This is a genomic window from Burkholderia sp. WP42, from assembly GCF_000745665.1.
Lineage (GTDB): Bacteria > Pseudomonadota > Gammaproteobacteria > Burkholderiales > Burkholderiaceae > Burkholderia > Burkholderia vietnamiensis.
The window spans coordinates 1-55233 of the sequence record NZ_JQJT01000009.1 but is presented as its reverse complement, the minus strand read 5'-3'; the positions used below and the strand labels follow the sequence as shown (position 1 = coordinate 55233).

Below are 55233 nucleotides of genomic sequence, written 5' to 3'. Positions count from 1 at the left end.
ATGCGGGCTCGAAGGGCGTCGTCTGGGGGCCGATCAAGGACATGATCCACATCAGCCACGGCCCGGTGGGCTGCGGCCAGTACTCGTGGGCGGCGCGCCGCAACTACTACATCGGCACCACCGGCATCGACACGTTCGTCACGATGCAGTTCACGTCCGACTTCCAGGAGAAGGACATCGTGTTCGGCGGCGACAAGAAGCTCGACAAGATCATCGACGAGATCCAGCAGCTGTTTCCGCTGAACAAGGGCATCTCGATCCAGAGCGAATGCCCGATCGGCCTGATCGGCGACGATATCGAGGCGGTGTCGAAGAAGAAGGCGACCGAATACGCCGGTCACACGATCGTGCCGGTGCGCTGCGAAGGCTTTCGCGGCGTGTCGCAATCGCTCGGCCACCACCTCGCGAACGACGCGATCCGCGACTGGGTGTTCGACAAGACCGATCCCGACAAGCGCCCCGCGTTCGAATCGACGCCGTACGACGTCGCGATCATCGGCGACTACAACATCGGCGGCGACGCATGGTCGAGCCGCATCCTGCTCGAGGAAATCGGGCTGCGCGTGATCGCGCAGTGGTCGGGCGACGGCACGATCGCCGAGCTGGAGAACACGCCGAAGGCGAAGCTCAACGTGCTGCACTGCTACCGCTCGATGAACTACATCAGCCGGCACATGGAGGAGAAGTACGGGATTCCGTGGGTCGAGTACAACTTCTTCGGCCCGACGATGATCGAGAAGAGCCTGCGCGAGATCGCGAGCCACTTCGACGACACGATCAAGGCGAACGCCGAGAAGGTGATCGCGAAGTACCGCCCGCTGATGGACGCCGTGATCGCACGGTACAAGCCGCGGCTGCAGGGCAAGAAGGTGATGCTGTTCGTCGGCGGCCTGCGTCCGCGCCACGTGATCGGCGCATACGAGGACCTGGGGATGGAGGTGGTCGGCACCGGCTACGAGTTCGGCCACAACGACGACTACCAGCGCACGACGCACTACGTGAAGGACGGCACGCTGATCTACGACGACGTGACGGGCTACGAGTTCGAGCAGTTCGTCGAGCAGGTGCAGCCGGACCTCGTCGGTTCCGGGATCAAGGAAAAGTACGTGTTCCAGAAGATGGGCGTGCCGTTCCGGCAGATGCACAGCTGGGACTACTCGGGCCCGTACCACGGCTACGACGGCTTCGCGATCTTCGCGCGCGACATGGACATGGCGATTTCGAGCCCGGTCTGGAGCCTCGCGAAGGCGCCGTGGAAGAAGGCCGCCTGACCCCGCCCGCCGACGCTCGCTGCAGACGCCGGCACCGCGCCCATCGCCCATTTGACGACTGAATCAGGAGTACGTGATGCCACAATCCGCCGACAAGATCCTCGATCACGAGTTGCTGTTCCGCGAACCCGAGTATCAGGAGATTTTCCGCACGAAGAAGGAGCAATTCGAGTTCAACCATCCCGACGAGGCGGTCAAGCAGATCGTCGAGTGGACCAAGACCGAGGACTACAAGCAGAAGAACTTCGCGCGCGATTCGCTGACCGTGAATCCCGCCAAGGCGTGCCAGCCGCTCGGCGCGGTGTACGTCGCGAACGGCTTTCACAAGACGCTGTCGTTCGTGCACGGCTCGCAGGGCTGCGTCGCGTATTACCGTTCGCACTTCTCGCGCCACTTCAAGGAGCCGACCTCGTGCGTCAGCTCGTCGATGACCGAGGATGCGGCGGTGTTCGGCGGCCTGAACAACATGATCGACGGCCTCGCGAACGCATACAACCTCTACAAGCCCGAGATGATCGCGGTGTCGACGACCTGCATGGCCGAGGTGATCGGCGACGATCTCGATGCGTTCATCAAGAACAGCAAGCAGAAGGGCAGCGTGCCGGAAGACTACGACGTGCCGTTCGCCCATACGCCGGCGTTCGTCGGCAGCCACGTCACCGGTTACGACAATTCGCTGCTCGGCATCCTCAAGCACTTCTGGGACGGCAAGGCCGGCAGCGCGGCGCCGCTCGTGCGCGTGCCCGACGACAGCGTGAACTTCATCGGCGGCTTCGACGGCTTCGTCGTCGGCAACATGGCCGAAATTCGCAGGATCTTCGCGCTGTTCGACGTGAAGGTCAACGTGATCTGCGATCCGTCCGAGACCTGGAACACGCCGACCGACGGCGAGTTCCGCATGTACGAGGGCGGCACGACGAAGGAAGAGGTCGAACGCGCGCTGCACGCGAAGGCGACCTTCGTGTTCCAGGAGTACTGCTGCGAGAAGACCAGCAAGTTCATCGCCGAGCACGGCCAGGAAGTCGTCGTGCTGAACGCGCCGGTCGGCGTGGCGGGCACCGATCATTTCCTGATGGAAATCTCGCGCGTCACCGGCAAGCCGATCCCGGCGGAGCTCGAGAAGGAGCGCGGCCAGCTGGTCGACGCGATGGCCGACAGCCAGGCGCACCTGCACGGCAAGCGCTACGCGTTGTACGGCGATCCGGACCAGATGCTCGGCTATACGCAGTTCCTGCTGGAACTCGGCGCGGAGCCCGCGCACGTGCTCGCGACCAACGGCAACGAGGCATGGGCGGCGAAGGTGCAGGCGATGTTCGACGCGTCGCCGTACGGCGCGGGCTGCAAGGTGTATCCGAAGCGCGACCTGTGGCACATGCGCTCGCTGCTGTTCACGGAGCCCGTGGATTTCCTGATCGGCAACACCTACGGCAAGTATCTCGAGCGCGACACGAAGACGCCGCTCGTGCGCATGGTGTTCCCCATCTTCGATCGCCACCACTACCACCGCTATCCGACCTGGGGCTACGCGGGCGCGCTGCGCACGCTGATCATGTTGCTGGACGAATTCTTCGAAGCGCTCGACGCGAACACGATGGTGCCGTCGAAGACCGACTACAGCTACGACATCATCCGTTGACACGGAGGCGGCGATGACGGAACGGGTACTCGTCAAGACGACGCAGGACGGCCGCAAGGTCGAGGTGATCGACGGCTGGGTCTGCCTCGCAGGCGTGCGCGAGACCGATCATCTGGTGCCGTTGGGCGAGCATCCGAACCGCCAGGCGATCGCGCGCACGGTGCGCGGCGCCACGCACGTGGCGGGGCGCCTGCCGCTCACGCACGACGAGGCCGCGATCGCGCAGGGCGCGCTGTCGGCCGCGCAGCGCGCGTTCGACGCGAGCCCGCAAGGGATCGCGCAGCGCATCCGGAAGGCCGTATGGGCGAAGACGGCAGCAGAGGGCGTCGAGTGAGCGCCGGCCGTTGCGATACGACGGCGTTACGACGTGGCGTCGCTCGGTCGCGGCGCGATCGGTCGGTCGGTCCAACAGGGTTTTACCTCGCGAAATTTGGCCCGCCGCCGGTATGGGGCGGCTTTTTTTTGGCGCGGCGAGCGAGCGGCGCGCGTGACGAGGATTCGACGGCGTGCGCCGCGGCAGCGATCGGCCATCGCCGGGCCGCGATGCATGGCCCGACGCATGCGCCGTGGCCGCAGCGGCCGGATGGCGCCAGGAGGACGCGGTGATCTACGTGCTTGAACTGCCGGAAGCCGGCGCGCCGAACGCATGGTTCGCGTACGACGACGCCGATTTTGCGCGCAAGGTGGCGGCGTCCGACCCGCTCGCGCGCGACGAAATCCACGACACGCCGACGGTGCGCGAGCTGCTCGCGTTCGACGGCGCCGAACCCGGCGTGGCGCTGCGCGCCGCGTATCCGGCGCTGTGCGCGCTCGGCGATGCCTATGGCTGGGACGCGACGCTCTACCGGGCCGACTACGTGCTCGGTCGCGGCGTCTGCGGCAACCAGCCGGTCACGCTGCGCGACGCGGCGGCGGCCGCGCTCGCCGCACGCGGCGCAGCCATCGTGTACTGGACCGACGACGACGCGCTCGCCGCGTTCGAGGGCGGCGATCCGCGCGTGGCGGGCGAGCGAAACTGGCGGGCGAGGCGGGCGCTGTACGAGCAGCTCGTCGCGCTCGACGTACTGGCCGACGACAACTGACGGGCGGCGCACGAACATGAAGAAACGGCGAACGGAACGAACTCCGGCCGATGCGTCGGCGAACGCTTTCGCGACCGGATACGGGAACGAGCGATCGCCCGCTCGCACCGGCGCTGCGCCTTACAGCATTCGCCGGTCGAGCGCGACTCGCGCGTTGTCGGGTTCCGTTCAAAACCGTCCAAAGCGCGTCCGAATCCCGACAACGCGCGCGCCCCGTCAGACCGCATCGAACGGTGTTCATGGGGCCGAGCCGCATGGTATGGAATTTGCGGATATCCCGTTGCACGAACCTGAGAGGAACCCGTCATGTCCGCATCGCTGAAAGCCAAGATTGCCGAAGTGTTCGACGAACCGGGTTGCGACAAGAACCAGGACAAGAGCGAGAAGGCACGCAAGAAGGGCTGCACGAAACAGCTTTCGCCCGGCGCGGCGGCCGGCGGCTGCGCGTTCGACGGCGCGAAGATCGCGCTGCAGCCGATCGTCGACGTCGCGCATCTCGTGCACGGCCCGATCGCGTGCGAAGGCAACTCGTGGGACAACCGGCACTCGGCATCGTCGGGCTCGCAGCTGTACCGCACCGGCTTCACGACCGACATCAACGAGCTCGACGTCGTCTACGGCGGCGAGAAGCGGCTGTTCCGAAGCGTGCGCGAAATCATCGAGAAGTACGATCCGCCCGCCGTGTTCGTCTACCAGACCTGCGTGACCGCGCTGATCGGCGACGACATCGAGGCCGTCTGCAAGCGCGCCACCGAGAAGTTCGGCAAGCCGGTGATTCCGGTCAACTCGCCCGGCTTCGCGGGGCCGAAGAACCTCGGCAACAAGCTCGGCGGCGAGGCGCTGCTCGACTACGTGATCGGCACGCGCGAGCCCGACTACACGACGCCCTACGACATCAACATCATCGGCGAATACAACCTGTCCGGCGAGCTGTGGCAGGTCAAGCCGCTGCTCGATGCGCTCGGCGTGCGCATCCTGTCGTGCATCTCCGGCGACGGCCGCTACGACGCGGTGGCGAGCGCGCATCGCGCGAAGGTCAACATGATGGTGTGCTCGAAGTCGATGATCAACATCGCGACGCGGATGCAGCAGCGCTATGGGATTCCGTATTTCGAGGGCTCGTTCTACGGGATCGGCGACATGAGCGATACGCTGCGGCAGATCGCGACGCTGCTCGTGCGGCAGGGCGCGCCGGACGACCTCGTCGAGCGCGCCGAGCGTCTGATCGCGAGCGAGGAAGCGCGCGCGTGGGCGCGCATCGCGCACTACAGGAAGCGCCTCGCCGGCAAGCGCGTGCTCCTGATCACGGGCGGCGTGAAGTCGTGGTCGGTGGTCGCCGCGCTGCAGGAGGCGGGGCTCGAGATCGTCGGCACCAGCGTCAAGAAGAGCACGAAGGAAGACAAGGAGAAGATCAAGGAGATCATGGGCGACGACGCGCACATGATCGACGACATGACGCCGCGCGAGATGTACGCGATGCTGCGCGACGCGAAGGCCGACATCATGCTGTCGGGCGGGCGCTCGCAGTTCGTCGCGTTGAAGGCCCGCATGCCGTGGCTCGACATCAACCAGGAGCGCCACCATCCGTACGGCGGCTACGAAGGGATGGTCGAGCTCGTGCACGAGATCGATCGCGCGATCTTCAACCCGGTGTGGCAGCAGGTGCGGATCCCCGCGCCGTGGGGCGACGACGGCGAGACGCTCGGCGCGGTGCGCGCCGGTGCCGCGGCCGCATCGGCACCGATTCCGCATGGCGTGCATGCGTGGGCGATGGGGCTCGAACCGGGCGTCGTCGCCTGAGCCGGCCGGGGAGAGATGCGATGGCTGAAGTCGTCGATTCGAAAAAGGCTTGCGCGGTCAATCCGCTCAAGATGAGCCAGCCGCTCGGGGCGAGCTATGCGTTCATGGGCCTCGACGCGTGCATGCCGGTGATGCACGGCTCGCAGGGCTGCACGTCGTTCGGCCTGGTGCTGCTCGTGCGTCACTTCAAGGAGGCGATCCCGCTGCAGACGACCGCGATGAACGAGGTCACCACGATCCTCGGCGGCTACGAAAACATCGAGACGGCGCTGCTGAACATCCGCAAGCGCGCGGCGCCGAAGATCATCGCGATCTGCTCGACGGGGCTCACCGAAACCAAGGGCGACGACGTCGAAGGCTATCTGCGGACCGTACGCAAGCGCAAGCCGGAGCTCGACGATACCGAGATCGTCTACGTGTCGACGCCCGACTACGTCGGCGGCTTCGAGGACGGCTACCGGCTTGCGGTCGCCGCGATCGTGCGCGCGCTCGTGAAGCCGCTGCCGGCGAACGCGCGGCAGGTCACGCTGCTGCCGGGCAGCCACCTGTCGCCGGCCGACATCGACGAGCTGCGCGAGATCATCGCGGCGTTCGGGCTCGACGCGATCGTGCTGCCGGACCTGTCCGGCTCGCTCGACGGCCACATCGCGCCGGACTGGCGCGGCACGACGCTCGGCGGCACGACGCTCGAGCAGATCCGGGCGGCGGGCGCGTCCGCGTTCACGATCGGCGTCGGCGAGCAGACGCGCATGGCGGCCGAGACGCTCCATGCGCTGACCGGCGCGCCGTTCGAGATCTTCGAGCGGCTCACCGGGCTCGAGCCGAACGACCGGCTGCTCGTGCGGCTCGCGCAGCTCGCCGGGCGGCCGGTGCCGGACAAGTATCGGCGGCAACGCAGCCAGTTGCTCGACGCGATGCTCGACGGCCACTTCTACACGGGCGGGATCAAGGTCGCGCTCGGTGCGGAGCCGGACCTGCTGCTCGCGCTCGGCTGCCTGCTGCACGAGATGGGCGCGGAGCTGCGCTGCTGCGTCAGCACGACCGCGTCGGCCGCGCACGCGCTGCTGCCCGCGCCACACGTGCTGCTCGGCGATCTCGAGGACCTGGAGCAGCGTGCGGCGGATTGCGATCTGCTGATCACGCATTCACACGGCCGGCAGATGGCCGAGCGGCTCGGCAAGCCGCTGATGCGCGTCGGCTTCCCGGTGTTCGACCGGATCGGCAACGCGCACCGCTGCCAGGTCGGCTATCGCGGCACCATGAACCTGATCTTCGAGATCGCGAACCTGATGATCGAGCGGATTGCGCATCACGGCCCGGGCGACTGGCCGCTGCCGCCGCACGCGGTCGATCTCGCGGCGCGCGATCCCGCGCGCACATTGGACATTCCGATCGTCGCCCAACCGATATTCGACCAGGAGCACACCGCATGAAGATCGCCTTCGCGACCCAGGACAAAGAGCACGTCGACGCGCATTTCGGCTGGGCGAAAAGCATCGTCACGTACGACGTGCGGCCGGACGGGCATACCTTCGTCGAATCGTTCGAGTTCGGCGGCAAGCTCGAGGAAGACGGCGACGAGGACAAGCTCGCCCCGAAGCTCGACGCGATCAGGGACTGCGCGATCCTGTACGTCGCCGCGATCGGCGGCTCGGGCGCGGCGCGCGTCGTCGCACTGAAGATCCATCCGATCAAGGTGCCGCAGCCCGAACCGATCGGCGAGATCCTGGTGAAGCTGCAGGAGGTGCTCAACGGCACGCCGCCGCCATGGCTGCGCAAGGCGCTCGCGAAGGACGGCGGGCGCACATTCGATTTCGACGAAGACGACGAGGTATCACATGGCTGACGCCACCATCGACACGACGCCCGACGCGGCCGCGGACGAAGCGCTGCTCGCGACGCCGTTCGTGCAGCAGCTGATCAAGCAGCTGCGTGCACAGGACCTGCACGGCACCTGGGAGAACCGCAGCGACCTGCAACTGCTGAAGCCGTTCATTCTGAGCGCGGACGAGCGGCGCGCGATTCCGATCATCGGCGACCCGGACCCGGAGACGCTGTGGCGGCTCGAGCTGTTCTACGCGGCGGTTGCAGTCGCGATCGAACGCGAGACGCGCCAGATGGTGTCGCCGATGATGAAGATGAGCCACGAGGGCTTCGGCCGGATGGTGCTGATCGCGGGGCGGCTCGTCGTCGTCAACAAGCAATTGCGCGACGTGCACCGCTTCGGCTTTCCGTCGCTCGAGAAGCTCGCGGCGGCGGGCGGCAAGTTCCTCGACGATGCGATCGAAATGATTCGCGCGTACCCGGCCGTCGCGCAGTACGGCGCGTGAGCGGCGCAACGCGGAGAAAATCGATGACCAACCAAGCCGACGAACTGAAAGCGCGCCTGAAGAAGCTCAATGCCCAGGCGACGCAGGCGAAGATGGATCTGCACGACCTGTCCGAGGAACTGCCGACCAACTGGGAGCAGATTCTCGCCGTCGCGCAGCGCTGTCACGACGCGCATGCCGCATTGATGGAAGCGCGCAAGGCGAGCGCCGCGTGACGCGAGGCACCCGACCATGAGCGAAACCTTCAACGTGAAGCTGCCGAGCGGGGAGACCTGGACGCCGACGTTCGTGTCCACGCTCGACGAGGCCAAATGCATCGGCTGCGGCCGCTGCTTCAAGGTGTGTCCGCGCGGCGTGCTCGAGCTGGTCGGCGTCGACGAGGACGGCGAGCACGTCGCGCTCGACAGCGACAGCGACGATGACGACGAGTACGAGAAGAAGGTGATGACGATCGCGCACCGGCAGCTGTGCATCGGCTGCACCGCGTGCGCGAAGATCTGCCCGAAGAAGTGCTATACGCACGCGGCGGCGCAGGTTTGACGGGGCGAGCGGCGATGGACGTGCGCGCGATCCTGATGCGTTGTGCGCTCGACGCGCAGGATCCGACCGTGCTCGCGTTCGTCGGCCCGCTCGCGGTGGCGTTTGCACGCGGCGAGGCCGACGCCGCGACGACCGCTGGGCTCGACTCGACCGATACGAGTCGCGTGCTGGATCGCTGGTTTCCGGGCGCACGGGCCGCACTCGCGGCGTGCGCCGAGTCGCCCGGCGCTGCGCTGCCGCCGATGCACACGCAACCGCACACGCCGCGTGACGACGAGTTCGACGATCTGGTCGCGCTCTTCGTCGAGCACGCCGACTCCGATGCGGGCACGCGCGACGAAGCGCGCTGCGTCGCCCACGTGCTGGCGGCCGCCTGCGCGGGCGACAACCATTTGTGGCAGGACTTGCTGCTGCCGTCGCGCCGCGAGCTGTCCGCGCTGATCGGGCGGTGGTTTCCACGGCTCGCCGCGAAGAACACGCGCGACATGAAGTGGAAGAAGTTCTTTTACAAGCAGCTGTGCGAGCGCGAAGGACTGTTCGTCTGCAAGGCGCCGAGCTGCGGCGCGTGCGCCGATTACGCGCACTGCTTCGGACCGGAATAGCGGCGTTTCGCGCGATGTGGCGCGGAACCTGCTTCGTTTCGGACATCGTTATGTAGCGCGATATATAACCGACAAACCGAACAGGGAGCCGACACGCTCATGAACCCGAACCCGGGGGCCACGCCCCGCGCACGCTGGACGCCGTGTACACGCGCCTGCTATCGGACGCTGCAATGGCCGGCCGCGCCTTTTCCACATGAGCGGCGCGACGCCGTCGGGCCGACCGTATGCCCGACGCTGCCCGCTCCGCCGCACCGGCTGCTCGCGATCTGCACGGAAGCGGGCCTGCGCGATCTGGTGGCGTGCCACATGGCGCGCTTGAAGACGACGCCGCTGTTCGCACGTGCCGGCGACTGCTTCGATTGCATCGTCGAGCGCGTCGCCGACTTCGTCGTCGAATCGTGCGGCGGCCCGCTGTATTTCAGTCAGCGTCACGCGCGTCTGCAGGCGGGCGCCGGGCTGCCGCTGCTGCTCGACGAGGAGGGGCGGGAGCTGTGGCTCGTGCATTTGTGGCATGCATTCGACGACGTCGGCTTGCCGAGCGCGTTGCGCGCGGATTTCTGGCGCTGGGCGGAACCGCTGTCGGTGCAACTGCTCGCGCCGCATGCGCGGCACGACCGACTGACCCGCTATTCGTACGACACCGTGCAAAGCTGGTTCGCGATGCCGCCTGCGCAGCCCGACCCGCCGGGCCGGGATCGCACCGGCGCGCGCTGATCATGCCGCGGCCGGCGATGTGCGCGCTCGAGCGCAGCGCGCAGCGCGCGTCGCAATCGCTGCGCGAGCACGACGAAGCGCTCGCGCGTCTCGCGCGGGTACGCGCGCATGCGGCAAGCCTCGCGCACGAACTGCAGGCGGTCGAGCAGATCATGCTCGACGGCGACTTGCTGTCGGCGATGCTGGTCGGCCGCCGCTTCGTCTACGTCGGCGGGCGGCCGGGGAGCAACGCGGTATTGCGCGCATGGTCGAGCGCGTCGGGCGGCGAATTCGTTCATCACGTGGCGCGGATCGACGACGACGGCGGCCCACGCGCGCAGCAGTTCGCGGCGCTGCTGCAACGCGCCGACGCGGTGCTGTGTCCGCTCGACACGATCGATCCCGACTCGCTCGCCGCGCTGCGCGCACACTGCGCGCGCCGTCGCGTGCGCTGGATCGCGCTGCGCACGTCGAGCGTCGCCAGCTTCATCGCTGGTGTGCTGAAGGCGCAACGCATCTCGCGCGCGGCGCGTGCGGCGGCATGCGTGTGTCCGCGTCATGGATGACACCGGCGCTGCACGGCATTCGTGTCATGTCAGGAATCGGACATGTCGGTTTCGTTACGTTGCCCCGGTGTCTTTCTCAATGTCGAGAACGCGTGTGGCGACGAGCGCCGGGTTCGGCGGCCTGGCACGCTGCGCAGCGCCGATTTGTCGCGTGGCCGCATTGCTCCGCCCGCATCGGCAGCTGCTCGAGCCGGCCGCGCGTGACTTCGAACCTGCGCAGGGCGCTCGCGCGGCTCCCGGCGCGCCTCGGTCGAAGTTGAGGCTTTCCTGCGGGCCGACGCATCGCGATGGAGGATGGCCTGCATCTTGCAACGTCGGTGATGTAGCCGAGTTCATCACGAAAGGTGTCGCAAATGTCGGGTTTCCTACAACGCATCGACTGGCCGCCGCTGTTGCTGTCGCTGAAAGTCGCGAGCCTCGCGACGCTGCTCGCATCGATCGCCGGCATCGCGCTCGGCTGGCTTTTCGCGCGCCGTCGCTTTCCGGGGAGCGCGATCGTCGAAGCCGCCTGCATGTTGCCGCTGGTGTTGCCGCCGACCGTGATCGGCTACGGGATTCTGATCGTCGCGGGCCGGCGCAGCGCGCTCGGCAGCTGGCTCCATGAACAGTTCGGCTACACCTTCGTGTTCAACTGGCACGGCGCGGTGCTCGCGTCGACGATCGTCGCGCTGCCGCTGGTGCTGAAATCCGCAAGCGCCGCGTTCGCGGGCGTCGACCGCTCGCTCGAGGCGGTCGCGCGCACGCTGCGGCAGTCGCCATTCTCGACCTTCGTGCGCGTCACGCTGCCGCTCGCATGGCCGGCGATTCTGGCCGGCGCGCTGCTCGCGTTCGCGCGTGCGATGGGCGAGTTCGGCGCGACCTTGATGATCGCGGGCGACATCCCGCGCGAGACGCAGACGCTGTCGCTCGCGATTTACGACGCGATGCAGGATGGCCGCGACGGCACCGCGTTCTTCCTCGCGTGCGTCACGTCGGTGCTGTCCGTCGCGGTGCTCGTGTTGTCCAAGCGCTTTTTCACACTACGTTGAGCCGGAGAGGGATTCATGAAATCAATGATTCGATGCTTCGCGAGCCTGCTGTGCGTGCTCGCGCCCGTCGTCGCGCTCGCGCAGCAACTGACCGTGTCGGCCGCGGCCAGCATGACCGATGCGTTCAAGGAAATCGTGCCGCGCTTCGAAGCCGCGCATCCCGGCGTGACGGTGCGGATGAACTTCGGCGCATCGGGCACGCTGCTTCAGCAGATCCGCGTGGGCGCGCCGGTCGACGTATTCGTCAGCGCCGATGCGGCGACCGTCACGCACGGCATCGATGCGGGCATCTTCGACGGCGCGACGCAGCGCACGCTCGCGACGAACACGCTGGTGCTGGTCGTGCCGGCCGGCGACGCGTCGCCCGTGAAGTCGCTCGCCGCGCTAGCGGACCCGGCCGTGCGACGGATCGCGATCGGCAAGATCGCGACCGTGCCATGCGGCCGGTATACGCAGCAGGCGCTCGAGCGCGCGAAGCTGTGGGGCGCGCTCGGGCCGAAGATCGTGGAGTCCGACAGCGTGCGGCAGGTGCTCGACTACGTCGCGCGCGCCGAGGCCGACGCGGGCTTCGTCTATCGGACCGACGCGATGCTGATGCCCGATCGGGTCGCGGTCGTGCAGACGGTGGATGACCACGATCCCGTCGTTTATCCGGTCGTCGCCGTTCGCGCGAGCAGCGCGCCTGCGCTCGCGAAGGCGTTCATCGCGTATCTCTTCGGCCCGGACGCACAGGCGATCCTGAAGCGGTACGGCTTCACGCATGCGTGACGGAGCGCACCGGTGATCGACGTCGACTTCGATGTGGCGGTGTCGGACGGCACACGGCGTTTCGCGCTCGCGATGCGCTTCGCGTCCGACGCGCGCGTGATCGCGCTCTACGGGCCGTCGGGCGCCGGCAAGTCGTTGACGCTGCAGACCGTCGCCGGGCTGCTTGCGCCGCGACGAGGGCACGTGCGCGTCAACCGGCGCACGCTGTTCGACGCGGACTGCGGAATCGACGTGCCGCCCGAGCGGCGCGGCATCGGCTGCCTGTTCCAACATTACGCGCTGTTTCCGCATTTGTCGGTGCGCGAGAACGTCGCGTTCGGGCTGACCACGTGGTATCGACGCCGCTTGTCGAACGACGCGCGTGGGCGCGTCGACGAGCTGCTGGAGCGCTTCGGTCTCGCGTCGCTCGCCGGCAGCCGGACCGACGGGCTGTCGGGCGGGCAACGGCAGCGTGTCGCGCTGGCGCGCTCGCTCGCGTGCCAGCCCGGCCTGCTGTTGCTCGACGAGCCGTTTTCCGCGCTCGATCCACCGTTGCGACGGGACTTGCGACGCTATCTGGACGAGGTGCTCCGCGAGTGGCAGATCCCCGCGATGATGATCACGCACGACGTCGACGATGTGGTGGCGCTTGCCGACGTTGCGTTCGTGATCGAGCAGGGCCGGGCGGTGCGCGAGGTCGACGTGCAGCGCGGCGTGGCGACTTCGCTGGAACGCATGTGCGCGGACGCGCGCCCGCCGACGCCGCACGAACAGCGTGTGCGCGGCTTGCTGCGGGCGTCCGCGATCGACTGACGCGGCGGACGGATGCGAGAGACGAGTGGTACGCGCAACGATGCGACGCTGTTGATCGGCGAGCTGAAGCTCGCGGGCCGCCTCGATGGGCGGTTTTTCGCGCTCCTGGAAGCGATCGACAACACGGGTTCGATCAACCGTGCGGCGCGCGTAGCCGGTTATAGCTACAAGGGCGCGTGGCTGGTGCTCGAGAGCGCGTCGAATCTCGCGAGCCAGCCGTTGTTCACGACGGAGACGGGAGGCAAGGGCGGCGGTGGTACACGACTTACGCCGGCCGGACGGGAGTTGCTGTCTGCATGGCGGGTGCTGCAGGTGAGGACCCGACGGTTCCTGCGGGAACAGGAAGCATGGCTGGTTCAATCTCCGGCGCTGTCCGGATTACTCAGGAGAATCGCAGTGAAAACCACCGCTCGCAATCAGTTTTCGGGAACCATAGCTGCGGTCAGCGATGGACCGGTCACGACCCAGGTGACGTTGAAGATATCGGGCGATCAGGAGATCGTTGCGACGATGACCACGGCCGCGGCGAAGCGGCTCGGTCTCAAGATAGGGCAGGACGCGATCGCGCTGATCAAGTCGTCGGCCGTCGTGCTGGTCGCCGATTTCGCCGGCTATGTGCTGTCCGCGCGCAATCAGTTCAGCGGGTCGATCTCGCGGATCGAGCGCGGCGCGACGACGTCGCTCGTCGTCGTGACGCTGGCGGGTGGTGTGAACGTGACGTCGAGCGTCACGAACGACGCGGTCGATGCGTTGGGGCTTGTCGTGGGGCAGCCGGCGACGGCGGTGTTCAAGGCTTATTCGGTGATGGTGGCGGTGGCGGCGGCTTGAGGCGTCATCGTGGTGAAGAGCGCCTTTCCGCCGGCCGTGCGGATGCAGGCGATCGCCACGCAGCTCACGCTGCCGACCACGGCCTTCGTGATCGAACGGTAGCCGGGCGACCACGCAATACGCTGGTTCACGCCGGGCGCCGAGCTGAACATCTGCGGTCACGCCACCATCGCGACGATGGGGTATCTGTACGATGTCGAGCAGGTTCGGGCAAGCGGTCCGCTGTGCTTTCATACCCAGTGCGGACCGCTGCATGCATACGACGCCCGCCGCGCTACCGCCGCGCCTCCACGCGGCGCTGGGCTCGACGATCCACCATTTCGCGCGCGCGGTCGACGACTTTCTGGTGCTGCTGATTCGGAGGAAACGGTAAGCGGGCTCACGCCCGGCTTCGACGCGCTGAAGACCTTCGACTGCCGCGGCCATGTCGTCACGGCGCCCAGCCGGCGCACCGGCGTCGATTTTGTGTCCCGTTCCTTCTTTCCCGCGCTCGGGGTGAACGAGGTTCAGGTATGCGTGTCGGCCCATTGCAAACTGGCGCCGTTCTGGGCCGGGCGTCTGGAGCGGCGTCGCTTGTCGGCGCTGCAGGGCCCCCCGCGCGGCGGCCGCCTGATCGTTGAGGACGGGGAAGACCGCGTGCACGTCGCGGGCATTGCGGTCGTGCGGGCGCGGCTGACCCTATAAAATGGTCAGCCGCCCCGCAAGCAAGGACACAAGATGAAGAAAAAGCGCCTGCAGCTGAATGTCGTCAACGTCGAAGATGTCGAGGCGGTCGATCACATGGAAGGAACGCACTGGGGTGGGTCTTACAAATCACTTACGCCTGTGCTCGACACGGTTCCCGGCAGAATCGGCGTGAATCTTTCACGCGTGCCGCCCGGCCGCACTGCCTGTCCGTTTCACACCCATGCGCGCGAGGACGAGGTCTTCTTCGTGCTGTCGGGACGCGGGGTGTTCCGCTATGGCGATACGCTGCGCGAAATCGGTCCCGGCGATTGCATCTCGTGCCCGGCAAGCAGCGGCATCGGACACCAGCTGGCGAATCCGTTCGACGAGGATCTGGTGTACCTGGCCATGGGGTTGAACGATCCGCACGAGGTCTGCACCTATCCCGACAGCGGCAAGGTGATGATTCGCAGCCTTAAGACGGTCGGCCGGATCGACACGGCAGATTACATGGACGGCGAAGCGAACATGCCGCAGGTCTTCACGATGCACACGACAACCGGTCCCGCACCGAGGAAGCACAAGTCGTCCGGCAGACAGAAAAGCAAAAAGGCCTGACGAATCGGTGGGGTTGCGGGCGCTGCCGCACAGGGGGCGCATCCGGGGATATCAGATCCGCAATACGAAATGAATGCGTCATTGAATTTCCGGTGTCGGACTGCACGACGGAGCCTATCCGAATCTTTGTGTGCGAGGCATAAACCGGCGACCAAGGAGCCACTTTATGCCACGCAAACGCAAGGAAGAAGTGACGATTGAACCGGGCAAGGGCTTGAACCTGGACCCGGAACTGATCAGACAACTGGTACCCGGAACGCTGGATCGGGCGACGCTGCCCCAAGCGCCGTTTCACGGGAGTACGCATTGACCGGCGCCGGCTTCGATACTCGCGAATGCCCCGGCAATTTTCCGTACAACTTGACGAGCCCGGCAAATTTCCGTACAGTAGCGCAAGGAGGTAACACCTTATGGCTACTACTCGCTTTGAAGCACGCGTCGAGACCGACGTGCTGGCGGTGATCCGCCGGGCCGCCGAGATCCAGGGGCGCACGATGTCGGACTTCGTCGTGTCCGCTGCGCGCGAAGCCGCGCAACGCGCCATTTCCGACGCGGACTTGATTCGCCTGTCGGTGGCGGATTCGGAGCGCTTCGCCGCGGCGATTCTATCGCCCGCCAAGCCCACGGACGCCTTGCAGCGGGCACTGGGTCGTCATGACCAGTTGCTGCGTAACGAATGACCGGTCCGCAGCTCACGGTGGCCGTGCTCGACGCAGCCCATGATCGAACCGGTTTTGAATGTGGCACGCCGGCGCTTGACCGCTACTTGCGCGAAACGGTGACGCAGGACGTTCGCCGTCGCGTCGCCGCGTGCTTTGTAATGCTTGACGGCAATTTCGTTGCTGGCTATTACACGCTGTCAGCCGCCAGCGTCGCGTTGGCGAATTTGCCCCATGAAATAGCGCGCAAGCTGCCGCGCTATCCCACGATTCCGGCGGTGCGCATGGGGCGACTGGCCGTTGATCGCCGGTATCGGGGCAGGGGGCTGGGTGCCGCTTTGCTGGTCAATGCGCTGCGGCGCGCGACCAGCTCGGAAATCCCGGCCGTCGCGTTGACCGTCGACGCGAAGGACGAGGGCGCCGCGGCGTTCTATGGCCACTTCGGCTTCCAACCCATCACGCACGACCCGTTGGCATTGTTTTTGCCGTTGGCGACGGTCAAGTAGGGTAGAGCATTGAATCTGTCGCGACGTGAGCTTGTCCAGCTTATTCTCGAGATAAGCGGAGGGCTGACTGGCGCCATATCTACGATCCTCAACGAAGCACCAGAGTGGGCGATCAGGAGCGGTGACGAGTGCATCGATATCGCTCGCCTTGCACGAGTTGCCCGCGCGCATGTTTGACACCCCCTGGCCGTGGCCCATCGCACCTCGGCCCTTCCTGGAAGAGGCGTTTGGTAGCTGGGTGGGTCGAATCGCGGCGCGGTATCAGACGAGCGTGGACTGGATCTGGGAATCGGGCACAGGCGTAGCGATGCCTAGCCTGACCAAGGCCGGCTGGATCCTCGTTCCCCCCAGTTCTATCCCCAACCCTGTGCCGTCTATCTCGCGTAGCGCGGCTCAACGACGGCATTCTGAGCATGATCCAGACGCCGCATGAGTGGGTCTTCGGCCGGAAGTACTTGGTGTATTGCTTCAGATGTCTTGTTCTGAACGACGCCGATGTCACTGCATCACGGTGGAAGAGGGAGTGGCTCGATCCGTCAGCCGACTACTGCCGGGTGCACCACAGCCTGCTCGAGACTGTTCCGCAATCGATTTTTGCCAGAGCTCCGAATTTCGATGCCGCGCTGCTGGCGATATCACGTTATCGATGCCCACGCAGAAAGGAACCGTCACGCAGCTTTGGACCTGCGCCTTGTTGACGCGCCTTCTTCGATTCTCGCCAGTACACGCTTGCCGGAATCCACCACTGTCGAATCATGTGTCACCTGATAGCGCACAATCATGCCTTCCACAGAATAATTTCATTCAGTACCAGCGCCCTAACGGGCCGGTTCGGCGTCTCCGCAATCTGTCGACGATCTCCTTCACGATCAGCTTCAATGTGTGCGTTGATTCGATGCACCAAGAATGGACGCGACTTTCAATAGTGTCAAAGTCTGGTTTGCGATAGAGTCGATAGGAATGACCAATAGATGAGGGGATGCCCGTGCTGCTCCGTCACATCCGCTACTTCCTTGCAGTGGCAGAACAGAAGAATTTCACGCGCGCTGCCGAGGCACTTCACGTATCGCAGCCGACCTTATCGCAGCAGATCCGGCAGCTCGAGGACACCTTGGGAACACCGCTGTTCGACCGTTCCGGCAGAACTGTTCACCTGACCGACGCGGGAGAAGCGTGGATGCGTTACGCCAAACTCGCGCTGCAGGACCTTGACGCAGGGGTGAGGGCGATACACGACGTGGCGGAGCTGAGCAGGGGTAGCCTGCGTTTCGCAGTAACGCCGACCTATACGGCATCCTTGGTCGGGCCGATCGTCGATGACTTCCATCAGCTGCATCCTGGCATCAGAATCGATATTCGCGAACTCACGCAGGACCAGATGGAGGCGCAGCTTGCGGACGACAAGCTCGATATCGGTGTTGCATTCCATCCGGCCTTTTCGGCCGACATAGAAAGCCAATCGCTTTTCGAGGAGACGCTGAGCTTGGTAGTCGGCCACAGCCACCCGCGTGCGTCGCGCCGCAGGGCACTCGCGGGGCGTGACTTTGGCAAGGAACCGTTGGTGTTGTTGAACGACACGTTCGCGACGCGCCGGTTCATCGATGAGCATTTTGCGCGTCACGCGATTCGACCACTTGTCGCAATCGAAGTGGATACCATCGGTGCAATCGTTGAAATCGTGCGTCGCGGGCAGCTGGCGACGGTTCTCCCTGATCACATCGCACGCGTGCAAGAGGGCCTGCATCCCGTGCCGCTCGATCCACCTCTGCCGACGCGCACGGCCGCCGTTTTAGAGCGCAAGGGTGGGTATCGCACCGCAGCAAGCAGGGCGTTCTTAAAGCTGCTCACTGATCGGTTCGGGAAGTCGACCTGACCTTCTCCGACATCGACGGTGTCGAGTAGTTGAGAGACTTGCATCGGAGCTGATGCAGCGTGAGCGGATTTGCCTACGACAGCGGTTTTTGCCGAGATCATCGACAGGAAACCCGCTTTTGATGACCCGTCGCGGCCTCGGTAACGATCCAACATTTCAGTGGCGAGCGGCCTTGCCGCCGCTGCGTTAGCATGCGCGTCGATCGCGACACCTTCATCGCAGGGCGCTTAGCCAAACTGTCAACCCCGTGCTTGATGGCTGTAGATCCGGCCGCGTCAGCAAATCCGACGTGGGCTCTGGTTGAAGAATTATTCACGATCGAATTCGCCGTGATCGTTGCCGCATTGAGTGCTGCAACTGACGATCCACTGGACAGAGACACATCGAGGCGACTCGCTTCGCCGCAGCCGCTTGGTCTGGCGTCACGAGCCGTGGAAGACCGTGTCGTCCAGGCGTTGCAGAGTACCGTCCTGCCCGGCCTTGATCATGTCGTTGATCACCTCGCCGCGGGTCATTGCGCGCTGAGCTTCCGGCGCCGCATTCCGCTGAATCAACGGCGCAGCAGAGTGGTAACCCGGTGAAGCCGCTTCTGCGGAAGATGCAGCAAGCGCGGTCGTGGCGGAAGCAGCCAGCGTGAGTGCCGACAGGACGTAAGAAATGTGACGGATTCTCTTGTTCATGATGTTTCCATTTCCTTGTTTCGATAAGGTCAGTTTTACTAATGGTAGTGCTGTCGCGGTTCGAAGACTCTGCTAACAGTGACCATAGATTCAGCTAGCGGGCAAACCAGCGCCGCCGCCGTTAGAAAACCCTGAGAGCGACGGTCTCCTCGTCTCCGCACGCGATGCGCTCGCGTAACAGACGGGGGATGTCCGGGCGAAGGTTTTGCTATTGCGCCTTCATGTCGGATGTGGTTCACGAGGCAGTGGATCACTTCCTCAGCTAGGCCTTCGTCGGCCCGAAGTGGCGGAGCCACCAGACGAGATTCGCGCACCACTCGACACAACCAGTAGTACCGGTGAACTTCAACACACGCCCAACAATCCGTTGTGCTTCGCCACGAGATTGTTGGGCGCGAACCGCTCATTGCGGCTCTAACGCGCCGGGCGTCAAAGTCCCAACTCGCTCAGTCCCGGATGATCGTCCGGCCGACGGCCCAAGGGCCAGTGATACTTGCGCTCGGACTCTTTGATCGGCATGTCGTTGATACATGCATAGCGGTGTTGCATGAGGCCGTCCTCGCTGAACTCCCAGTTCTCGTTGCCGTAGGAGCGGAACCAGTTGCCCGAGTCGTCATGCCATTCGTAGGCGTAGCGCACGGCAATGCGATTGCCGCCGAATGCCCACAGCTCCTTGATCAGACGATACTCGTGCTCCTTCTTCCATTTGCGCTCGAGAAACGCCTGCGCTTCCGTGCGATTGTTCGCGAACTCTGCGCGATTGCGCCATTTCGTGTCGAGCGAATAGGCGAGCGCGACCTTGGCGGCATCGCGCGAATTCCAACCGTCTTCTGCGAGACGGACTTTCTCGATGGCCGTCTCCAGCGTGAACGGCGGAAGCGGCGGACGAACTGCTGCGGATGAGGTCATTTCGGATCTCCTTGTGGGGGACAGCGCGTTGTTGGTGCTCGACGTGGAGCGCGGCACCGGTGCTCAGTAAGAACTTTCGTCTTTGCATCATGGGTTCAGAACGGCTTGGTCGGCAGATACTTGCCGTCGAGCGTGATGACGGCACGCTCGCCGCCTTCCGGGTCCGGAACCTTCTGGATATCGAGTTTGAAGTTGATCGCGCTGATGATGCCGTCGCCGAATTTCTCGTGAACCAGCGCCTTCAACGTCGAGCCGTACACCTGCACCATTTCGTAGAAGCGGTAGACGGTCGGATCGGTCGGCACGCCACCCGGAATGCTGCCGCGCACGGGAATGGTTTGCAGCAGGCGCACGGCGGCGGCGTCGAGCCCGAGGCGTTCGGCGACGAGCTTCGCCGCATTCTCAGACAGCGCATGCTGACCGAGCAGCGCAGCCGTCGTGTATGCGAGGCTCAGGCCCGTGCCTTCGTTGATGGCTTCGAACGTGAGGTTCTTGCGCACTTTCGCGTCGACGATCGTTTCGGTCAAAGCTTCGCGCGCGTTCGGTGTGACTTGCGATTGGGTCATGATGTTGCTCCTTGAGAAAATCAACCTGGTGAGATCGGCCGTCGGTTTGACGAGCCGGGAATCAGAGCGCAGCCACGCACTCGGCGGGCGTCGCGGTGACATCGGGATGCGCGGCGAGCGGCACGAACTGGCGAGTCGCGGCGTCGAGCGCGTTGATCGAGCCGGATTCGATGTCGTAGACCCATCCGTGCAAATTGAGGCGGCCTTGCGCAAGTCCCAGTGCAACGGAGGGATGGGTCTTGAGGTTGTCGAGCTGCGCGATGACGTTCTCGCGCACCATCGAGTCGACGCGCTCGCGTTCGCCTGCATGTTCACGCGCCTGGTTGACGAGCTTCGCCGAGTCGGCGTAGCGCAGCCAGTTCGCGACGGCGGGCATATGGTCGAGGCCCTTGCACGTTGCGACGGCCGTCATCGCGCCGCAGTCCGAGTGGCCGCAGATCACCACATCCGTCACGCCGAGCGCGGCCACTGCATATTCGACGGTTGCCGACACACCGCCCGGCTCGGGACCGAACGAAGGCACGATGTTGCCGGCGTTGCGGATCACGAACAGGTCGCCCGGTTCGCGCTGAGTGACCAGTTCGGGAACCATGCGGCTATCGGAACAGGAAATGAACAGAGTGCGCGGCGTCTGGCTGGTGGCCAGCTTGCGGAACAACTCCCTGCGAGCGGGCATGATGTCCCGTTGAAATTTCAGAAAACCGTCGATGATCTCTTGCATGGTCAGCTCCATTCAGTCTGGCGTTCGTCGCCGCGTCGGTCAGTGCGATACGTTGAACAGAGAATGGACCTGTTGCATCATAGTGTCCAAGATGGGTTTATGATGCCAACCATAGGCAAGACCAATTGTTCTCGGGTGCGAGGAAATTCGCCATGCTGTTGTGGGCTATCCGTTACTTCCTGGCCGTCCCGGAACACCGCTATTTCACGTGCGCCGCCGAGGCACTGCACGTTTCGTAGCTCCCGCGGTCGGAGCAGATACGTCAACTGGAAGCCACGCGGCGCACTGAGCGAACTGCTGAGTGGATTCAGCATCGCTACGCGTGCCGCTGACGCGACGCGTCTGAAAGGCCCGCCGCGAAGCGAAGACTTCCCGCGCACGCCGCGAGGTGTCTTTACCAGGTCGTTGAATTCGACGGGCACCGGCTCGATATCCGGCTCAAAGGTCGTGATGCTCGATCAGCCCGGTTTTGCCCGAGAGTTCGAAATCAAATCGAACCCGTTTGGCTGCTGGTAATCATTGACGTATGCCATAGCCGAGCGTCAGGCCGCGCGTGTAATGTCGGGAGCGTTACGCGGCGGTGCCGCCCGTATGAACGGCGAGTTGCGCCCTAACTGGACCACGTTTGCGGGAACGATCGGAATGAATGCGGCTTCGCGCCAGCGCGGTCGAAGCGGGACCCGGCATTGCGCAGATCGCCGCAGCCGCCACTCGCCCCGAGCTCGAGGAGCGACACGATCGCGTGCGACACGGTGGAGTGCAACCCGATGAAGCCGCAGGCGAGGGCGACGCTACCGTCGACAGACGGGGCGAGCGGTTGCAACGACACGCGTCGCTCGAGCGGGCGGCTGCCACCGACGGCGCAGGCCCGCTGGTCAACCAGGCTCGGCGACAATCCGTGCGGCACATCGGGCAGCAGAAAAACGACTTTACCAGCGGCAAGCGGGATGCTGCCGCGCCTGTCGGCATAGTGAAGCCACGCGGACCCATGCAGGATGATGTGGAAGCTCGCCTTCGCGCAACCGGCGGTCGATGCCTGCCAGTTGCTGCAATACTGGGAAGAAGATCAAATTGCCGAGCGATCTCGCGTCGTGAACCCACATGAAGCAGTAGTCGTTCAGCGATCTACGTCCTTCTCACGATAGGGTGCAGCACGGGTGACATCGCCCTGATAGAACGCCGCAAATCGTTCCAACTGCCGCCGGGCCGCTTCGCTGTCGGAGCCCTCCTTCAGTACCGCACTCGAAAAACCCATGCGCTCCATCTGCTGCAATTGGTCGACGAGAACCTCACCAGTGGCCCGCAAGTCGCCCTTGAAGCCGAGCCGTCGGCGCAGGTAATAAGCCTGGCTATACGCTCGCCCGTCAGTAAACGACGGGAAATGCAAATCGACGCGCGTCGCGGTTGCGATCTGGAGCGCGTACACGCGCGGGTCGGCATCGTTCGGCAACGTGAGTACGGATGGGGCGGCGTCGGCGGCATGTTCGCCCGCGTCGAGAAGACGAATGCGTGCAACGGCGTTCATGCAAGAGTCTCCGCGGTTGTGCGAGCCGCATCGGCAGCCGACTTGAACGGTTCGAGTCCGACCCGGCGCAACGTTTCGATAAAGGTCTCGTAGCGTTCGCCCGACCGCGCACGTAGCGCCAGATAACAATCGAGCACCGCCTCGACGGCATCGGTTATTTCATGTGCCGCGAACGACGGGCCGATGACCTTGCCGGGCCGTGCAACGCCGCTGCGCGCGGAGCCGTCTGCTCCACCCAGTGTGATTTGGTACCACTCGGCGCCGTCCTTGTCGACGCCGAGGATGCCGATATGCCCGCTGTGATGATGTCCACACGAATTGATACAACCGCTGATGTGGAGGTCGATTTCGCCGATGTCATTCAGTTCGTCGAGATCCTGGAAGCGCTCCATGATGCTTTGCGCAACCGGTAGCGACCGAGCATTGGCGAGCGCGCAGAAGTCGCCGCCAGGGCACGAGATCATGTCAGTGAGCAAATGTACATTTGCGCTTGCGAGTTGCACGGCAACCGCCGCGTGCCAGAGCGGGAGCAAATCGTCGACATGAACCCAGGGCAGCACGATATTCTGGCTATGGGTGACGCGTGCTTCGCCTGCCGAGAAGCGATCCGCGAGCTCTGCGATCCGTTCGAGTTGCTCTGCAGACGCATCTCCTGGTGACTGCAATGGTCGCTTGAAGGAGAGGGTGACGATACGCAGCGACGGATCGCGGTGTGATGCGACGTTACGCTCGAGCCAGCGCGCGAAGTGGGGAGACTGCCGTGCAGTTGCCGTACGCACACCGTCCGATTCCGGATCGGCGGGGCGACTCGCGGCCACCTCGGGCGGCACCGCGAAGTACGACCTCATGCGATCTAACTCTGCCTGCGGGATCGTATGGGGCCCCCCGTCACAGTCCACGATTTGCCTGAATTCCTCTTCGACCTCGTCGATGAAACGCTGGCCTTCAGCCTTTGCGAGGATCTTGATCCGAGCTTTGTATTTGTTGTCTCTTCGGCCGAACTGGTTGTACACGCGGACAACGGCCTCGATGTAGTTCATGATGTGCCGCCACGGAAGGAATTCGCGCAGCACGACGCCGATCACCGGCGTTCTGCCCATGCCACCACCCACCAATACGCGAAATCCAAGTTCGCCGTCCTCGTCTTGGACGAGTCGTAGTCCGACGTCGTGCCAGCCCGTTGCCGCACGGTCCTCGGTGGAGCCGGAAATGGCGATCTTGAACTTGCGCGGCAGGAATGCGAACTCAGGATGCAGCGTCGTCCATTGGCGCATCAGTTCTGCAAAAGGCCGCGGATCTGCAATTTCGTCCGGCGCAACACCTGCTCGCTCGTCGCAGGATATGTTTCGGATGCAGTTGCCGCTCGTCTGTATGCCGTGCATGTTGACGGTTGCGAGAAGATCCATCACGTCGGCGGCTTTGGAGAGCGGAATCCAGTTGTACTGGACATTCGTTCGGGTCGTGAAGTGCGCCTGATGCGTCGGCAGGCGTTCGGTGCCAAGTTTACGCTGGGCATCAAGCGCTCGACGGTAGACTTCGGTATCAGGCTCGTCGTACTCGCGAGCAATGCGTGCCAAAACGCGAATCTGCGCACTTGAGAGTTCGCCGTACGGAACGGCGACACGCAACATCGGAGCGTGACGCTGCACGTACCAACCGTTTTGGAGACGCAGTGGCAGAAACTCTGCGTCACTGAGTTTGCCACTTTGCCAGCGCTCGATCTGATCGCGAAACTGAGCGGCGCGATTCGCCACGAAGGCCTTGTCGAATTCGTTGTAACGATACATGGTGGCTGCAGAAATGCCGGGATCCGGTGGACATGGAGCGTTCACGTTATCGTGCCCCGGAATGCAGTTAAAGCAGCAGACGACACTCAAACGAGCGTAGCAGTGTGAGATAGTCGAAAAGCTGACCCGTGGTCGACATTACAAAGCACCGTTCGTCATTCGTAAGCGGTAGATTGGCAGTCACATTGGGGGTAATCGTCCTTTTCGTGCAAAATCTGGCGGTTTCGCCGCAAAGCCTTCTGTAGCAAGGCCTTGCGGTCGATTCCGGCTACCGTCGGCAGTCCCGGCCGCGATCTGCGGTAAGCTACGTGCCCGCAATTTTCAATTGCGACCGTGACGGGAGGCAGCAGATGCCAGGCCTGGAATTTCGGTATGTGGAGCAAGATCGCTTGCCCGCGCGACTGTCGGAGTTCGACGTCCAGTGCTACTTCGCGCTGAACGACAGCGACGTAGCTGCGATCAACGAACGTTTCCGGCGCGATCGTCGCGCGGGCGCCGCCGTTCAACTGGCTTTCTGCGGGCCAGCGGCCACACGCAGGACCACGTTGGCACCCTTCCACGGCAACTGTTGCGCTATGTCGGCGAGCGCCTCGGTCTGCCGACGCCGTCGATCGCATCGCTGCGCGCGCTCTACCAACGCTACAAGACTCAATACGAGCACCAGGTGTGGGCGTGTGAATGCCTCGGCCTGACGTCGATCCGCGCTGACCAGTGGACCGGCCTCGGAACATGGATGCGTCAGGATGCGGCCGAATCGCTGACGCTCGACGAACTCGTCCAGCATGCGCATTACTGGCTGTACGAGCGGCGACTGTTGATTCCTGCCGAGCGAACGCTGCGGGATTTGGGGCGAGCGATCTGGGTGGAGGCCGAACGCGGTCTGCTCGCCACGATTCAGGCGACCGTCAGCGACTCCGAATTGATGCGCGCCGATGCGGTCTTGTCCACGCAACACGGCACGTCAGGGATGACCGTGCTCGATGGCTGAAGACGCCGCCGGCACGGCACAGCCCGTCGACCATTACCGAAACACTTTCGCAGGTCCGTTTCCTCAAGTCACTCGGCACTCGTACGTGGAACTTGGACGCGGTGCCGATCGAGAAGCAGCGTGCCTATGCACAGTGCATACAGGCCCGGCGTCCCGCCCAGGTTCGTGAGCTCAAGGCGTCGACGCGCACGATATAGCAGATCATTTTCTGCACTTCACGCTGCTGGAGTTGACCGACGCGCTGCTCTACCAAACGGGTCGCCGCGTGTCCGATCTCGTTCGGCACGTCTACGATCGGACGACGGTCAAGCACGCCCGGTCCGCTGTCGAGTACGGCCAGCAGCTGATGTCAATCAAGGTGCTCGTCAACGATATAAGCCGCTCCGCAGAAGAACGGCTCGACGACATTGGCAAGTTGCTGGAGGATCTGTCAGACAAGCCGCCGACGAGTCACGCAGCCAGCGTTCGCGAAACGCTGACCGACGATCATCATCGCATCCGCAACCTGCTGGTGCCGTTACGCGAACTGGAGCTGTCCGGCAGGGAGGCTGAGCCGAGCCTGCAGCAGCTCGAACTCCTCAGCTCACTGCACGACCGCGGCGTGACCGAACTCCCGTCCGACTGCGAGGTGCCAGTAAGCGCAAGCTGGCGGAGACCAGCCGGCACCAGCACGACCCACAAGATGCTGATCGTGAGCCGGACCCCGTTGAGCAGCGGCCCGGCGATGGCCGGCAGCATGATGTGGATCAGCGGTTCACGGCGGTCGCCGCCAGGCTTGAGCCGAACTGCAGCCACTACCGCTCGATCTGCGTGGGCGCGCCGGCGGAGTATGCGTGGTAATAGCTGCTTTGACATTTGCAGCATGCCAATAAGTCGATATCGTCAGGCTGATAAATATATACGGACCTTTGCCCGCCAAACAGCAGCATGTCAGCATATTTGCTGATTAATCAGCAGCGCTGCAATCGAATTCGGGTGATCTCAATGCGGTTCCGGTGATGGTGCGTGATGGCACGGCTTCTGCTTTAGTCCTGGCATTGCAGCCATTTCTGATCTGCTGGAGCCAATATGACCGCATCAAATCACCTTAAATCCGTCCAGTCTTTCGATTCGCAATTATCGACAGGCACGGATTATGAGCGCCTGGCAGAACGCTTTCGCCCGATTTTCGCTCGTATTGCAGATGGTGCGCTCGAACGCGAGCGTTCTCGCATGCTGCCGTATGAGCCGGTCGAATGGCTCCGAAAGGCGGGGTTCGGCGCCGTGCGAGTGCCCGTCGAACGAGGCGGTGCGGGCGCGTCGTTGCCGCAACTGGTACAGCTGCTCATCGAACTGGCCGCCGCCGACTCGAACGTGCCGCAGGCGTTGCGCGGGCACTTCGCTTTCGTCGAGGATCGGCTCAATTCCGAACCGGGTGCTGCGCGCGACGAATGGTTCCGCCGCTTCGTCGCGGGTGAACTCGTCGGCAACGCGTGGACCGAGGTCGGCAGCGTTGCAATAGGCGATGTGATCACACGCGTGCGGCGCGATGGCGACGGCTGGATTCTCGACGGGGAGAAATACTATTCGACGGGCAGCATCTTCGCGGACTGGATCGACGTATTCGCGCGCGACGAAGACGGCCGGGACGTGATCGCGGCCGTGCGAACGAACCAGCCCGGCGTGCAACGCAGCGACGACTGGGATGGCTTCGGCCAGCGCACCACCGGTAGCGGCACGACCCGCTTCGACGCGGCACGCGTCGAAGCGGAGAACGTCATCGACTTCGCGACGCGCTTCAAGTACCAGACGGCGTTCTACCAGCTCGTGCTGCTCGCGGTGCTTGCGGGTACCGGACACGCCGCGCTACGCGACATCGCGCGAGAGGTGGGCGCACGCAAGCGCATCTTCAGCCACGGCAATGCGCCGTCGTTCGCGCAGGACCCGCAGATCCAGCAGGTGGTCGGCGAGGTCGCGGCGCGCGTATTCGCGGCCGAGGCGACGGCGGTGCGCGCGAGCGAGGCGGCGCAGCGCGCATACGAGGCCCGCTTCGGAGGTGACGAGCAGGCCGAGCACCGGGCGAACGTCGACGCGGAACTCGACTCCGCACGTGCGCAGATCGTGGTCTCGGATCTCGTGCTGCGCGCGACGACCGATCTGTTCAACGCGCTCGGCGCATCGGGCTCGAGCGTCGCGAAGGGGCTCGATCGCCACTGGCGCAATGCGCGCACCGCGGCCTCGCACAATCCACTGGTGTTCAAGGCGCGCATCGTCGGGGACTGGGAGATCAACGGCACTGAGCCGCCGTATGTCTGGGCCATCGGCAGCGGACCGGCCGCGCAGGGCGCTTCCCAGGCCGCCGCCTGAACCGGCGTAGGGAGCGGCTCGGATGCATCCCGCTGCCGTTCCCGGACGCGACAGACCGTTGCATCAGGAACGATTGCTGCATACCGGGCAAGTGTCCGGCATGGTTGCTTGTCGGTACGTATGCGGATCAACGCCGATCGGATATCGATCGTGCCTTACGTAATGCCGCCGTTTGAACGCCGGCTGACGCTTCGACAATGTCGAGGTCAACGGCATGTATGGGCTGACGCCCGCGCTCGCGCTGGTCGGCAACGACGGATTCACGTCCGGCAAGGCGTCGCAGAACGGCAGGTCGGATTCGCTGCGCCGGTACTCGGTTACTGCGGGCGCGGATTATTCGTTCAGCAAGCGTACCGATGGCCTATCGAGCGTCTATCCGGCCGGTATTTACCAGCATGCAACGGGCATTGACCAGCGCCCGTGCGGAGCGTGCTACTTCAGCGCATTGATTTCCTTTGCCCGGATCAGACGCGCGCGCAGTACGTTGCGGCTGATGCCGAGCAGTTTCGCTGCCTGGATCTGATTTCGATGACTGAATTCAAAGGCAATGCGCATCACGGTATCTTCGATATGCTCGAACAGATTGTAGTGTTCCTGGTCGAACAGGCCGCGTAACGCCTGCTCGAAATTTTCCTGGGCATCATGGTGTTGAAGCGGATCGCTGCGAGGCGTGAACGGCGTGTCGCCGTACCTGATCTGGAGATCGGATTCCTGCAGCAGATCATGGCGGCTGACCAGGAGCGCGTGGTGGATCACGTTCTCCAGCTCGCGGATATTGCCGGGCCAGTTGTGCGCAAGCAGTTTCTGTTCGGCTCGCACGTCGATATCCGCGGGGCCGTATCCGAGGCGGCTGCGATAGTCCTCGATGAAATAGCGTGCGAGCGGCAGGACGTCGCCAGGGCGTTCGCGTAGCGCGGGGATCGCGAGCTGCACGACGTTGAGCCGATAGAACAGATCGCCGCGGAAGTGGCCTGCGGCGACCGCATCGTTGAGGTGGACGTTGGTCGCCGCGACCACTCGAACGTTGATCGGAATGCTGTGGCGCGACCCGAGCCGGACGATTTCGCGCTCCTGCAGCACCCGCAGCAGTTTGACCTGCATCGACAACGGCAGGTCGCCGATTTCGTCGAGGAACAAGGTGCCGCCGTTGGCCGCCTCGAACCATCCGGGCTTCGCGCAGAATGCGCCCGTGAACGCTCCTTTCTCGTGGCCGAACAGTTCGCTTTCCACCAGCGTTTCCGAGAACGCGCCGCAGTTGACCGCGATGAACGGGCGGTCCTTGCGGTGGCTCAGATTGTGAACGTGGCGCGCAACCAGTTCCTTTCCGGTTCCGGTTTCACCGACGATGAGCACGCTTGCATCGCTGGGCGCGATCATGCGTATCTGGTTGAGCAACGCGAGCGAGCGGGGATCGACGAAGACCTGCGCGCGCGCCCGGATCGACGTGGTGAGCGCGTGCCGGTCCGGCAGGGTCAGCACCGCCGTGTCGGCGGTCCCGGCCGGTTCGCTCAGCTGGACAGGAGGGAGCGGACGGTTCATGAGTAGAAGCTCGGTTGGGGGTAGGTCCGTTTGAGTGCCCACTCGCCGAGTTCGCGCAGCTTGTACGCCAACGGATCGTGCAGCGAGTGGGTTCGCAGGTTGCGCCAGTGTCTGTCGAGGCCCAGTGCGCCGTGGGTCGCGCGTGCTCCTGCAACATCGAACATCCGGGTACAGATGTCGAGTCCTGTCCGGATCGACGAGACTTTTGCGCTCGCGACGGCCACCGCGACTTCTCCACGTTGGTCTTCGCCGAGTGCCGCGCCGAGCGCCCACGCGTCGTCGAGCCGGGCGGCCGCGCGGTCGGCCAGGACGCGTACGGCTTCGAGCCCGACCCAGAACTCGCCGTACTGGCTCAGGATGTAAGGATCGTCGGCGGTTCGTGCGACGCGCGTAGCGGGCCATGGCCGGGCCTCGTGCAGCGTGTAGTGTTGCGCGTCGTTGAAGGCGGCTTCGCTGATGCCCAGATAGATGTTCGTGAGCACGAGTTGCGCGATCAACGGGCGCAGGCACGCGAACGGTGTGGAGAGCGGCCCGGGATTGGCGAGAATCTCGCGATGCTCCACGCGCACCCGTTCGAACGTGACGGTTCCGCTGTCGGTCTGGCGCTGGCCGATGTTGTTCCAGTCTTCCGAGATGGAAATGCCGCTGCGTTGCGTCGGCACGGCGGCCACCAGCAACGCATTCGTGTCGACGGCGCGCGCGGACGCGATCAGCATTTCCGAATCGAGCGCACCGGAGCAGAAGCTTTTCTGTCCACTGAATTCCAGCCAGCCATTGCGCGGCGAACTGATCGTGCGTTCGTCGAGCGGGTTGAGCGCATTCCCCCAGAACCAGTCGTGGGTGGCCGTCTGCTGGAACCACGGCTCCCATTGCTCGGGCGCGCCGAACAGACGGGCGGTCGCAAGCAGCAGATGATGAAAACCAAACACGTGGGCGATCGAGCTGTCGGCGCGAGCCAGCGTGCGCACGATATCCAGCGTGGTGAGCCAGTTCGTGCCCAGGCCGCCATACGCAGTCGGAATGCTGAGCCGCAGCAGCCCGCTCGCACGTAACGCATCGCGTTCGGCCTTCGGCGTGCCGCCGGCACGATCTCGTTCGGCGGCGGTTCGCGTGAATTGCGTGGCGAGTTGTTCGGCGATAGCCAGCGGATCGGGGTGCGCGCCGTTCGGCCCGGTCGTAGGCGGATAGGTCGAGAGTGTTGCCATGTGAAAGGGGGATGAGTGAGATGAAACCGAGCGTCCCAGTCCAACGATTCTGTTTGTCTCGGTGCTGCGTGGGAAGCAACAAATTGTCATATTCAAATCAGATGCCCGGCTTTTAGGCAGCAAGCGCTGAAGAATTGCGGATCGAGCAGCAGTTTGCTGGCGCGCTGCTGCCAGACAAGCGCGGCGGCTCCGGTTTCGACGTCTTTCGAGCCCATTCGCCCGTGGCATGGAACCTGCATGAACGCCAGCTCGAATAATCTCGATCGGAAGGCGTCTTGCTAATGAAGCATATCGGTGCTGAGACAGTTGCATTGGCGTCCTGGCAGCCGGCGGTGGAGTCGGTTGCGCAGGAACTGGAGCGTACGGCCGTTGCGCGTGACCGGGCCGGCGGGACGCCATTGCGCGAGCGTCGCATGTTGCGCGACAGCGGCCTGCTGGGGCTGAGCGTGCCTCGTGCGTATGGCGGTCATGGCGCGAGCTGGTCCGAGACCCTGGCCGTCGTACGGCGGTTCGCGCAGGTGGACAGCTCGCTCGCCCATCTATTCGCTTTTCACCATCTGCATCTCGCGACGGTGCGCCTGTTCGGGCGCCCACAGCAGTGGGAACCATGGCTGGAGCAGACCGTCTCGCAACGCTGGTTCTGGGGAAATGCGCTTAATCCGCTCGACCGGGGCACGCGTGCGGAACCGGGCGGTGCAGACGGATGGAATTTCGTTGGACGAAAGAGTTTCTGCTCCGGCGCGGCGGATTCCGATCTTCTGCTGGCCTCGGCTTTCGATGCGCAGGGACGTTTGCTGATCGGCGTGGTGCCGACTGCCCGCGAGCGGATCGTGATTCTCGACGACTGGGACAACATCGGGCAGCGCCAGACCGATAGCGGCACGGTGATATTCGAACGCGTGGCGGTGGCGCGCGATGAAATCCTCGCCGATCCGGGGCCGCTGTCTTCGCCGTTTGCCTGCTTGCGGCCGTTGTTGGCCCAACTGATCCTGGCGCATATCTATCTCGGCCTCGGCGAGGGCGCGTTACGTGCGGCGCGGGATTTTACGCGGGAGAGCACGCGCGCGTGGATCGCATCCCCGGCGCGCCATCCGACCGAAGATCTTTACGTACAGGGGCACTACGGCCGGTTCTGGCTTGCGCTCGAGGGTGCGGGCGCACTGGTGGAGCGAGCCGCCGCCGCGTTCGATGCGGCGTGGACGCGTGAGGCCGCGCTCACCGAGATCGAGCGCGGCGAGGTCGCGATTGCCGTTGCGGCGGCAAAGGTCTCGTCTGCGCAGGCCGGCCTCGATGTCACGCAGCGCATGTTCGAGGTAACGGGCGCGCGGGCGACCACCGCGGCGCTGCGGTTCGACCGCTTCTGGCGGAATCTGCGTGTCCATACCCTGCACGATCCGATCGACTACAAGATTCGCGAGCTCGGGGACTGGGCGTTGAATGAGCGCTTTCCGACGCCGTCCTTTTACTCCTGATGCTGCTCATGAAGCAGTGAGGAAGCAGCTTTGCTGCCGCTCGGTCATCTGCGCCGGCGATATGGTTTCCAGTCTGCCCGGAATGACGCGTGGATCGTCTCGCGAACCACGCATGTCGTGAATATGCGGCGAATCGCGGCCGGTTTTCCTGTCGTGGAACGAGAACGAGGCCGTTTGGCACGGTATTCGCTAAATGTTTGGCCTGCACGGCTGGCTGCAACGCTGGCGTCACGCAGCACATGAAAAGGAACGCACGATGGGCAAGAAGATTTACAAGGTGGTCGTTGTCTCGGGCAACACGTCACGGCCTTCGCGAACGCTCGCACTGACGGAGGCGTTGCTGTCGGGCCTGCGTGCGGTGCTGCCGGTCGAGCCGCATTTGATCGAACTCGGAGAGATTGCGCCGGTGCTGTCCGGCGTGCTTTCCCGAGCGGATGCTTCCGCCGAGCTGGCGCTTCAGTTGCGCGCCATCGAGGAGGCCGACGTGCTGATCGTTGGCAGTCCGGTCTACCGGGCGTCGTACACGGGGCTTTTCAAGCATTTGTTCGATCTCGTGCATCACGAGGCGCTGATCGACGTGCCCGTGCTGCTGGCCGCGACGGGCGGCAGCGAGCGTCATGCGCTGGTGATCGACCATCAGTTGCGCCCGCTGTTCAGTTTCTTCCAGGCGCGGACCTTGCCGCTCGGTGTGTTCGCATCCGAGCGGGATTTCCACGACTACGCGATTACGAGCCCGGAGCTGCTCGATCGCATCCGGCTTGCCGTCGAGCGGGCCGTACCGCTCGTGCAGGAAGCCAGTCGTCTCGAACCTGCGGTGGCCGCGTCGGCCGCGTGAGTTTCAACATCTTCTGAACAGGACCTTTCCATGAGCAATGCCACTTCTTCCGACGAAGCCGTCAAGTTCGCCTACTGGGTGCCGAATGTGAGCGGCGGCCTTGTCGTCAGCACGATCGAGCAGCGTACCGACTGGAGCCTCGAATACAACCAGAAGCTCGCGAAGACCGCCGAAGACGCGGGTTTCGAATACGCATTGAGCCAGATCCGCTTCACGGCCGGTTACGGCGCCGAGTATCAGCACGAGTCGGTGTCGTTCAGCCACGCGCTGCTGCACGCGACGACCAAGTTGAAGGTGCTTGCCGCGATTCTGCCGGGGCCGTGGCATCCGGCCGTGGTCGCGAAGCAACTGGCGACGATCGATCACCTCACGAACGGGCGCATCGCGATCAACGTGGTGAGCGGCTGGTTCAAGGGTGAATTCACTGCGATCGGCGAGCCTTGGCTCGAGCACGACGAACGCTATCGGCGCTCGAAAGAGTTCATCGAAGTGCTGAAAGGTATCTGGACCCAGGACAACTTCACATACAAGGGCGACTTCTATCGCTTCCACGACTACACGCTGAGCCCCAAGCCGCTGCAGAAGCCGCACCCGGAGATCTTCCAGGGCGGCAGTTCGCGCGCGGCCCGCGACAACGCCGCGAGCGTGTCGGACTGGTATTTCACCAACGGCAATACGCCGGAGAACCTGAAGGCGCAGATCGACGACATCCGCGCGAAGGCGGCTGCGAATGGCCATCGTGTGCGCATCGGCGTGAACGCGTTCGTGATCGCGCGCGACACCGAGGAAGAAGCGCGGGCCGTGCTCGACGACATCATTGCGCATGCGCACGTCGAGGCGGTCAATGCGTTCGGCGACGCGGTGAAGCAGGCGGGCAAGGCGTCGCCGGAAGGGGAAGGCAACTGGGCGAAATCGACGTTCGAGGATCTCGTGCAGTACAACGACGGCTTCCGCACGAACCTGATCGGCACGCCGCAGCAGATCGCGGAGCGGATCGTCGCGCTGAAGGCGATCGGCGTCGATCTGGTGCTGACGGGTTTCCTGCACTTCATCGAAGAGGTCGAGTACTTCGGCAAGAAGGTGCTGCCGCTGGTGCGCGAACTCGAAAGCCGGCTGCAGCCGGTCGCGGCCTGAACGGGTGCCTGACACATGACGCAGACCGCACCGCCGCTGCTCGCGCTCGAGCGCATCTCGCTGTTGTTCAAGGGCGTGAAGGCCGTCACCGACGTCAGCTTCGAGGTGGCGGCGGGCGAAATCTGCGCGCTGATCGGACCCAACGGCGCGGGCAAGAGCTCGCTGCTCAACGTGATCAACGGCGTGTATCGCCCGCAGCAGGGCGCGGTCCGCTTCGACGGACACACGTACCGGCACATGGACCCGTATCGCGCCGCGCATCGCGGCATCGCGCGCACGTTCCAGAACCTCGCGTTGTTTCGCCGCATGAGCGTATTCGACAACGTGCTGACGGGCCGCAACCTGCATCGGCGCAGCACCTGGCTGGAACAGACGCTGCATGTCGGCCGCGCCCGCCGCGACGAAGCCGCGCAGCGCCGGTATGCGGAGCGTGTGATCGAGAAACTCGACTTGCAGGCGTATCGCGACGCCGTGGTCGGCTCGCTGCCGTACGGGCTGCAAAAGCGCGTCGAACTGGCGCGCGCGCTCGCGGCCGAGCCGCGGCTGTTGCTGCTCGACGAACCGATGGCCGGGATGAATGCCGACGAAAAGCATGCGATGGCCGAATACGTGCTCGACGCCAACGCGCACTTTGGCGTGACCGTGGTGCTGATCGAGCACGACATCGGCGTTGTGATGGGCGTGTCCGATCACGTGGTGGTGCTCGACTACGGCAGGAAGATCGCCGACGGCAGACCTGATGAGGTGCGGGCGCACCCGGACGTGCTGGCTGCCTACATGGGCACGCATCACTGACGGAAACGGACAACGGGGAACGTGATGGCGTTTTTTATCGAGGTGCTGGTCGGCGGGTTGCTGGCGGGCGTGATGTATTCGCTGGTCGCGATCGGTTTCGTGCTGATCTACAAGGCATCCGGCGTTTTCAACTTTGCGCAGGGCGCGCTCGTGCTGTTCGGCGCGCTGACCTATGTGAGTCTCGTCGAGCGCGGCTGGAACGGATGGCTCGCGTTTGCCGCCACGCTCGTCGCGCTGGTCGTGATCGCGATCCTGACGGGGCGGCTGGTGCTGCGCCCGCTCGTGAACCGGCCGCCGATCGTGCTGTTCATGGCGACGTTGGGCCTGAGCCTGATACTCGAGGGTGCGGCGCAATTGTTCTGGGGCGCGCAGGTCCACGGTCTCGATCTCGGCATCGACGATCGGCCTCTGCATCTGGCCGGTGTGATGGTCAGCCAGTTCGACCTGTTCGCGGCGGCGGCGGCCGGCGTGCTGGTGCTCGGACTGTCGCTGTTCGCGAAATGGTCGCGGCTCGGCCTGTCGCTACGCGCGGTGGCCGACGATCCGCTTGCCGCACTGGCAGTCGGCGTCCGTCTGCCGCGTGTATGGGCGGTGGTGTGGGCGCTTGCCGGATTCACGAGTCTGGTCGCCGGCCTGCTGTGGGGCGCGCGGCTCGGCGTGCAGTTCTCGCTTTCCCTGGTCGTGCTCAAGGCCCTGCCGGTGCTGATCATCGGCGGCTTTTCGTCGATTGGCGGCGCTATCGCGGGCGGGCTGCTGGTCGGCGCCGCCGAGAAGCTGGCGGAAGTTTACGCGGGCGGGGTGATCGGCGACGGCATCGAGAACTGGTTCCCGTATCTGCTGGCGATGCTGTTCCTGCTGGCGCGGCCGTACGGCCTGTTCGGCGAGCCGGCCGTCGAGCGTGTCTAGGAACGGACCCAGGGGAATTCACATGGATTTGACCAATACCGCTTCGATTCCCGCGTCGCGTCGCCTGGCCTGGCGCCAGTGGGTCGGGCCGGGCATGCTGGCGGTGGCCGCATTCGTCGGCGTGCCGCTGTGGGCCAACGATTACTGGCTCAATGCGATTCTCGTGCCGTTTCTGATCCTGTCGATCGCGGGACTCGGCCTGAACTTTCTGACCGGCTATGCGGGGCAGCTTTCGCTCGGCTCGGCGGCATTCATGTCGATCGGTGCATACGCGAGCTATAACCTGCTCGTGCGCGTGCCGGCGCTGCCGTTGCCGGCGGCGCTGCTGCTCGGCGGGGTCGCGAGCGCAGCGGTCGGTGTGCTGTTCGGGTTGCCGAGCCTGCGCATCAAGGGTTTCTATCTGATCGTGTCGACGCTGGCCGCGCAATTTTTCGTGGTCTGGCTGTTTACCCGCGTGAGCTGGTTCTCGCACGACGACATGTCCGGTGTGCTGAGCGCGCCGCAGCTCGCGATCGGCCGCTGGCACATCGACAATCCGGCATCGCGCTATTTGCTGGTGCTTGGCGTGGCCACCGTGCTGTTCGCACTGGGGGCGAGCCTCGTGCGAAGCGAACTGGGGCGGCGCTGGATGGCGGTGCGCGACATGGATACGGCGGCGCGCGTGATCGGCATCCCGATCGGGCGTACCAAGCTGCTCGCATTTGCGCTCAGTTCTTTCGTGCTGGGCATCGCCGGCGCGCTGTGGGCCTTTGCGTATCTCGGCACGATCGAACCGGACGGCTTCAGCCTCAACCTGTCGTTCCAGATCCTGTTCATCATCATCATCGGCGGCATGGGCAGCATCGGCGGGAATTTTCTCGGCGCCGCCTTCGTCGTGCTGCTGCCGATCCTGCTGTCGAACGCGGGCAGCGAACTCGCCCGCATCGGAATCGGCAGCGACCAGTTGCAGAACCTGCAGAAGATCGTGTTCGGCAGCCTCGTGATCGTGTTTCTGATCAAGGAGCCGGACGGATTGGCACGCCTCGTCCAGGTGGCGCGACAGCGGTTCAGACACGCGAAATGAATCCGTATCGACCGGGAATGACGTTTTTTATCATCATATAAATAAGGAATATCGATCATATGGGAAATGTTCGCAGGCACCTTGGCCGTTCGGCATGGAAAAAACGGGCTGGCACATTCATCGCTGCGCTCGCGCTGTGCTCGGCGGCGCTGCCGCAGGCACACGCGGCTGCCGAGGAATATTTCCCGCTGCAAAGCTACCGTGTCGGCCCGTATGCGGCCGGCGGCAGCGGCTTTTTCGGCGGCTTCATCGATTACATGCAACTGATCAACGCGCGCGACGGCGGCGTCAATGGTGTCAAGCTGGTATGGAAGGAGTGCGAGACCGAATACGTCGTGGAGAAAGGCGTCGAGTGCTACGAACGCCTGAAGAACGGCGGCCCGGACGGCGCACCGGCAGCTGCCACCAATCCGCTGTCGGTCGGTATCGCGTATGCGACGCTCGACCGTTCCACGGCCGACAGGATTCCGCTCATCACGATCAACCACGGGCGCACCGATTCGACCGACGGGGCCGTGTTTCCCTACGTGTTTCCTCTGCAGCTGAATCCGTACAGCGAAGTCTCGGCGATCGTCAACTACATCGGGCAGCGCTCGGGCGGGCTGGGCAACCTGAAGGGCAAGAAGATCGTCGTGCTTTATCACGGCTCGCCATATGGCCGCGAGACGATTCCCGTGGTCGACCTGCTGGCGAAGAAATACGGCTTCGACGCGATCCAGATCGAGGTGCCGCACCCGGGCAACGAGCAGGGCTCGCAGTGGCTGAAGATCCACCAGATCAAGCCCGACTGGGTGATCCTGCGCGGCTGGGGCGTCATGAACCCGGTGGCACTCAAGAGCGCGCAGAAGGTCGGGTATCCGGCCGACCACATCATCGGCAACATCTGGAGCAATTCGGAAGAAGACGTGCGCCCGGCCGGCGATGCGGCCAAGGGCTTCGTCTCGATCACGACGCACCCGTCGGGCACCGATTATCCGGTCCTGCAGGCGATCAACCAGTACGTGATCAAAACCGGTAACGGCAACCTCAAGGACCCTGCGCGCTTCGGCACCGTCTACTACAACCTCGGCGTGGTGAACGGCATCCTGAACGTCGAGGCGGTGCGCGTCGCGCAACGCAAGTACGGCAACAAGCCGCTCACGGGCGAACAGGTACGCTGGGGCTTCGAGCACCTGAACCTCGACGATGCGCGGCTTCGGCAGCTCGGCGCGCTCGGTCTCGTGCAGCCGCTCAAGCTGTCGTGCTCGGACCACGAAGGCGGCGGCGCGGTGCGCTTCCAGCAATGGAACGGCAGCAAGTGGAACGTGATCAGCGACTGGGTGCAGGCCGATCGAGCGCTGCTGCGCCCGATCATCGAGAAATCGGCGCTCGCCTATGCGAAGGAAAAGAACATCACGCCGCGCGATTGCAGCAAGGAGCCTTGAGCATGAGCGAACCGATCCTGCAGGCCGACGAGATCTCCGTGACCTACGGCGGGATCATTCCCGCGTTGCGCGGGGTGTCGCTGACGGTGCCCGAGCGCGCGATCGTTGCGCTGCTCGGCGGCAACGGGGCGGGCAAAACCACCATGCTGAAGGCGCTTTCGAGCCTGGTGCGCGCCGAGCGCGGCGAATTGACGGGCGGGCGTGTCGTCTATCGCGGCGAGGACGTCACGCGTCTCGAGCCCTGGACGCTGGTCGAGCGCGGTCTCGTGCAGGTGCTCGAAGGGCGTCGCTGCTTCGGGCACCTGTCGATCGAGGAGAACCTGCGGATCGGATCGTTCGCGCGACGGCCGAAGCGGGCCGAGATCGACGCCGATCTCGAACGGATCTACACGATTTTTCCGCGCTTGAAGCAGAAGCGCGGCGCGTTGGCCGGCTATGCGTCGGGCGGCGAGCAGCAGATGGTGGCGATCGGTCGCGCGCTGATGGCGCATCCGTCGCTCGTGCTGCTGGACGAGCCGTCGATGGGGCTGGCGCCGCATGTCGTCGAGGACATCTTCGAGATCGTCGCGGCGCTCAATCGTGACGAGGGCGTGAGTTTCCTGCTCGCCGAGCAGAATGCTTCGATTGCGCTGCGCTTCGCCAGTTGCGGCTACGTGCTCGAAAGCGGACGGGTCGTCGCGCATGGCACGTCGGCGCAACTGCGGGAGCTGGATGCGTTGCGAGATGCCTACCTCGGCGGTGCGCCGGTGGATTACGCGGCGAGGCGTGCGCAACGGGCGGCGGCGACGACCGGCGTATGACCGTGTTTCGGCAGCCGTGGGGCTGATTTTGCAGGACCCCGGCATCGCAGGATGTCACGGGTGCGGTGGATGATCATTTAACGAATACATCATGAGTCTCGATATTTTCTGGTTCCTGCCCACTTCGGGCGATACGCGTTATCTCGGCAAATCGGATTTCGGCCGTCAGGCAACGAATGCATACATGCGCCAGATCGCGGTGACGGCCGACCAGCTCGGCTACGACGGGCTGCTGATTCCGACGGGCGCTTCCTGTCTCGATCCGTGGGTGACGGCGGCCAGCCTGATTCCGGTCACGCAGCGTATCAAGCTGCTGGTGGCGCTGCGCACGTCGCTCGGCAATCCGACGGCTTCCGCGCGCCAGGCGGCGACGCTCGACCAGGCGCTCGGCGAGGGGCGGTTGCTGCTCAATGTCGTGCCGGGCGGCGATGCGACCGAACTCGCTGCAGACGGCGTGTTTTACGGTCACGACGAGCGCTACGAGGCCGGCGACGAATTTCTGACGATCTGGCGCGGCCTGCTGTCGGGCGAGAAGGTCGATTTCGACGGCAAGCACCTTAAGGTGCAGGGTGCACAGAATTTCTTTCCGCCCGCCAGCAAGCCTTATCCGCCGCTGTATTTCGGCGGGTCGTCGCCGGCGGCGCACGAGTTGGCTGCGAAGCATGTCGATGCCTATTTGACCTGGGGCGAACCGCCGGCCGCCGTGGCCGAGAAGATCGCCGACGTGCGGCGGCGAGCCGAGCGGTATGGCCGCAAGATTCGGTTCGGCGTGCGGCTGCATGTGATCGTGCGCGAAACGAGCGAGGAAGCGTGGGCGGACGCGGATCGATTGATCAGCCACCTGACGGACGACGATATCGCGGCGGCACAGCGCAATTACGCGAGCATGGATTCCGTGGGCCAGAAGCGCATGGCGGCGTTGCACGGCGGCAGCCGCGACACGCTGGTGGTCGGCCCCAATCTGTGGGCCGGTGTCGGCCTCGTGCGCGGCGGTGCGGGCACGGCGCTCGTCGGCAGCGCCGAAGAGGTGGCCGCGCGACTCAACGAGTATGTGGAGCTCGGCGTCGATAGCTTCGTGTTGTCCGGCTATCCGCACCTCGAAGAAGCGATTCGATTTGCGGAGCTGGTGTTCCCGTTGCTGCCCGGCAAGACGCCGGTCACGTTGCGCGACCGGACGCTCACGGGCGGAGCGTTCGATATCCGCGCCACGCCGCAAGGCGCCGGAGGGAAACACTGACGGGTTCGCCTGTCCGAATCCATTTCTTCGGCCGCAGCGTGATCGATCCGCGCTGCCGGCCAGCCTATCAACCTGACGTTTTCGGGGCGATCGCCGAGTCCGAGCGCGAATCCATCGTGCGCTGATTGAACCGGCGCACGGGTATCGAACGGTGCGAGCGGAAGTGGAGCGTGATCGCGCGGATCTTGGCGTGTCTTGGCCTGACGAACCCGAATCGCGCGTAGTAGACGAGAAGGAACCAGACCTGCGTTTTGGCGCGAAGGCCAGCGACGTCAATGTGGTCACGGCAATCGAGGTTGCGCCGCGTTGGACGATGCAGCGGCTTGAGGGCCGCGCGTCGGCCCGCTATGCGGGCAATCTCTGCGCACGCAAGATCGCCGCGAAGGCATCCTTCTCTTGGCGCATCGGAAACCGCGGTCCAAGGGCTGGCGGACCGACGCCGCGCCGGTCCGTCCTTTCGCAAACCCCTGTCTTTGGCGGCCGTGCGCCAGCGCCGTGCGCGGGGACACGCGTCATTCGTCGGTGTACAGCCCGCTCGCGTGCTTCTTTGGAAATGAAAATTTATTGGTTCGCCGTTCGCGGACGCTCGCGCATCATCGTTTCCTGATGGCTATAGACGGCTTGCCGTGAAACGGCCATGTAACGAACCCGGGAGGCGTAATGGCAGCAGTACTCGAAGAACGACCGGTCCACGCAGCACTCGAGACGGCACGCGAACAGGCGGCGAAGGAAGGGCTGGCCTACGCGGGCGGCGTCGCGCCGCGCGATGCATGGGCGCTGGTCTCGGCAGGCAACGCGGTGCTGGTGGATGTCCGCACCGCCGAAGAGCGCAAGTTCGTTGGCTATGTGCCGGACAGCGTGCATGTGGCGTGGGCTACGGGGACGAGCTTGACGCGCAATCCCCGTTTCGTGCGCGAGCTCGAAGCGAAAACAGGCAAAGATGTCGTCGTGCTGCTGCTGTGCCGCAGCGGCAACCGGTCGGCGCTCGCGGCGGACGCGGCAGCCAAGGCCGGTTTCGCACACGTGTTCAACGTGCTCGAAGGCTTCGAGGGTGCGCTCGACGACGCGCAGCACCGCGGCGGCCAGAACGGCTGGCGTTTCCATGGGCTGCCGTGGGTGCAGGACTAGCCGCACGACTGCGGTGGATTGCTCGGGCGCATTATGGGGATGGCGGTGCGATGCGCTTCGGTCGAACCATGCTCGGTCACGTGCCGGCGATGAATGACAAGGAGTAAAGCCTGTGGCCGTATTCGAAATCGATGAAATCGTGGGCTCGCTGTACACGGTCCGGCAACGGTGGCGCGACGAGCAGAAGCGCGCGCTGGAGCCCGGCGGGCGAGACCTGCCTTCGCGGGATGCGTTGTCGGAAGTCGTCGACGCGCTCAAGGGCGTGCTGTTTCCGATGCGGCTCGGGCCGCCCAGCCTGCGTCAGGACAGCGAGAACTTCTACGTCGCACATGCGCTCGACGCCGCATTGCATGGGCTGCTCGCGCAAGCCAGGCTCGAATTGCAGTACATCGCGCGGCGCGAAGCCAAAGACAGCGAAGCCGTGGAGGCGCGCGCCGTGCACGCCGTACGCGCATTTGCGCAGCGTTTGCCCGAGATTCGCGCGCGGCTGGATGCCGATGTGATCGCCGCCTATCACGGCGATCCGGCGGCAGGCAGCGTAGACGAAGTGCTGCTCTGCTATCCCGGCGTGCTCGCGATGATTCATCACCGGCTGGCACACGAGCTGTATCGGCTCGGGCTGCCGTTGCTCGCGCGCATCGTGGCCGAGCTCGCGCACGCGCAGACGGGTATCGACATTCATCCAGGCGCGCAGATCGGCGCAGGCTTTTTCATCGACCACGGCACCGGCGTCGTGATCGGCGAAACGTCCGTGATCGGCCAGCGTGTGCGTCTCTACCAGGCGGTGACGCTCGGCGCCAAGCGGTTTCCGGTCGATGCAGACGGCCATCTCGAAAAGGGGCTTGCACGTCACCCCATTGTCGAGGACGACGTCGTCATCTATGCCGGTGCGACGATACTGGGCCGCGTGACGATAGGACGCGGCGCGACGATCGGCGGCAACGTGTGGATCACGCAGGACGTCGCGCCCGGCAGCCACGTGACGCAGGCCAGCCTGCGCAGTGAAGCGGCCCGGCCGGCTGGCGCGGTAGTGGTCGGCCTGACGGCGGGAGTGCACGTATGACCGCACTCGTTCGCAATTTCGGCGCGGCCGTGCGCGCGCAGCGGGAAGCGCATGCGTGGTCGCAGGAGCAGCTCGCGGAGCACGCCGGCCTGAATCGCTCGTATGTCGGCGAAATCGAGCGCGGTACGGCCATCGCGTCGATCGTGACAGTCGAGAAGCTGGCTCGCGCGTTCGGCGTGCCCATCTCGACGTTGCTGGGCGTGCCGCCCACCGCTTCAGCGAGCGTGCTCGCGCCGGATCGCGGTCCGGCCACACCTGCGCCAACCTTCTGATTTTCATCGGCCATGGCCGGCCGGCGGCGTCGCACCTTGCCGGTCGACCGGCCGGTGATGGCTATAGCATGTTGAGCGCCATTTTCAGGCTCCCGATAATTCCCCATCGCAATAAGCATTCCCGTATTTCTTCTATCGACCAGGAGCCTCCGAATGTCGACGATCGTGAGCGGCCCGACCGCGCTCGGCGATAACGCAGCACGGCAACTCGCCAATGCCACCAAGACCGTCCCGCAACTTTCGACCATCACGCCGCGCTGGCTGACCCATCTGCTGCAATGGGTGCCAGTGGAGGCCGGTATCTATCGCCTGAACCAGGTGAAGAACCCCGAAGCCGTGCGCGCCACCTGCACGGCACGCGAAGACGAAGGGACGCTTCCCACCACCTTCGTCCCGTACGAAGAAAACCCGCGTGAATACTTCCTCAATGCGGTGAGCACGGTGCTCGACGTGCATACGCGCGTGTCGGACCTCTACAGCAGCCCGCACGACCAGATCAAGGAACAGCTGCGCCTCACGATCGAGACGATCAAGGAATTGCAGGAAAGTCAGCTCATCAACAATCCGGACTACGGCCTGCTCGCGAACGTGGACGAAGAGCAGCGCGTTTTCCCGCTGACCGGCGCGCCGACGCCCGACGATCTGGACGAACTGCTGACGAAAGTCTGGAAAGAGCCGGCGTTCTTTCTCACGCATCCGCTCGCCATCGCCGCATTCGGCCGCGAATGCACGCGCCGCGGCGTGCCGCCGCCCACCGTCAATCTGTTCGGCTCGCAGTTCATCACGTGGCGCGGCATTCCGCTGATTCCGTCCGACAAGGTCCCTGTCGCCGACGGCAAGACGAAGATCCTGCTGCTGCGGGTGGGTGACAAGCGCCAGGGCGTGGTCGGTCTGTACCAGCCGGGTGTGGCGGGAGAGCAAGGTCCGGGGCTGTCGGTGCGCTTCATGGGCATCAACAATCAGGCGATCGCGTCGTATCTGATCTCGCTGTATTGCTCGCTCGCAGTTCATTCGCCTGATGCACTGGCGGTGCTCGATGACGTGGAGATCGGCAAGTACCATGACTACGCTGACACCTACCGGTAACCTGCGGCCAGGCGACGCAGCGCCCGATATCCCGCCCGCCACGGTGCCGGCCGGACTGCCCGATGCGGACACGCTCGCACGCCTCGCCAACGCGTTTTTCTCGACGTTGCCCGGCAGTGTGGCGTCGCCGGAGTCGCCGTCGGCCGTAGGCGGGCTGCCGTCCGCGTGGCCCGCTGCGGTGCCGGTGGTCTCCACGCTCACGAACCCGGCGCCCGCCGGCTCGCCGCTCGCGGGGCCTGGCGGAGCGGGCACGGGTGTGCCCGGCGCGTCGCTGCCGGCAGGGCGCGTGCCGGGCGGAAATTTGTTGCCCGCCGCGCCCACGCACGAGCTCACGCTCGGCAACCGTGCACCCGCGTTGGCACCGCATGCGGTCGCGCAGACCGGGGTGCCCGACAACGTGGCGACGATTGCGCCCGCCCTCGAACCGCGTATCGGCAGTGCCGCGCTCGGCGTGCCGCCGGTGCAGGCGCCGGCGCCGGCCGTTGCCTCTCACGAGGCAGGGGTTGCGGCGTCTTCATCGTCCGCGGGGAGCGCACCGTACTACTTCATCGGCGCGCCGGAACATGGCTGGCAGCGTCCCGCGCAGGATATCGTCGTGCCGTCGGCGGCGGGCGTGACGCCGCAGTCGTTCGGGCTGCCTCACGAAGACGATCTGCGTTCGCTGCTATCCATTCATCGCTTCGCACCGGGCGTCGAGCCGCATCGTCACGCAGCTCACGGCGTACCGTACTTTCTCGACGGCGAGCGTGCCGCGCTTGATCCGCGCGGCGCAGGCCCAGCCGTGCCGGCCGCGCATCCGCCGTTCGACATCAACGCGATTCGCCGCGACTTCCCGATTCTGCAGGAGCGCGTGAACGGCAAGCAGCTCGTCTGGTTCGACAATGCGGCGACGACGCAAAAGCCGCAGGCCGTGATCGACCGCCTCGCGTATTTCTACGCGCACGAGAACTCGAACATCCATCGCGCCGCGCATGCGCTGGCGGGCCGTGCGACGGATGCCTACGAGAACGCGCGGGCCATCGCGCGGCGTTTCATCGGCGCGGCGTCACCGGACGAAATCGTGTTCGTGCGCGGCACGACCGAGGCCATCAACCTGATCGCGAAGACCTGGGGCGCGTGCAATGTGGGCGAAGGCGACGAGATCGTCGTGTCGCATCTGGAGCATCACGCGAACATCGTGCCGTGGCAGCAACTCGCCGCGCAAACGGGCGCGAAGCTGCGCGTGATTCCGGTGGACGATTCGGGCCAGGTGCTGCTCGACGAGTACCGCAAGCTGCTTTCCAGCCGCACGAAGATCGTGTCCGTCACACAGGTGTCCAATGCGCTCGGCACCGTGGTGCCGGTGCAGGAGATCATCGAGCTGGCCCACCGTGCGGGTGCGAAGGTGCTCGTGGACGGCGCGCAGTCGGTGTCGCACATGCGGGTGGACGTGCAGGCGCTGGACGCGGACTTTTTCGTGTTCTCCGGCCACAAGATTTTCGGGCCGACCGGCATCGGCGTGGTGTACGGCAAGCGCGCCATTCTCGACGACATGCCGCCGTGGCAGGGCGGCGGCAACATGATCGCGGACGTGACGTTCGAGCGCACGGTGTTCCAGCCGCCACCCAACCGTTTCGAGGCCGGCACGGGCAACATCGCGGATGCCGTCGGACTCGGCGCGGCACTGGAGTACGTCGAGCGGATCGGTATCGAGAATATCGGTCGCTACGAACACGATCTGCTCGAGTACGCGGCGAGCCGGCTCGGTCCGGTGCCGGGCGTGCGGCTCGTCGGTACGGCGCGGCACAAGGCAAGTGTGCTGTCGTTCGTGCTGAAGGGTTACGAGACGGAAGAGGTAGGGCGTGCGTTGAACCAGGAGGGCATCGCGGTGCGCTCGGGCCATCATTGCGCTCAACCGATTCTGCGACGTTTCGGGCTCGAAGCAACCGTGCGTCCGTCGCTCGCGTTCTACAACACCTGCGACGAAGTGGACGCGATGGTGTCGGTCATCCGGCATCTGTCTGCGCGAAGCGCCTGAAGGGAGCGGCTCCTGACGTGTTGGGCAGCGGGTCGTCATCGATGCGATGACGGCCATCCATGCTCGATGGTCGGGGCCGCTTCTTCCCCTGCAAGGACGTTCATAAACGTCGCCCGTTCCCCCTCGGGCGATATGCCGTGCAGGACGAAAATGAGCCGGATGCGCCGGTCGTCATCCGGCCAACGATCCGATCGCTCGATGCTCATGCTCCCGCGTGATAGCGAGTCGCGACGCGGCGCAAACAACAGCGCACGGTGCGACGCGCAGAGCCGCAATTCGCGCACCGTCATTTGCTTTGCTCTAAACATCGGTTCACCGACGCGCATGCGGCCGTTAGCATCGGCTGTCTGACTGCGTGAATCCGGCCGTATGCACTGCCGTTCCTTTCGCTGCGGCACACGCCCACTCCATATGACCGAACCGGGGAAATACCATGAAGCAATCGAGCCGCGTCGGCTTCGCGCGCGTGCGGGCGGCCGTCGCCGCCTTTGTGGCCGTCGCCTTCACGATGCTGACCGCGGCGCTCCCGCCGCGTGCGGCTCACGCCGCCGAGGCCATACCCACGGAGCTGAAGCTCGACTACGCGTACTACTCGCCCGAAAGCCTCGTGATTCGCCACTACGGCTGGCTCGAGGAAGCGTTTGCGCCGGACCACACGAAGATCACGTGGGTGCTGAGTCTCGGCAGCAACCGCGCGCTGGAATACCTGAACAGCGGAGCGATCCAGATCGGCTCCAGCGCGGGGCTTGCCGCGGTGCTCGCCAAGGCGAACGGCAACCCCATCCGCACCGTCTACATCTTCTCGCGCCCCGAGTGGACGGCGCTGGTCGTGCGCAAGGATTCGAACATCCAGTCGCTCGCGCAGCTCAAGGGCAAGAAGATCGCCGCGACGAAGGGCACCGACCCGTATCTGTTCACGCTGCGCGCATTGCACACGGCGGGCTTGTCCGCGGACGACGTCGAGATCGTCAATCTCCAGCATCCCGATGGCCGCACGGCGCTCGTCAACGGGCAGGTGGACGCGTGGGCCGGGCTCGATCCCCACATGGCCGCGGCGGAAGTGGACAACGGCGCGCGCCTCTTGTACCGGAACGTGGACTTCAACACGTGGGGCTTCCTGAATGCGCGCGAAGACTTCATCAGGCAGTACCCCGGCACACTCGCGCGCGTGCTGAAAGTCTACGAGAGAGCCCGGCTGTGGATCGCCGCGCATCCGGACGAGACCGCACAGATCATCGCGAACGAGTCGAAAGTGTCGCTCGCGGTGGCGAAGCTACAACTGAGCCGCAACGATTTCAGCCAGCCGCAGCCGGGGCCGAAGCAGATCGCCGCGCTCAAGGCCGCCGCGCCCATCCTCACGCAGGAGCAACTGGTGAAGCCCGGCACGAAGGTGGAGCAGGTCATCGATGCGCTGATCGACGTTCGGCCGGCCCAGACAGTCATCGCGTCGACGGGCGCACATTGAAGGGTCACCTTAAAGGAACACCCTGAAGGACCATCCGATGGCTATCGACGACGCGCTCACGCTGCGCAACAGCAGCGCATCCGGCGCCGTGCCCGCGCACGAAGCACACGAGCGGGGCGCCACGCAGGCGGCCGCCGTTTCGCATGCCGTGACGGCGCGCCGTGACGTAGCGGAAGCCGGGCACGGCGAGACCGCGGAACAACGCCTGCGACGCTGGCATTGGGCCGGCCTTGCGTTGCCCGTGGTGTTTCTCGGCGCGATCGAACTGCTGGTTCGTGCGCAGGTATTGCCCGCCAACCTGGTGCCCGCGCCTTCGGCGATCGCGGGCACGATGATGCACATGGGAGGCGAACGGCTTCTGCGCCACGTCGTCGCCAGTACGCTGCGCGTGCTGGCGGGCTTCGGCCTGGGTGCGGCGCTCGCTGTGCTGATTGGCGCGGCGATGGGGCTGAGCAGCAGGCTCGAGGCGCTCTTTGATCCGTCGTTCCAGGCGCTGCGCGCGATTCCGTCGCTGGCGTGGGTGCCGGTGTTGCTGCTCTGGATGGGCATCGACGAAGCACCGAAGGTCGCGCTCGTCGCGATCGGCGCTTTCTTTCCGGTCCACCTCGCCGTGGTGGCGGGCATTCGCAATGTGGAGCGCAAGCTCGTAGAACTCGGCGCGGTTTATCGGCTGAGTCCGGCACGCATGCTGACGCGCATCCTGTTGCCGGCCGCGCTCCCGCAACTCTTCACGGGGCTGCGCACGGGCCTGAGCCTCGCGTGGATGTTCGTGGTGGCCGCGGAACTGATCGCCGCCACGCGCGGCCTCGGCTATCTGTTGAGCGACGGGCGCGAAACCGGACGGCCCGACATCGTGTTCGGCGCCATCATCCTGCTGGCCTTGATGGGCAAACTGACGGACGGCGCGATGAAGGCGCTCGAAGCCCGCGTGCTGGTGTGGCGCGATACGGATACCGGCGAGAGGCGAGGATGAGCGATTCCGTGCTCCATGTACGTGTGCGGCTGAAGCGCTACGGCGGCCGCGCGGTGCTGAACGACACGCAGCTTGCGGTGCGCCCCGGCGAGATCGTGAGCCTGCTCGGCCCGAGCGGCTGCGGCAAGAGCACGCTGTTGCGCATCGTGGCCGGGCTCGATCGCGATTTCGATGGGGTAGTCGCGCTCGGAGGCCTGCCGCTCGATGGTCCGTCGCCGGCGCTTGGTGTGATCTTTCAGGAGCCGCGGCTTTTGCCGTGGCTCGATGTGGCGAACAACATCAGCTTTCCGCTGCGTGCTCGCGACGAAGCCGCCGACCGCGTCTCGGCACTGCTCGCCGAGGTTGGCCTGCCCGGGATCGAGGCGCGCTGGCCGAAGGAGCTATCGGGCGGTATGGCGCAACGCGTGGCAATCGCGCGTGGGCTCTTTTCACGACCGAGCGTGCTGCTGCTCGACGAGCCATTCAGCGCGGTCGATGCCATTACGCGAATGCGCTTGCAGGATCTGTTATTGCAGGTCACGTCGTCGCATCGGATGGCCGCGCTGGTGGTGACGCACGACGTGGACGAAGCCCTGCTGCTCTCGGACCGCGTGCTCGTGATGCAGTCCGGGCAAGACGGCGCGGGTGGCGGCATCGTGCACGAGTTGCGGGTCGATCTGCCGCGTCCGCGTAACCGGCAGGCAGCAAGCGACGGTGGATTGCGAACGGCGTTGCTCGATCGGTTGGCTGAGTTGTTCGCACAACCGGCTTGAAACCGGCTCGAGCTGTTGCCCTGAACCGGCACGAGCGCCACGACGATGACGGTTGGCCGGCGCCTGCGGGCGCCGGCATTTTCCCGTTGAGGGGATTAGAACTCGAAGCCCGGACCGCCCGCGCCTGCGCCAGCAGGCAATGCGGAGGGCGCCGCGTCCTTGGGCGCTTCATATACCGTCGCATCCGTCGTCAGCAGCAGACTCGCCACGGAGGCCGCGTTGAGCAGCGCCGTGCGCGTCACCTTCGTGGGATCGACCACGCCGGTTTCCACCAGATCGCCGTATTCGCCGGAGGCCGCGTTGTAGCCGAAGTTGCCCGAGCCCTCCGCCACCTTCGCGACAATCACGCTGGCTTCTTCGCCGGCGTTCGCGACGATCTGGCGCAGCGGCTCTTCCAAGGCGCGGCGCACGATGTTGATGCCCGCGTTCTGGTCCGCGTTCGCACCTTGCAGGCCGGCAATGGCCTGCTTCACGCGAATCAACGCGACGCCTCCGCCCGGCACGATGCCTTCTTCCACAGCGGCGCGCGTGGCGTGCAGTGCATCGTCGACGCGGTCCTTCTTCTCCTTGACTTCGATTTCGGTCGCACCGCCCACCTTGATGACCGCTACGCCGCCCGCAAGCTTCGCCACGCGCTCTTGGAGCTTCTCGCGGTCATAGTCGGACGTTGCTTCCGCGATCTGCACGCGAATCTGCTTGACCCGCGCCTCGATGTTGGACTTCTCCCCGCCGCCGTCGATCACGGTGGTGTTCTCCTTGCCGACCTCGATGCGTTTGGCCTGGCCCAGTTCGGCAAGCGTCGCTTTTTCGAGCGTCAGGCCGGTTTCCTCCGCGATCACTTGGCCGCCCGTGAGAATTGCGATGTCTTCGAGCAACGCCTTGCGGCGGTCGCCGAAGCCCGGCGCTTTCACGGCCACCGTCTTCAGGATGCCGCGAATATTGTTCACGACGAGTGTGGCGAGCGCTTCGCCTTCCACGTCTTCCGCAATGATCAGCAGGGGCCGGCCCGACTTCGCGACCTGTTCGAGTACGGGCAGCAGGTCGCGGATGTTCGAAATCTTCTTGTCGTGCAGCAGCACGAAGGGCTCTTCCAGGATGGCGAGCTGCCGGTCCTGATTGTTGATGAAGTAGGGCGAGAGGTAGCCGCGATCGAATTGCAGCCCTTCGACCACATCGAGTTCGTCGGCAAGCGACTTGCCGTCTTCCACGGTAATCACGCCTTCCTTGCCGACGCGGTCGATGGCTTCCGCAATGCGCTGCCCGATCGACTCTTCCCCATTGGCCGAAATGGTTGCGACCTGCGCGATTTCCTTGCTGGTGGTCGTCGGCTTGCTGATCTTCTTCAGTTCCTCGACTGCCGCGACCACGGCTTTGTCGATGCCGCGTTTCAGATCCAGCGGATTGAGGCCGGCTGCGACGTACTTCTGGCCCTCGCGCACGATGGCCTGTGCGAGCACCGTCGCGGTGGTCGTGCCGTCGCCGGCGTCGTCGCTCGTTCTCGAGGCGACTTCCTTGACGAGCTGCGCGCCGATGTTCTGCAGCTTGTCGGCCAGCTCGATTTCCTTGGCGACGGATACGCCGTCCTTGGTCACGACGGGGCTGCCGAAACTGCGTTCGAGCACCACGTTGCGGCCCTTCGGACCGAGTGTGACTTTCACGGCATTGGCGAGCAGGTTCACGCCTTCAACCAGTTTGGACCGTGCGTTGTCGCTGAAGGCGACTTCTTTGGCTGCCATGTTTGACTCTCCCTCAGGATTGAACGACTGCGACGATGTCTTCTTCGCGCAGCACGAGCAGTTCGTTGCCGTCGACTTTCACCGACTGCCCCGCATATTTTCCGAACAGGACGCGTTCGCCGACCTTCAGGTCCGGCTCGATACGCCTGCCGTCGTCGCCGCGACGGCCCGGACCGACTGCGACGATTTCGCCCTGATCCGGCTTCTCGGCGGCGCTGTCCGGAATGACGATGCCCGATGCCGTACGGCTTTCCTGATCGAGACGCTTCACGATCACGCGATCATGTAACGGACGTAGACTCATTTGCTGTTCCTTTCTGGACGAGTGACGGAGGGTGATGCCCCTGCACCTTTGCTGCATCTTCGACTGGCACTCTCGGATGGTGAGTGCTGACCGGAAGCCGAGTATAGAAACGGCGTGCAAACGGCTCCAATAACCGATTGGCAGAACGTTTGCCGGCAGCGCGGGATTTGCAATGCACGGTTTGCGCTAAAGGGCCAGGAGGAGCGGCCCGCGTGAATCCGCACGGAGGGAGCTTTCCTATCGCGAGCGGCGAAAAAGCATCGAAAGAATGCTTGGTTGTGCGGCCGTGCGACGGTGACTAGATTGAATGCGTGAACGCCAGATGACCAGGAGGTGCCGTCATGTCGATGAGCCTCGCATTGCTCTCTCGCAACGCGATATCGCGGCTGCTACACAGCGTGCGGCGACGTTCGAGAGACCACGCCGCGTCCGTTGTCGCGCGGGAAAGCGCACGCCCTTTTGCAGCACGGCGGCTGTCCGCCCCGCAGGGCCATGACGCCGAGCACTTCGAACGCATTGCGACGTACGCGCTCGCCGGCTACTTCAACATGGGCTACACGCTCGAAGTGTTTCACGTGAGCGACTAACTTTCGCCGACGTAGAGGGAGCCGGATTCAACTACCCGGTTCTGAATGGCGAGTGGCCGGCAACATGCGCGTATGAGCCACCTGAGGGGCTGCCGAGCCTGCGGGGTATGCCGGGTGCGCCATTACGCAGCGGCGTCTATCGCGCGCGGCGCTGACTGACCCCGCGCGCCTGACCGCCGATACGGCGTTCGACGATCCATCTGCGCCACCCGATGCGCCGGCGCGCCGCAGCATCGAATCGCACTCGCTACTGTTCTTCCAGGCGAGCGACTGCCGGGCGCGCGATGGCGCCCGGATCAGGAAGCGACACAGAACTGCTGATAAAGCACATCCATCACGGCAAGCGCCTCGGCACTCGCCACCGAGTAGAAAATGTTCTTGCCCTCGCGGCGCGCAGTGACCAGACCATTTTCGCGAAGCACGCCCAGCTGCTGGGACAGGGTGGGCTGGCGGATGCCTAGCTGATCCTCCAACTCGCCGACGGACAACTCGTCCTGAGACAAACGGCACATGACCAGCAAACGATCCGGGTTGGCGAGAACCTTCAGCAGGGCGCAGGCATTTTTCGCAGAAGCCTGCATGGTGCGAAGGTCGATGGTGGAATCGGAAGAACTCATTGAACGATTACAGTTTATATGTTGATAATCTATCTAAAGCTTATGTGAAAAACTTGGTTTGAGGCGCGAACCCTGGTCAATAGACTCTGCCCCGTTGGTGTCAAACATTATTCGGGGAAACGTATGAAGCTACAAGGGACCTCACGCGCACTCCTTGCTGTTGTCGCGGTAATACCGGGCCTGGCATGGGCGACCAATGGCTATTTTTCCAACGGCTATGGCGTGGCGTCGCAGGGCATGGCCGGCGTAGGCATCGGGTTGCCGCAGGATGCCCTGTCCGCGGCGGCCAACCCTGCAGGCATTGCCTTCGTCGGCAACCGGTTCGATGGCGACATCAGCCTCTTTCTGCCGAAGCGCGGCGCGGAAATTTCGGGCAACGGCTTCGGCGCTGACGGCAGCTACGCAGGCAACAATCGCTCGATTTTCGCGCTGCCCGAATTCGCCGTGACGTATCAGGTTCTGCCGAACACTTATGCAGGTCTCGCACTGTACGCGAACGGCGGCCTCGACACGGGCTATGCGCGCAATCCCTATCGTGCCTTCGGTGCCACGGGATCGGCCGGCGTGGATCTCGAGCAGTTGTTCCTCTCCCCGACGATTGCCTACAAGTTGCTGGACCGACATGCGTTCGGTATCGGCCTGAACATCGCCTATCAGCGCTTTACCGCAAGCGGGCTGCAACCGTTCACGGGCATGTCGGTCGCCCCCGGCAACGCCACCGATCGCGGAGCCGATTCGACAGTGGGAGTGGGCGTGCATCTCGGCTATACCGGCGAAATCACGCCCACGCTGACGGTCGGCGTGACGTGGGCTTCGAAGATTCACGGACGGTTCGACAAATACAAAGGTCTCTTTGCCGATGGCGGATCGTTCGATATTCCGGAGAACTACGGCATCGGCCTCTCCTGGAAAGTCACGCCGGCATGGACAGTGGCGGCCGATTTTCAACGCATTCTGTACGGCAATGTGAAGTCGATTGCGAATCCGCTCGCCAACCTGTTTTTAGGCAACACAATGGGGTCGTCCAACGGGCCGGGTTTCGGCTGGCGCAATACCAACGTAATCAAGATCGGCACCAGCTATGACGTGACTAGCCACCTCACGCTTCGTGCAGGCTACAGTCATTCGAGCCAGCCGGTCGCCAGTACGGAGACCTTCCTGAACGTCCTCGCGCCAGGTGTCGTGCAGGATCAGGCGACGCTTGGCGCCACGTGGAAGACCGATGCGAAGACGTCGTTCGGTGTGTTCTACGGCCATGCGTTCAAGAAGACGGTCGACGGCAACAACTCGATTCCCGCAGCCTTCGGGGGCGGCAATGCAAATTTGCATCTGGCCGAAGACGTCGTGGGCGTGTCCTTCGGAAAATCGTTCTGAGTCTCGTCGTCCGGCGAAACCGCACGGGTTGCCGGCTCGATGCGGCTAGCCACGCGATCCGATCGCTCGGCCAAGCGCATACGTCTGACGTTGCGCATTCGCGAAGCGGCCGCCCGTGTCGGCAGCCGTATCGTGCTGCCGTTTGCGGCGAGGCGCAGAGAGACGACGAAACGAATAGCAATGGTTGCATGGCGCTCACAGCGCACTCGATCACCAGCAAATCACGCTGTTCACGTTCCTCGTCCGCCAACAGGAACTGTTTTGCGAGAGAACTGCCTCGCAGATTGCCGGTAAGACCCGACCCGTCTCAAACCTCTGTTCAGCGAATTTCGCAACTGCTTCTTGAACCAATCAGCCCCCACGATTCCCGGTGCGGTTCAGAGCGACGTATCGGTGCATGAGTCCCTCGAGCTTCAGGCTTTGGCAGTGCCCGTCGATGCGTTCCTGCTGCAAGTTCATGCGCGCACCTCGGTCAGTAATTGCTGGTAGACGGACAACGGGTGCTGGATCGACATCGCGGGATCAACGCGCGGCCGAGCGACGGCGCGAGCCGGCAATCGGGGCAATGTGTAGCCAGGCATATCGAGCAAGCAAGCCCGTTCTCGTTGCTCCAACAGAATCGCGGGTGCCTGCCCGGTAACCGGATGCACGCGCTGGTTGGCCACGTCGCGCAGCCATTTACTCACCTCGACGTTCGCAGTCGCGGCATCGAGCATCAAGCCGGATTGTTTAAGCTGGCTTGCCAGCGGCACATAGAAATTGCCGCGCAGATAGCGGTGGAATCGCTCGACCTTGCCCTTGGTCTGCGCGCGGTACGGTTGGCACAATCTGGGCAGGAAGCCGTACCGCTTGGCCAGATCGAGCAGGCCGGCGTGCCAGCGATGTTGGCCGTCGCCATAAGCATCGCGTTCGACAACGATGGTCTTGGCGTTGTCGTAAAGGATCTCGCGAGGAATGCCACCCAAGGCTTCGAACAGCGCATGATGACAGGCAACCAGCGTCTCGGCGCGTTCATCGGTGGTGAAGCGTGCCCAGCGCCAACGACTGAAGCCGAGCGTGGCGGTGAAGGCGTAAAGCGGGTCGGTGCCTCGTCGGAAGACAACGAAATCGCACTGCATCTGCCGACCGGGCTCGGTCTCGAACCTTACGACTGGATCGGGCTTCGGCATGGGCTTATGCGTGTTCATGAAAGCCTGCAGGCTTCGCAGTTGGCCCTCGTAGCCGCGCGCCCGCAACTCGCGCAGCAGCGCCGGCGCTGCGATGATCTCCGGTGCTGCGGCCCTCATGCGCTCGATGATGTACGCCTCGAACGCTCCGAGCTTGGTTGGCCGCGGTTCACGCGGCTTGTAGCGCGGCACTTCCTCAGCCGACAGGTACCGCGCCACCGTGTTGCGAGAAATGCCCAGGCGCCGCGCGATCTCGCGCTCCGATACGCCTTGGGCTTTGAGCACATGGATTTGCATCCACTGTTCCTTCTGGAGCATCGCCAGCCTTTGCGCGCAAAAGGCTGACTGTACTGAAAGGTGGCTTAGATTTACTTCGCGCGAAGTGGCTCATTATTACTTTGCGCCCTGAACCGCACCGGGAATCGTGGAGGCCGGTTGGTTTAAGTTAATGCAGGCACTTCAGCAGCATTTCTGAGTTGCCTGTAGTAGTTTGCCTCAGC

Annotated in this window: 59 protein-coding genes and 4 pseudogenes (1 of these 63 only partly in view); 44 read left to right on the top strand and 19 right to left on the bottom strand. The window is 64.4% G+C overall.

Going from position 1 to position 55233, the window contains the following annotated elements; translation table 11 throughout:
- From nifD to EX20_RS04085, 17 genes are all read left to right on the top strand, one after another.
- On the top strand, window positions 1-1271 hold the 3' portion of the coding sequence (gene nifD, locus EX20_RS04165) for a nitrogenase molybdenum-iron protein alpha chain (RefSeq protein ID WP_014725867.1). 193 nt of this gene lie to the left of the window's left edge; only the last 1271 of its 1464 coding nucleotides appear in the window; the start codon falls outside the window, past its left edge; its stop codon occupies window positions 1269-1271.
- Window positions 1272-1347: 76 nt separating this feature from the next.
- Window positions 1348-2907 (top strand): nitrogenase molybdenum-iron protein subunit beta, encoded by a 1560-nt coding sequence (gene nifK, locus EX20_RS04160; RefSeq protein ID WP_011880148.1) that lies wholly within the window; start codon window positions 1348-1350, stop codon window positions 2905-2907.
- 13 nt (window positions 2908-2920) lie between these two features.
- A complete protein-coding gene (locus tag EX20_RS04155; protein WP_011880149.1) occupies window positions 2921-3241 on the top strand; it encodes a hypothetical protein in 321 nt (106 codons plus the stop codon).
- A gap of 268 nt (window positions 3242-3509) precedes the next feature.
- Window positions 3510-3989, top strand: coding sequence for a hypothetical protein (locus EX20_RS04150; RefSeq protein WP_034192884.1), 480 nt, complete (start codon window positions 3510-3512; stop codon window positions 3987-3989).
- 306 nt (window positions 3990-4295) lie between these two features.
- Window positions 4296-5789, top strand: a complete 1494-nt coding sequence (gene nifE / locus EX20_RS04145; protein WP_014725870.1) for a nitrogenase iron-molybdenum cofactor biosynthesis protein NifE — start codon at window positions 4296-4298, stop codon at window positions 5787-5789.
- A gap of 20 nt (window positions 5790-5809) precedes the next feature.
- Complete coding sequence (gene nifN, locus EX20_RS04140; protein WP_034192734.1) at window positions 5810-7222, top strand: nitrogenase iron-molybdenum cofactor biosynthesis protein NifN; 1413 nt, start codon at window positions 5810-5812, stop codon at window positions 7220-7222.
- Complete coding sequence (nifX, locus tag EX20_RS04135; protein ID WP_011880153.1) at window positions 7219-7635, top strand: nitrogen fixation protein NifX; 417 nt, start codon at window positions 7219-7221, stop codon at window positions 7633-7635. The genes nifN and nifX overlap by 4 nt, the downstream gene beginning before the upstream one ends.
- Window positions 7628-8119: a NifX-associated nitrogen fixation protein gene (locus EX20_RS04130; protein WP_014725872.1), complete on the top strand. Its 492-nt coding sequence runs from the start codon at window positions 7628-7630 to the stop codon at window positions 8117-8119. Before nifX ends, EX20_RS04130 begins: the two co-directional genes overlap by 8 nt.
- 23 nt (window positions 8120-8142) lie before the next feature.
- Window positions 8143-8334, top strand: coding sequence for a CCE_0567 family metalloprotein (locus tag EX20_RS04125; protein WP_011880155.1), 192 nt, complete (start codon window positions 8143-8145; stop codon window positions 8332-8334).
- Window positions 8335-8350: 16 nt separating this feature from the next.
- Complete coding sequence (fdxB, locus tag EX20_RS04120) at window positions 8351-8659, top strand: ferredoxin III, nif-specific (protein ID WP_011880156.1); 309 nt, start codon at window positions 8351-8353, stop codon at window positions 8657-8659.
- A 14-nt stretch (window positions 8660-8673) separates the two neighbouring features.
- The gene (locus tag EX20_RS04115; RefSeq protein WP_034192733.1) at window positions 8674-9261 is read left to right on the top strand and encodes a nitrogen fixation protein NifQ; all 588 of its coding nucleotides are present in this window, start codon (window positions 8674-8676) and stop codon (window positions 9259-9261) included.
- Window positions 9262-9360: 99 nt separating this feature from the next.
- Window positions 9361-9978 (top strand): globin family protein, encoded by a 618-nt coding sequence (locus EX20_RS04110; RefSeq protein WP_011880158.1) that lies wholly within the window; start codon window positions 9361-9363, stop codon window positions 9976-9978.
- Window positions 9979-9980: 2 nt separating this feature from the next.
- Window positions 9981-10523: a DUF2325 domain-containing protein gene (locus EX20_RS04105; protein WP_011880159.1), complete on the top strand. Its 543-nt coding sequence runs from the start codon at window positions 9981-9983 to the stop codon at window positions 10521-10523.
- 353 nt (window positions 10524-10876) lie between these two features.
- Complete coding sequence (gene modB / locus EX20_RS04100; protein ID WP_014725876.1) at window positions 10877-11551, top strand: molybdate ABC transporter permease subunit; 675 nt, start codon at window positions 10877-10879, stop codon at window positions 11549-11551.
- A 15-nt stretch (window positions 11552-11566) separates the two neighbouring features.
- Window positions 11567-12319, top strand: a complete 753-nt coding sequence (gene modA, locus EX20_RS04095) for a molybdate ABC transporter substrate-binding protein (protein ID WP_014725877.1) — start codon at window positions 11567-11569, stop codon at window positions 12317-12319.
- Between the two features lie 12 nt (window positions 12320-12331).
- Entirely contained in the window at window positions 12332-13111 is a 780-nt protein-coding gene (locus EX20_RS04090) for an ATP-binding cassette domain-containing protein (protein WP_034192732.1), read from the top strand.
- Between the two features lie 12 nt (window positions 13112-13123).
- Complete coding sequence (locus tag EX20_RS04085; protein WP_034192731.1) at window positions 13124-13939, top strand: TOBE domain-containing protein; 816 nt, start codon at window positions 13124-13126, stop codon at window positions 13937-13939.
- On the opposite strand, the gene EX20_RS29830 is transcribed toward EX20_RS04085, so the two are convergent.
- Complete coding sequence (locus EX20_RS29830; protein WP_051974378.1) at window positions 13906-14091, bottom strand: hypothetical protein; 186 nt, start codon at window positions 14089-14091, stop codon at window positions 13906-13908. The two genes, EX20_RS04085 and EX20_RS29830, sit on opposite strands and share 34 nt — an antisense overlap.
- Between EX20_RS29830 and EX20_RS30240 the strand changes: the two genes are divergently transcribed.
- From EX20_RS30240 to cynR, 6 genes are all read left to right on the top strand, one after another.
- The gene (locus EX20_RS30240) at window positions 14057-14623 is read left to right on the top strand and encodes a PhzF family phenazine biosynthesis protein (RefSeq protein WP_331281127.1); all 567 of its coding nucleotides are present in this window, start codon (window positions 14057-14059) and stop codon (window positions 14621-14623) included. The two genes, EX20_RS29830 and EX20_RS30240, sit on opposite strands and share 35 nt — an antisense overlap.
- 33 nt (window positions 14624-14656) lie before the next feature.
- Window positions 14657-15223, top strand: coding sequence for a cupin domain-containing protein (locus EX20_RS04075; protein ID WP_081350632.1), 567 nt, complete (start codon window positions 14657-14659; stop codon window positions 15221-15223).
- A gap of 166 nt (window positions 15224-15389) precedes the next feature.
- Entirely contained in the window at window positions 15390-15533 is a 144-nt protein-coding gene (locus EX20_RS30235; RefSeq protein ID WP_156126939.1) for a hypothetical protein, read from the top strand.
- Window positions 15534-15633: 100 nt separating this feature from the next.
- Window positions 15634-15903 (top strand): type II toxin-antitoxin system TacA family antitoxin, encoded by a 270-nt coding sequence (locus EX20_RS04070; protein WP_011880168.1) that lies wholly within the window; start codon window positions 15634-15636, stop codon window positions 15901-15903.
- Window positions 15900-16388: a GNAT family N-acetyltransferase gene (locus EX20_RS04065; RefSeq protein WP_034192730.1), complete on the top strand. Its 489-nt coding sequence runs from the start codon at window positions 15900-15902 to the stop codon at window positions 16386-16388. The genes EX20_RS04070 and EX20_RS04065 overlap by 4 nt, the downstream gene beginning before the upstream one ends.
- Before the next feature lie 985 nt (window positions 16389-17373).
- Entirely contained in the window at window positions 17374-18261 is an 888-nt protein-coding gene (gene cynR / locus EX20_RS04060) for a transcriptional regulator CynR (RefSeq protein ID WP_034192881.1), read from the top strand.
- A 422-nt stretch (window positions 18262-18683) separates the two neighbouring features.
- Here cynR and EX20_RS04055 read toward each other — a convergent pair whose 3' ends face one another.
- The 8 genes and pseudogenes from EX20_RS04055 to EX20_RS32435 form a co-directional block, all read right to left on the bottom strand.
- On the bottom strand, window positions 18684-18941 hold the full coding sequence (locus tag EX20_RS04055) for a hypothetical protein (RefSeq protein ID WP_034192729.1): 258 nt from the start codon (window positions 18939-18941) through the stop codon (window positions 18684-18686).
- 429 nt (window positions 18942-19370) lie between these two features.
- Complete coding sequence (locus EX20_RS04050; RefSeq protein WP_034192728.1) at window positions 19371-19850, bottom strand: nuclear transport factor 2 family protein; 480 nt, start codon at window positions 19848-19850, stop codon at window positions 19371-19373.
- 95 nt (window positions 19851-19945) lie between these two features.
- On the bottom strand, window positions 19946-20416 hold the full coding sequence (gene cynS, locus EX20_RS04045) for a cyanase (protein ID WP_034192727.1): 471 nt from the start codon (window positions 20414-20416) through the stop codon (window positions 19946-19948).
- A gap of 61 nt (window positions 20417-20477) precedes the next feature.
- Window positions 20478-21137: a carbonic anhydrase gene (locus tag EX20_RS04040; protein WP_034192880.1), complete on the bottom strand. Its 660-nt coding sequence runs from the start codon at window positions 21135-21137 to the stop codon at window positions 20478-20480.
- 610 nt (window positions 21138-21747) lie between these two features.
- Window positions 21748-22140, bottom strand: a pseudogene (locus EX20_RS04035) (cupin domain-containing protein); the annotation flags it as partial.
- Between the two features lie 114 nt (window positions 22141-22254).
- Window positions 22255-22662, bottom strand: coding sequence for a DUF934 domain-containing protein (locus EX20_RS04030; protein ID WP_034192726.1), 408 nt, complete (start codon window positions 22660-22662; stop codon window positions 22255-22257).
- The gene (locus EX20_RS04025) at window positions 22659-24449 is read right to left on the bottom strand and encodes a nitrite/sulfite reductase (RefSeq protein ID WP_034192725.1); all 1791 of its coding nucleotides are present in this window, start codon (window positions 24447-24449) and stop codon (window positions 22659-22661) included. Before EX20_RS04025 ends, EX20_RS04030 begins: the two co-directional genes overlap by 4 nt.
- Before the next feature lie 155 nt (window positions 24450-24604).
- Complete coding sequence (locus EX20_RS32435) at window positions 24605-24955, bottom strand: hypothetical protein (protein ID WP_175464249.1); 351 nt, start codon at window positions 24953-24955, stop codon at window positions 24605-24607.
- Here EX20_RS32435 and EX20_RS33385 point away from each other — a divergent pair.
- Window positions 24839-26089, top strand: a pseudogene (locus tag EX20_RS33385) (DUF4158 domain-containing protein); the annotation flags it as partial. The gene EX20_RS32435 and the pseudogene EX20_RS33385 sit on opposite strands and share 117 nt — an antisense overlap.
- A gap of 5 nt (window positions 26090-26094) precedes the next feature.
- On the opposite strand, the pseudogene EX20_RS32715 reads toward EX20_RS33385, so the two are convergent.
- Window positions 26095-26231, bottom strand: a pseudogene (locus EX20_RS32715) (ABC transporter permease); the annotation flags it as partial.
- A gap of 274 nt (window positions 26232-26505) precedes the next feature.
- On the opposite strand from EX20_RS32715, the gene EX20_RS04015 reads away from it, so the two are divergent.
- Window positions 26506-27783 (top strand): acyl-CoA dehydrogenase family protein, encoded by a 1278-nt coding sequence (locus tag EX20_RS04015; RefSeq protein ID WP_014725905.1) that lies wholly within the window; start codon window positions 26506-26508, stop codon window positions 27781-27783.
- A 432-nt stretch (window positions 27784-28215) separates the two neighbouring features.
- Here the strand turns inward: EX20_RS04015 and EX20_RS04010 are convergent, their stop codons facing one another.
- From EX20_RS04010 to EX20_RS33135, 3 genes are all read right to left on the bottom strand, one after another.
- On the bottom strand, window positions 28216-29322 hold the full coding sequence (locus EX20_RS04010; protein ID WP_051974374.1) for a sigma-54 interaction domain-containing protein: 1107 nt from the start codon (window positions 29320-29322) through the stop codon (window positions 28216-28218).
- Window positions 29319-30527: an acyl-CoA dehydrogenase family protein gene (locus EX20_RS04005; RefSeq protein ID WP_034192724.1), complete on the bottom strand. Its 1209-nt coding sequence runs from the start codon at window positions 30525-30527 to the stop codon at window positions 29319-29321. The genes EX20_RS04010 and EX20_RS04005 overlap by 4 nt, the downstream gene beginning before the upstream one ends.
- Window positions 30528-30619: 92 nt before the next feature.
- Complete coding sequence (locus tag EX20_RS33135; protein ID WP_014725908.1) at window positions 30620-30742, bottom strand: hypothetical protein; 123 nt, start codon at window positions 30740-30742, stop codon at window positions 30620-30622.
- A 66-nt stretch (window positions 30743-30808) separates the two neighbouring features.
- Between EX20_RS33135 and EX20_RS04000 the strand changes: the two genes are divergently transcribed.
- The 14 genes from EX20_RS04000 (at window position 30809) to EX20_RS03935 (ending at window position 45759) form a co-directional block, all read left to right on the top strand.
- Window positions 30809-31999: an acyl-CoA dehydrogenase family protein gene (locus tag EX20_RS04000; protein WP_034192723.1), complete on the top strand. Its 1191-nt coding sequence runs from the start codon at window positions 30809-30811 to the stop codon at window positions 31997-31999.
- A gap of 256 nt (window positions 32000-32255) precedes the next feature.
- Entirely contained in the window at window positions 32256-32834 is a 579-nt protein-coding gene (gene msuE, locus EX20_RS03995; RefSeq protein WP_034192877.1) for an FMN reductase, read from the top strand.
- A 30-nt stretch (window positions 32835-32864) separates the two neighbouring features.
- On the top strand, window positions 32865-33968 hold the full coding sequence (gene sfnG / locus EX20_RS03990) for a dimethylsulfone monooxygenase SfnG (RefSeq protein ID WP_014725911.1): 1104 nt from the start codon (window positions 32865-32867) through the stop codon (window positions 33966-33968).
- Between the two features lie 15 nt (window positions 33969-33983).
- Complete coding sequence (locus EX20_RS03985; RefSeq protein ID WP_014725912.1) at window positions 33984-34763, top strand: ABC transporter ATP-binding protein; 780 nt, start codon at window positions 33984-33986, stop codon at window positions 34761-34763.
- A 24-nt stretch (window positions 34764-34787) separates the two neighbouring features.
- A complete protein-coding gene (locus tag EX20_RS03980; protein WP_014725913.1) occupies window positions 34788-35669 on the top strand; it encodes a branched-chain amino acid ABC transporter permease in 882 nt (293 codons plus the stop codon).
- A 22-nt stretch (window positions 35670-35691) separates the two neighbouring features.
- Window positions 35692-36732 carry a branched-chain amino acid ABC transporter permease gene (locus tag EX20_RS03975; protein WP_014725914.1) on the top strand — a complete coding sequence of 347 codons (1041 nt, stop codon included), beginning with the start codon at window positions 35692-35694 and terminating at the stop codon, window positions 36730-36732.
- 59 nt (window positions 36733-36791) lie between these two features.
- Window positions 36792-38156: an ABC transporter substrate-binding protein gene (locus EX20_RS03970; protein WP_139164681.1), complete on the top strand. Its 1365-nt coding sequence runs from the start codon at window positions 36792-36794 to the stop codon at window positions 38154-38156.
- A gap of 2 nt (window positions 38157-38158) precedes the next feature.
- Window positions 38159-38956 carry an ABC transporter ATP-binding protein gene (locus EX20_RS03965; protein ID WP_014725916.1) on the top strand — a complete coding sequence of 266 codons (798 nt, stop codon included), beginning with the start codon at window positions 38159-38161 and terminating at the stop codon, window positions 38954-38956.
- Window positions 38957-39047: 91 nt separating this feature from the next.
- Window positions 39048-40193: an FMNH2-dependent alkanesulfonate monooxygenase gene (gene ssuD, locus EX20_RS03960; RefSeq protein WP_014725917.1), complete on the top strand. Its 1146-nt coding sequence runs from the start codon at window positions 39048-39050 to the stop codon at window positions 40191-40193.
- 660 nt (window positions 40194-40853) lie between these two features.
- The gene (locus tag EX20_RS03955) at window positions 40854-41321 is read left to right on the top strand and encodes a rhodanese-like domain-containing protein (protein WP_014725918.1); all 468 of its coding nucleotides are present in this window, start codon (window positions 40854-40856) and stop codon (window positions 41319-41321) included.
- Window positions 41322-41433: 112 nt separating this feature from the next.
- Window positions 41434-42384, top strand: a complete 951-nt coding sequence (gene epsC, locus EX20_RS03950) for a serine O-acetyltransferase EpsC (protein ID WP_034192722.1) — start codon at window positions 41434-41436, stop codon at window positions 42382-42384.
- Complete coding sequence (locus EX20_RS03945; RefSeq protein ID WP_014725920.1) at window positions 42381-42656, top strand: helix-turn-helix domain-containing protein; 276 nt, start codon at window positions 42381-42383, stop codon at window positions 42654-42656. Before epsC ends, EX20_RS03945 begins: the two co-directional genes overlap by 4 nt.
- Before the next feature lie 153 nt (window positions 42657-42809).
- On the top strand, window positions 42810-43742 hold the full coding sequence (locus EX20_RS03940; RefSeq protein WP_014725921.1) for a family 2A encapsulin nanocompartment shell protein: 933 nt from the start codon (window positions 42810-42812) through the stop codon (window positions 43740-43742).
- Window positions 43717-45759, top strand: coding sequence for a family 2A encapsulin nanocompartment cargo protein cysteine desulfurase (locus EX20_RS03935; protein WP_034192721.1), 2043 nt, complete (start codon window positions 43717-43719; stop codon window positions 45757-45759). Before EX20_RS03940 ends, EX20_RS03935 begins: the two co-directional genes overlap by 26 nt.
- 35 nt (window positions 45760-45794) lie before the next feature.
- Here EX20_RS03935 and EX20_RS31690 read toward each other — a convergent pair whose 3' ends face one another.
- Window positions 45795-46049, bottom strand: a complete 255-nt coding sequence (locus EX20_RS31690) for a hypothetical protein (RefSeq protein WP_139164682.1) — start codon at window positions 46047-46049, stop codon at window positions 45795-45797.
- 143 nt (window positions 46050-46192) lie between these two features.
- Between EX20_RS31690 and EX20_RS03930 the strand changes: the two genes are divergently transcribed.
- From EX20_RS03930 to EX20_RS03920, 3 genes are read left to right on the top strand one after another with little or no spacing between them, the layout of a single operon-like run.
- Entirely contained in the window at window positions 46193-47224 is a 1032-nt protein-coding gene (locus EX20_RS03930) for an aliphatic sulfonate ABC transporter substrate-binding protein (RefSeq protein WP_081350634.1), read from the top strand.
- A 37-nt stretch (window positions 47225-47261) separates the two neighbouring features.
- Entirely contained in the window at window positions 47262-48197 is a 936-nt protein-coding gene (locus EX20_RS03925; RefSeq protein WP_014725924.1) for an ABC transporter permease, read from the top strand.
- Window positions 48194-48949 (top strand): ABC transporter ATP-binding protein, encoded by a 756-nt coding sequence (locus EX20_RS03920; RefSeq protein WP_014725925.1) that lies wholly within the window; start codon window positions 48194-48196, stop codon window positions 48947-48949. Before EX20_RS03925 ends, EX20_RS03920 begins: the two co-directional genes overlap by 4 nt.
- A 95-nt stretch (window positions 48950-49044) precedes the next feature.
- Here EX20_RS03920 and groL read toward each other — a convergent pair whose 3' ends face one another.
- Both groL and groES read right to left on the bottom strand, forming a co-directional pair.
- The gene (gene groL / locus EX20_RS03915) at window positions 49045-50685 is read right to left on the bottom strand and encodes a chaperonin GroEL (protein ID WP_014725926.1); all 1641 of its coding nucleotides are present in this window, start codon (window positions 50683-50685) and stop codon (window positions 49045-49047) included.
- A gap of 13 nt (window positions 50686-50698) precedes the next feature.
- Window positions 50699-50989 carry a co-chaperone GroES gene (groES, locus tag EX20_RS03910; RefSeq protein WP_014725927.1) on the bottom strand — a complete coding sequence of 97 codons (291 nt, stop codon included), beginning with the start codon at window positions 50987-50989 and terminating at the stop codon, window positions 50699-50701.
- 341 nt (window positions 50990-51330) lie between these two features.
- Here groES and EX20_RS03905 point away from each other — a divergent pair, with 341 nt between their 5' ends.
- A complete protein-coding gene (locus EX20_RS03905; RefSeq protein ID WP_014725928.1) occupies window positions 51331-51576 on the top strand; it encodes a hypothetical protein in 246 nt (81 codons plus the stop codon).
- A gap of 296 nt (window positions 51577-51872) precedes the next feature.
- On the opposite strand, the gene EX20_RS03900 is transcribed toward EX20_RS03905, so the two are convergent.
- Window positions 51873-52193: an ArsR/SmtB family transcription factor gene (locus tag EX20_RS03900; protein ID WP_034192719.1), complete on the bottom strand. Its 321-nt coding sequence runs from the start codon at window positions 52191-52193 to the stop codon at window positions 51873-51875.
- Window positions 52194-52316: 123 nt separating this feature from the next.
- Here EX20_RS03900 and EX20_RS03895 point away from each other — a divergent pair, with 123 nt between their 5' ends.
- Complete coding sequence (locus EX20_RS03895) at window positions 52317-53567, top strand: OmpP1/FadL family transporter (RefSeq protein WP_034192718.1); 1251 nt, start codon at window positions 52317-52319, stop codon at window positions 53565-53567.
- Between the two features lie 378 nt (window positions 53568-53945).
- Here EX20_RS03895 and EX20_RS32430 read toward each other — a convergent pair.
- Window positions 53946-54026 (bottom strand): annotated as a pseudogene (locus tag EX20_RS32430) (AAA family ATPase); the annotation flags it as partial.
- Window positions 54023-55051: an IS21 family transposase gene (gene istA / locus EX20_RS03890; protein WP_034192717.1), complete on the bottom strand. Its 1029-nt coding sequence runs from the start codon at window positions 55049-55051 to the stop codon at window positions 54023-54025. The gene istA and the pseudogene EX20_RS32430, both read right to left, overlap by 4 nt.
- Between the last annotated feature and the right edge of the window lie 182 nt (window positions 55052-55233).

Excerpts from the sequence above, each read along its gene's own strand:
- nifK (WP_011880148.1), top strand. The coding sequence starts at position 1,348 with ATGCCACAATCCGCCGACAAGATCCTCGATCACGAGTTGCTGTTCCGC.
- EX20_RS04155 (WP_011880149.1), top strand. The coding sequence starts at position 2,921 with ATGACGGAACGGGTACTCGTCAAGACGACGCAGGACGGCCGCAAGGTC.
- nifE (WP_014725870.1), top strand. The coding sequence starts at position 4,296 with ATGTCCGCATCGCTGAAAGCCAAGATTGCCGAAGTGTTCGACGAACCG.
- nifN (WP_034192734.1), top strand. The coding sequence starts at position 5,810 with ATGGCTGAAGTCGTCGATTCGAAAAAGGCTTGCGCGGTCAATCCGCTC.
- nifX (WP_011880153.1), top strand. The coding sequence starts at position 7,219 with ATGAAGATCGCCTTCGCGACCCAGGACAAAGAGCACGTCGACGCGCAT.
- EX20_RS04130 (WP_014725872.1), top strand. The coding sequence starts at position 7,628 with ATGGCTGACGCCACCATCGACACGACGCCCGACGCGGCCGCGGACGAA.
- EX20_RS04125 (WP_011880155.1), top strand. The coding sequence starts at position 8,143 with ATGACCAACCAAGCCGACGAACTGAAAGCGCGCCTGAAGAAGCTCAAT.
- fdxB (WP_011880156.1), top strand. The coding sequence starts at position 8,351 with ATGAGCGAAACCTTCAACGTGAAGCTGCCGAGCGGGGAGACCTGGACG.
- EX20_RS04115 (WP_034192733.1), top strand. The coding sequence starts at position 8,674 with ATGGACGTGCGCGCGATCCTGATGCGTTGTGCGCTCGACGCGCAGGAT.
- EX20_RS04110 (WP_011880158.1), top strand. The coding sequence starts at position 9,361 with ATGAACCCGAACCCGGGGGCCACGCCCCGCGCACGCTGGACGCCGTGT.
- EX20_RS04105 (WP_011880159.1), top strand. The coding sequence starts at position 9,981 with ATGCCGCGGCCGGCGATGTGCGCGCTCGAGCGCAGCGCGCAGCGCGCG.
- modB (WP_014725876.1), top strand. The coding sequence starts at position 10,877 with ATGTCGGGTTTCCTACAACGCATCGACTGGCCGCCGCTGTTGCTGTCG.
- modA (WP_014725877.1), top strand. The coding sequence starts at position 11,567 with ATGAAATCAATGATTCGATGCTTCGCGAGCCTGCTGTGCGTGCTCGCG.
- EX20_RS04085 (WP_034192731.1), top strand. The coding sequence starts at position 13,124 with ATGCGAGAGACGAGTGGTACGCGCAACGATGCGACGCTGTTGATCGGC.
- EX20_RS29830 (WP_051974378.1), bottom strand. The coding sequence starts at position 14,091 with ATGTTCAGCTCGGCGCCCGGCGTGAACCAGCGTATTGCGTGGTCGCCC.
- EX20_RS04075 (WP_081350632.1), top strand. The coding sequence starts at position 14,657 with ATGAAGAAAAAGCGCCTGCAGCTGAATGTCGTCAACGTCGAAGATGTC.
- EX20_RS30235 (WP_156126939.1), top strand. The coding sequence starts at position 15,390 with ATGCCACGCAAACGCAAGGAAGAAGTGACGATTGAACCGGGCAAGGGC.
- EX20_RS04070 (WP_011880168.1), top strand. The coding sequence starts at position 15,634 with ATGGCTACTACTCGCTTTGAAGCACGCGTCGAGACCGACGTGCTGGCG.
- EX20_RS04065 (WP_034192730.1), top strand. The coding sequence starts at position 15,900 with ATGACCGGTCCGCAGCTCACGGTGGCCGTGCTCGACGCAGCCCATGAT.
- EX20_RS04055 (WP_034192729.1), bottom strand. The coding sequence starts at position 18,941 with ATGAACAAGAGAATCCGTCACATTTCTTACGTCCTGTCGGCACTCACG.
- EX20_RS04050 (WP_034192728.1), bottom strand. The coding sequence starts at position 19,850 with ATGACCTCATCCGCAGCAGTTCGTCCGCCGCTTCCGCCGTTCACGCTG.
- cynS (WP_034192727.1), bottom strand. The coding sequence starts at position 20,416 with ATGACCCAATCGCAAGTCACACCGAACGCGCGCGAAGCTTTGACCGAA.
- EX20_RS04040 (WP_034192880.1), bottom strand. The coding sequence starts at position 21,137 with ATGCAAGAGATCATCGACGGTTTTCTGAAATTTCAACGGGACATCATG.
- EX20_RS04030 (WP_034192726.1), bottom strand. The coding sequence starts at position 22,662 with ATGAACGCCGTTGCACGCATTCGTCTTCTCGACGCGGGCGAACATGCC.
- EX20_RS04025 (WP_034192725.1), bottom strand. The coding sequence starts at position 24,449 with ATGTATCGTTACAACGAATTCGACAAGGCCTTCGTGGCGAATCGCGCC.
- EX20_RS04015 (WP_014725905.1), top strand. The coding sequence starts at position 26,506 with ATGACCGCATCAAATCACCTTAAATCCGTCCAGTCTTTCGATTCGCAA.
- EX20_RS04010 (WP_051974374.1), bottom strand. The coding sequence starts at position 29,322 with ATGAACCGTCCGCTCCCTCCTGTCCAGCTGAGCGAACCGGCCGGGACC.
- EX20_RS04005 (WP_034192724.1), bottom strand. The coding sequence starts at position 30,527 with ATGGCAACACTCTCGACCTATCCGCCTACGACCGGGCCGAACGGCGCG.
- EX20_RS33135 (WP_014725908.1), bottom strand. The coding sequence starts at position 30,742 with ATGGGCTCGAAAGACGTCGAAACCGGAGCCGCCGCGCTTGTCTGGCAG.
- EX20_RS04000 (WP_034192723.1), top strand. The coding sequence starts at position 30,809 with ATGAAGCATATCGGTGCTGAGACAGTTGCATTGGCGTCCTGGCAGCCG.
- msuE (WP_034192877.1), top strand. The coding sequence starts at position 32,256 with ATGGGCAAGAAGATTTACAAGGTGGTCGTTGTCTCGGGCAACACGTCA.
- sfnG (WP_014725911.1), top strand. The coding sequence starts at position 32,865 with ATGAGCAATGCCACTTCTTCCGACGAAGCCGTCAAGTTCGCCTACTGG.
- EX20_RS03985 (WP_014725912.1), top strand. The coding sequence starts at position 33,984 with ATGACGCAGACCGCACCGCCGCTGCTCGCGCTCGAGCGCATCTCGCTG.
- EX20_RS03980 (WP_014725913.1), top strand. The coding sequence starts at position 34,788 with ATGGCGTTTTTTATCGAGGTGCTGGTCGGCGGGTTGCTGGCGGGCGTG.
- EX20_RS03975 (WP_014725914.1), top strand. The coding sequence starts at position 35,692 with ATGGATTTGACCAATACCGCTTCGATTCCCGCGTCGCGTCGCCTGGCC.
- EX20_RS03970 (WP_139164681.1), top strand. The coding sequence starts at position 36,792 with ATGGGAAATGTTCGCAGGCACCTTGGCCGTTCGGCATGGAAAAAACGG.
- EX20_RS03965 (WP_014725916.1), top strand. The coding sequence starts at position 38,159 with ATGAGCGAACCGATCCTGCAGGCCGACGAGATCTCCGTGACCTACGGC.
- ssuD (WP_014725917.1), top strand. The coding sequence starts at position 39,048 with ATGAGTCTCGATATTTTCTGGTTCCTGCCCACTTCGGGCGATACGCGT.
- EX20_RS03955 (WP_014725918.1), top strand. The coding sequence starts at position 40,854 with ATGGCAGCAGTACTCGAAGAACGACCGGTCCACGCAGCACTCGAGACG.
- EX20_RS03945 (WP_014725920.1), top strand. The coding sequence starts at position 42,381 with ATGACCGCACTCGTTCGCAATTTCGGCGCGGCCGTGCGCGCGCAGCGG.
- EX20_RS03940 (WP_014725921.1), top strand. The coding sequence starts at position 42,810 with ATGTCGACGATCGTGAGCGGCCCGACCGCGCTCGGCGATAACGCAGCA.
- EX20_RS03935 (WP_034192721.1), top strand. The coding sequence starts at position 43,717 with ATGACTACGCTGACACCTACCGGTAACCTGCGGCCAGGCGACGCAGCG.
- EX20_RS31690 (WP_139164682.1), bottom strand. The coding sequence starts at position 46,049 with ATGACGGTGCGCGAATTGCGGCTCTGCGCGTCGCACCGTGCGCTGTTG.
- EX20_RS03930 (WP_081350634.1), top strand. The coding sequence starts at position 46,193 with ATGAAGCAATCGAGCCGCGTCGGCTTCGCGCGCGTGCGGGCGGCCGTC.
- EX20_RS03925 (WP_014725924.1), top strand. The coding sequence starts at position 47,262 with ATGGCTATCGACGACGCGCTCACGCTGCGCAACAGCAGCGCATCCGGC.
- EX20_RS03920 (WP_014725925.1), top strand. The coding sequence starts at position 48,194 with ATGAGCGATTCCGTGCTCCATGTACGTGTGCGGCTGAAGCGCTACGGC.
- groL (WP_014725926.1), bottom strand. The coding sequence starts at position 50,685 with ATGGCAGCCAAAGAAGTCGCCTTCAGCGACAACGCACGGTCCAAACTG.
- groES (WP_014725927.1), bottom strand. The coding sequence starts at position 50,989 with ATGAGTCTACGTCCGTTACATGATCGCGTGATCGTGAAGCGTCTCGAT.
- EX20_RS03905 (WP_014725928.1), top strand. The coding sequence starts at position 51,331 with ATGTCGATGAGCCTCGCATTGCTCTCTCGCAACGCGATATCGCGGCTG.
- EX20_RS03900 (WP_034192719.1), bottom strand. The coding sequence starts at position 52,193 with ATGAGTTCTTCCGATTCCACCATCGACCTTCGCACCATGCAGGCTTCT.
- EX20_RS03895 (WP_034192718.1), top strand. The coding sequence starts at position 52,317 with ATGAAGCTACAAGGGACCTCACGCGCACTCCTTGCTGTTGTCGCGGTA.
- istA (WP_034192717.1), bottom strand. The coding sequence starts at position 55,051 with ATGCTCCAGAAGGAACAGTGGATGCAAATCCATGTGCTCAAAGCCCAA.